This is a genomic window from Streptomyces sp. NPDC006487, from assembly GCF_042870555.1.
Classification (GTDB): Bacteria; Actinomycetota; Actinomycetes; order Streptomycetales; family Streptomycetaceae; genus Streptomyces.
In genome coordinates, this window is the sequence record NZ_JBIAHN010000019.1 from 1 (window position 1) to 56,871 (window position 56,871).

The 56,871-nt window shown below is 72.3% G+C and carries 49 protein-coding genes and 2 pseudogenes (1 of these 51 only partly in view); 29 read left to right on the forward strand and 22 right to left on the reverse strand.

Translation table 11 applies throughout. The features are described 5' to 3' along the window. Positions 1-108 (forward strand): annotated as a pseudogene (locus ACFYM0_RS30265) (ectoine/hydroxyectoine ABC transporter ATP-binding protein EhuA); the annotation flags it as partial. Positions 109-189: 81 nt separating this feature from the next. Here the strand turns inward: ACFYM0_RS30265 and ACFYM0_RS30270 are convergent. Continuing rightward, complete coding sequence (locus ACFYM0_RS30270; RefSeq protein WP_388506838.1) at positions 190-990, reverse strand: class I SAM-dependent methyltransferase; 801 nt, start codon at positions 988-990, stop codon at positions 190-192. Between the two features lie 79 nt (positions 991-1,069). On the opposite strand from ACFYM0_RS30270, the gene ACFYM0_RS30275 reads away from it, so the two are divergent. Then, positions 1,070-1,699, forward strand: coding sequence for a CGNR zinc finger domain-containing protein (locus ACFYM0_RS30275; protein WP_388506839.1), 630 nt, complete (start codon positions 1,070-1,072; stop codon positions 1,697-1,699). On the opposite strand, the gene sodX is transcribed toward ACFYM0_RS30275, so the two are convergent. After that, entirely contained in the window at positions 1,603-2,070 is a 468-nt protein-coding gene (sodX, locus tag ACFYM0_RS30280; RefSeq protein WP_388506841.1) for a nickel-type superoxide dismutase maturation protease, read from the reverse strand. The two genes, ACFYM0_RS30275 and sodX, sit on opposite strands and share 97 nt — an antisense overlap. A 193-nt stretch (positions 2,071-2,263) precedes the next feature. Here sodX and sodN point away from each other — a divergent pair, with 193 nt between their 5' ends. Further along, complete coding sequence (gene sodN, locus ACFYM0_RS30285) at positions 2,264-2,659, forward strand: superoxide dismutase, Ni (RefSeq protein ID WP_030709803.1); 396 nt, start codon at positions 2,264-2,266, stop codon at positions 2,657-2,659. A 139-nt stretch (positions 2,660-2,798) separates the two neighbouring features. On the opposite strand, the gene ACFYM0_RS30290 is transcribed toward sodN, so the two are convergent. After that, complete coding sequence (locus tag ACFYM0_RS30290) at positions 2,799-2,984, reverse strand: DUF6104 family protein (RefSeq protein ID WP_007266501.1); 186 nt, start codon at positions 2,982-2,984, stop codon at positions 2,799-2,801. Positions 2,985-3,129: 145 nt separating this feature from the next. Here ACFYM0_RS30290 and ACFYM0_RS30295 point away from each other — a divergent pair, with 145 nt between their 5' ends. Then, a complete protein-coding gene (locus tag ACFYM0_RS30295; RefSeq protein WP_388506842.1) occupies positions 3,130-4,356 on the forward strand; it encodes an aKG-HExxH-type peptide beta-hydroxylase in 1,227 nt (408 codons plus the stop codon). Positions 4,357-4,565: 209 nt separating this feature from the next. On the opposite strand, the gene ACFYM0_RS30300 is transcribed toward ACFYM0_RS30295, so the two are convergent. The 5 genes from ACFYM0_RS30300 to ACFYM0_RS30320 all read right to left on the reverse strand — a co-directional run bounded on the left by ACFYM0_RS30300 (position 4,566) and on the right by ACFYM0_RS30320 (position 14,156). Then, entirely contained in the window at positions 4,566-8,489 is a 3,924-nt protein-coding gene (locus ACFYM0_RS30300) for a multifunctional oxoglutarate decarboxylase/oxoglutarate dehydrogenase thiamine pyrophosphate-binding subunit/dihydrolipoyllysine-residue succinyltransferase subunit (RefSeq protein ID WP_388506844.1), read from the reverse strand. Between the two features lie 257 nt (positions 8,490-8,746). Further along, positions 8,747-9,841 carry an ATP-binding protein gene (locus ACFYM0_RS30305; RefSeq protein ID WP_388506846.1) on the reverse strand — a complete coding sequence of 365 codons (1,095 nt, stop codon included), beginning with the start codon at positions 9,839-9,841 and terminating at the stop codon, positions 8,747-8,749. Next, the gene (locus ACFYM0_RS30310; protein ID WP_327254916.1) at positions 9,838-10,581 is read right to left on the reverse strand and encodes a response regulator transcription factor; all 744 of its coding nucleotides are present in this window, start codon (positions 10,579-10,581) and stop codon (positions 9,838-9,840) included. The genes ACFYM0_RS30305 and ACFYM0_RS30310 overlap by 4 nt, the downstream gene beginning before the upstream one ends. Positions 10,582-10,875: 294 nt before the next feature. Beyond that, entirely contained in the window at positions 10,876-12,690 is a 1,815-nt protein-coding gene (locus ACFYM0_RS30315; protein WP_388506849.1) for a glycoside hydrolase family 3 protein, read from the reverse strand. Positions 12,691-12,809: 119 nt separating this feature from the next. Next, on the reverse strand, positions 12,810-14,156 hold the full coding sequence (locus tag ACFYM0_RS30320) for an MFS transporter (RefSeq protein ID WP_388506851.1): 1,347 nt from the start codon (positions 14,154-14,156) through the stop codon (positions 12,810-12,812). Positions 14,157-14,305: 149 nt separating this feature from the next. Between ACFYM0_RS30320 and ACFYM0_RS30325 the strand changes: the two genes are divergently transcribed. Then, complete coding sequence (locus tag ACFYM0_RS30325) at positions 14,306-14,980, forward strand: TetR/AcrR family transcriptional regulator (protein ID WP_388506853.1); 675 nt, start codon at positions 14,306-14,308, stop codon at positions 14,978-14,980. Positions 14,981-14,984: 4 nt separating this feature from the next. Here ACFYM0_RS30325 and ACFYM0_RS30330 read toward each other — a convergent pair whose 3' ends face one another. Further along, the gene (locus tag ACFYM0_RS30330; RefSeq protein ID WP_388506854.1) at positions 14,985-15,623 is read right to left on the reverse strand and encodes a hypothetical protein; all 639 of its coding nucleotides are present in this window, start codon (positions 15,621-15,623) and stop codon (positions 14,985-14,987) included. Positions 15,624-15,809: 186 nt separating this feature from the next. Between ACFYM0_RS30330 and ACFYM0_RS30335 the strand changes: the two genes are divergently transcribed. From ACFYM0_RS30335 to ACFYM0_RS30355, 5 genes are all read left to right on the forward strand, one after another. Continuing rightward, positions 15,810-17,162, forward strand: coding sequence for a hypothetical protein (locus ACFYM0_RS30335; protein WP_388506856.1), 1,353 nt, complete (start codon positions 15,810-15,812; stop codon positions 17,160-17,162). 563 nt (positions 17,163-17,725) lie between these two features. After that, positions 17,726-18,595 (forward strand): sulfurtransferase, encoded by an 870-nt coding sequence (locus tag ACFYM0_RS30340; RefSeq protein ID WP_388506858.1) that lies wholly within the window; start codon positions 17,726-17,728, stop codon positions 18,593-18,595. A 206-nt stretch (positions 18,596-18,801) separates the two neighbouring features. Next, on the forward strand, positions 18,802-19,635 hold the full coding sequence (locus ACFYM0_RS30345; RefSeq protein WP_388506860.1) for a DUF4097 domain-containing protein: 834 nt from the start codon (positions 18,802-18,804) through the stop codon (positions 19,633-19,635). Positions 19,636-19,825: 190 nt separating this feature from the next. After that, on the forward strand, positions 19,826-22,222 hold the full coding sequence (gene lon, locus ACFYM0_RS30350; protein ID WP_388506862.1) for an endopeptidase La: 2,397 nt from the start codon (positions 19,826-19,828) through the stop codon (positions 22,220-22,222). A gap of 110 nt (positions 22,223-22,332) precedes the next feature. Next, positions 22,333-22,773: a MarR family winged helix-turn-helix transcriptional regulator gene (locus ACFYM0_RS30355; RefSeq protein ID WP_243336175.1), complete on the forward strand. Its 441-nt coding sequence runs from the start codon at positions 22,333-22,335 to the stop codon at positions 22,771-22,773. A gap of 61 nt (positions 22,774-22,834) precedes the next feature. Here ACFYM0_RS30355 and ACFYM0_RS30360 read toward each other — a convergent pair whose 3' ends face one another. Then, positions 22,835-23,608: a hypothetical protein gene (locus ACFYM0_RS30360; RefSeq protein WP_388506864.1), complete on the reverse strand. Its 774-nt coding sequence runs from the start codon at positions 23,606-23,608 to the stop codon at positions 22,835-22,837. A 423-nt stretch (positions 23,609-24,031) separates the two neighbouring features. Here ACFYM0_RS30360 and ACFYM0_RS30365 point away from each other — a divergent pair, with 423 nt between their 5' ends. The 5 genes from ACFYM0_RS30365 to ACFYM0_RS30385 are packed head-to-tail and all read left to right on the forward strand — an operon-like array spanning position 24,032 to position 29,792. Next, positions 24,032-26,995: a nitrate- and nitrite sensing domain-containing protein gene (locus ACFYM0_RS30365; protein ID WP_388506866.1), complete on the forward strand. Its 2,964-nt coding sequence runs from the start codon at positions 24,032-24,034 to the stop codon at positions 26,993-26,995. Then, positions 26,992-27,483 (forward strand): roadblock/LC7 domain-containing protein, encoded by a 492-nt coding sequence (locus tag ACFYM0_RS30370; RefSeq protein ID WP_388506868.1) that lies wholly within the window; start codon positions 26,992-26,994, stop codon positions 27,481-27,483. Before ACFYM0_RS30365 ends, ACFYM0_RS30370 begins: the two co-directional genes overlap by 4 nt. Then, positions 27,480-27,869 carry a DUF742 domain-containing protein gene (locus ACFYM0_RS30375; RefSeq protein WP_327254930.1) on the forward strand — a complete coding sequence of 130 codons (390 nt, stop codon included), beginning with the start codon at positions 27,480-27,482 and terminating at the stop codon, positions 27,867-27,869. The genes ACFYM0_RS30370 and ACFYM0_RS30375 overlap by 4 nt, the downstream gene beginning before the upstream one ends. After that, positions 27,850-28,512 carry an ATP/GTP-binding protein gene (locus ACFYM0_RS30380; RefSeq protein ID WP_388506870.1) on the forward strand — a complete coding sequence of 221 codons (663 nt, stop codon included), beginning with the start codon at positions 27,850-27,852 and terminating at the stop codon, positions 28,510-28,512. Before ACFYM0_RS30375 ends, ACFYM0_RS30380 begins: the two co-directional genes overlap by 20 nt. Before the next feature lie 11 nt (positions 28,513-28,523). After that, positions 28,524-29,792 carry a styrene monooxygenase/indole monooxygenase family protein gene (locus tag ACFYM0_RS30385; protein ID WP_388506872.1) on the forward strand — a complete coding sequence of 423 codons (1,269 nt, stop codon included), beginning with the start codon at positions 28,524-28,526 and terminating at the stop codon, positions 29,790-29,792. Here the strand turns inward: ACFYM0_RS30385 and ACFYM0_RS30390 are convergent. The 3 genes from ACFYM0_RS30390 to ACFYM0_RS30400 all read right to left on the reverse strand — a co-directional run bounded on the left by ACFYM0_RS30390 (position 29,735) and on the right by ACFYM0_RS30400 (position 32,159). Continuing rightward, a complete protein-coding gene (locus tag ACFYM0_RS30390; RefSeq protein ID WP_388506874.1) occupies positions 29,735-30,997 on the reverse strand; it encodes an NlpC/P60 family protein in 1,263 nt (420 codons plus the stop codon). The genes ACFYM0_RS30385 and ACFYM0_RS30390 overlap by 58 nt on opposite strands. 332 nt (positions 30,998-31,329) lie before the next feature. Further along, the gene (locus ACFYM0_RS30395) at positions 31,330-31,770 is read right to left on the reverse strand and encodes an SHOCT domain-containing protein (RefSeq protein ID WP_388506876.1); all 441 of its coding nucleotides are present in this window, start codon (positions 31,768-31,770) and stop codon (positions 31,330-31,332) included. Further along, the gene (locus ACFYM0_RS30400; protein ID WP_388506878.1) at positions 31,770-32,159 is read right to left on the reverse strand and encodes a DUF6325 family protein; all 390 of its coding nucleotides are present in this window, start codon (positions 32,157-32,159) and stop codon (positions 31,770-31,772) included. The genes ACFYM0_RS30395 and ACFYM0_RS30400 overlap by 1 nt, the downstream gene beginning before the upstream one ends. A 132-nt stretch (positions 32,160-32,291) precedes the next feature. Here ACFYM0_RS30400 and ACFYM0_RS30405 point away from each other — a divergent pair, with 132 nt between their 5' ends. Continuing rightward, positions 32,292-33,662 carry an FtsW/RodA/SpoVE family cell cycle protein gene (locus ACFYM0_RS30405; RefSeq protein ID WP_388506880.1) on the forward strand — a complete coding sequence of 457 codons (1,371 nt, stop codon included), beginning with the start codon at positions 32,292-32,294 and terminating at the stop codon, positions 33,660-33,662. Beyond that, positions 33,659-35,119 (forward strand): penicillin-binding transpeptidase domain-containing protein, encoded by a 1,461-nt coding sequence (locus tag ACFYM0_RS30410; RefSeq protein ID WP_388506882.1) that lies wholly within the window; start codon positions 33,659-33,661, stop codon positions 35,117-35,119. Before ACFYM0_RS30405 ends, ACFYM0_RS30410 begins: the two co-directional genes overlap by 4 nt. 71 nt (positions 35,120-35,190) lie before the next feature. On the opposite strand, the gene ACFYM0_RS30415 is transcribed toward ACFYM0_RS30410, so the two are convergent. Further along, positions 35,191-36,297: a ferritin-like domain-containing protein gene (locus ACFYM0_RS30415; RefSeq protein ID WP_388506884.1), complete on the reverse strand. Its 1,107-nt coding sequence runs from the start codon at positions 36,295-36,297 to the stop codon at positions 35,191-35,193. Between the two features lie 186 nt (positions 36,298-36,483). Between ACFYM0_RS30415 and ACFYM0_RS30420 the strand changes: the two genes are divergently transcribed. The 3 genes from ACFYM0_RS30420 (at position 36,484) to ACFYM0_RS30430 (ending at position 38,581) form a co-directional block, all read left to right on the forward strand. Further along, the gene (locus ACFYM0_RS30420; RefSeq protein ID WP_327254940.1) at positions 36,484-37,413 is read left to right on the forward strand and encodes a diiron oxygenase; all 930 of its coding nucleotides are present in this window, start codon (positions 36,484-36,486) and stop codon (positions 37,411-37,413) included. 116 nt (positions 37,414-37,529) lie between these two features. Continuing rightward, a complete protein-coding gene (locus ACFYM0_RS30425) occupies positions 37,530-38,246 on the forward strand; it encodes a TetR/AcrR family transcriptional regulator (protein ID WP_388506886.1) in 717 nt (238 codons plus the stop codon). A gap of 44 nt (positions 38,247-38,290) precedes the next feature. Continuing rightward, positions 38,291-38,581 carry a hypothetical protein gene (locus ACFYM0_RS30430; protein WP_388506888.1) on the forward strand — a complete coding sequence of 97 codons (291 nt, stop codon included), beginning with the start codon at positions 38,291-38,293 and terminating at the stop codon, positions 38,579-38,581. A 77-nt stretch (positions 38,582-38,658) separates the two neighbouring features. Here ACFYM0_RS30430 and ACFYM0_RS30435 read toward each other — a convergent pair whose 3' ends face one another. The 3 genes from ACFYM0_RS30435 to ACFYM0_RS30445 form a co-directional block, all read right to left on the reverse strand. Then, positions 38,659-39,921, reverse strand: a complete 1,263-nt coding sequence (locus ACFYM0_RS30435; protein WP_388507114.1) for a histidine kinase dimerization/phospho-acceptor domain-containing protein — start codon at positions 39,919-39,921, stop codon at positions 38,659-38,661. Next, positions 39,918-40,703, reverse strand: a complete 786-nt coding sequence (locus tag ACFYM0_RS30440) for a hypothetical protein (RefSeq protein ID WP_388506890.1) — start codon at positions 40,701-40,703, stop codon at positions 39,918-39,920. The genes ACFYM0_RS30435 and ACFYM0_RS30440 overlap by 4 nt, the downstream gene beginning before the upstream one ends. Before the next feature lie 117 nt (positions 40,704-40,820). Further along, the gene (locus ACFYM0_RS30445; RefSeq protein ID WP_388506892.1) at positions 40,821-41,453 is read right to left on the reverse strand and encodes a hypothetical protein; all 633 of its coding nucleotides are present in this window, start codon (positions 41,451-41,453) and stop codon (positions 40,821-40,823) included. 222 nt (positions 41,454-41,675) lie between these two features. On the opposite strand from ACFYM0_RS30445, the gene ACFYM0_RS30450 reads away from it, so the two are divergent. Beyond that, entirely contained in the window at positions 41,676-42,467 is a 792-nt protein-coding gene (locus ACFYM0_RS30450; RefSeq protein WP_388506894.1) for a nuclease-related domain-containing protein, read from the forward strand. 300 nt (positions 42,468-42,767) lie between these two features. Here ACFYM0_RS30450 and ACFYM0_RS30455 read toward each other — a convergent pair whose 3' ends face one another. After that, a complete protein-coding gene (locus ACFYM0_RS30455; protein WP_388506896.1) occupies positions 42,768-43,889 on the reverse strand; it encodes a Ku protein in 1,122 nt (373 codons plus the stop codon). 31 nt (positions 43,890-43,920) lie between these two features. Between ACFYM0_RS30455 and ligD the strand changes: the two genes are divergently transcribed. Continuing rightward, positions 43,921-44,805, forward strand: a complete 885-nt coding sequence (ligD, locus tag ACFYM0_RS30460; RefSeq protein ID WP_388506898.1) for a non-homologous end-joining DNA ligase — start codon at positions 43,921-43,923, stop codon at positions 44,803-44,805. Then, entirely contained in the window at positions 44,805-45,731 is a 927-nt protein-coding gene (locus ACFYM0_RS30465; RefSeq protein WP_388507116.1) for an ATP-dependent DNA ligase, read from the forward strand. The genes ligD and ACFYM0_RS30465 overlap by 1 nt, the downstream gene beginning before the upstream one ends. A 70-nt stretch (positions 45,732-45,801) precedes the next feature. Here the strand turns inward: ACFYM0_RS30465 and ACFYM0_RS30470 are convergent, their stop codons facing one another. Together ACFYM0_RS30470 and ACFYM0_RS30475 are read right to left on the reverse strand one after the other, a co-directional pair. Further along, on the reverse strand, positions 45,802-46,203 hold the full coding sequence (locus ACFYM0_RS30470; RefSeq protein ID WP_388506900.1) for a DUF6479 family protein: 402 nt from the start codon (positions 46,201-46,203) through the stop codon (positions 45,802-45,804). A 93-nt stretch (positions 46,204-46,296) separates the two neighbouring features. Then, positions 46,297-47,280, reverse strand: a complete 984-nt coding sequence (locus ACFYM0_RS30475) for an XdhC family protein (protein ID WP_388506902.1) — start codon at positions 47,278-47,280, stop codon at positions 46,297-46,299. A 276-nt stretch (positions 47,281-47,556) separates the two neighbouring features. On the opposite strand from ACFYM0_RS30475, the gene ACFYM0_RS30480 reads away from it, so the two are divergent. From ACFYM0_RS30480 to ACFYM0_RS30490, 3 genes are read left to right on the forward strand one after another with little or no spacing between them, the layout of a single operon-like run. Further along, a complete protein-coding gene (locus tag ACFYM0_RS30480) occupies positions 47,557-49,944 on the forward strand; it encodes an AAA family ATPase (protein ID WP_388506904.1) in 2,388 nt (795 codons plus the stop codon). Beyond that, on the forward strand, positions 49,941-50,357 hold the full coding sequence (locus ACFYM0_RS30485) for a hypothetical protein (RefSeq protein WP_388506906.1): 417 nt from the start codon (positions 49,941-49,943) through the stop codon (positions 50,355-50,357). Before ACFYM0_RS30480 ends, ACFYM0_RS30485 begins: the two co-directional genes overlap by 4 nt. Positions 50,358-50,383: 26 nt before the next feature. Further along, on the forward strand, positions 50,384-52,021 hold the full coding sequence (locus ACFYM0_RS30490) for a hypothetical protein (protein WP_388506908.1): 1,638 nt from the start codon (positions 50,384-50,386) through the stop codon (positions 52,019-52,021). Here the strand turns inward: ACFYM0_RS30490 and ACFYM0_RS30495 are convergent. Then, positions 52,014-52,721: a DUF3223 domain-containing protein gene (locus ACFYM0_RS30495; protein ID WP_388506910.1), complete on the reverse strand. Its 708-nt coding sequence runs from the start codon at positions 52,719-52,721 to the stop codon at positions 52,014-52,016. The two genes, ACFYM0_RS30490 and ACFYM0_RS30495, sit on opposite strands and share 8 nt — an antisense overlap. A 396-nt stretch (positions 52,722-53,117) precedes the next feature. On the opposite strand from ACFYM0_RS30495, the gene ACFYM0_RS30500 reads away from it, so the two are divergent. After that, positions 53,118-53,627, forward strand: a complete 510-nt coding sequence (locus ACFYM0_RS30500) for a hypothetical protein (RefSeq protein WP_388506912.1) — start codon at positions 53,118-53,120, stop codon at positions 53,625-53,627. Positions 53,628-54,043: 416 nt separating this feature from the next. Here ACFYM0_RS30500 and ACFYM0_RS30505 read toward each other — a convergent pair whose 3' ends face one another. Continuing rightward, complete coding sequence (locus ACFYM0_RS30505; RefSeq protein WP_388506914.1) at positions 54,044-54,676, reverse strand: DUF4145 domain-containing protein; 633 nt, start codon at positions 54,674-54,676, stop codon at positions 54,044-54,046. 283 nt (positions 54,677-54,959) lie between these two features. Here ACFYM0_RS30505 and ACFYM0_RS30510 point away from each other — a divergent pair. Both ACFYM0_RS30510 and ACFYM0_RS30515 read left to right on the forward strand, forming a co-directional pair. Beyond that, positions 54,960-55,814 (forward strand): annotated as a pseudogene (locus ACFYM0_RS30510) (tyrosine-type recombinase/integrase); the annotation flags it as partial. A gap of 645 nt (positions 55,815-56,459) precedes the next feature. Further along, positions 56,460-56,871, forward strand: partial view of a hypothetical protein gene (locus ACFYM0_RS30515; RefSeq protein WP_388506916.1) — the 5' end (the start) only. Its footprint extends 1,076 nt past the window's final position; only the first 412 of its 1,488 coding nucleotides appear in the window; it begins with the start codon at positions 56,460-56,462; the stop codon falls past the right edge of the window.

The following is a 56,871-nucleotide window of genomic DNA, read 5'->3' on the forward strand; positions in this document are numbered from 1 at the left end:
CTCGTCTTCATGGACGGCGGCGTCGTGGTCGAATCCGGCCACCCCCGCGAGGTCCTGGGCAACCCGCAGCACGACCGCACCAAGGCCTTCCTCTCGAAGGTCCTGTAGGACGGCGGCGTTCCATGCGTGAGGGGCGGTACGGATTCCCGTACCGCCCCTCACGCATGACCGGCCCGCGCGGGCCCCGGCCTACTTCAGGGCCAGCACCAGCCCGTCGGAGGGCGAGCGCCAGACCGTACGGGCCTCCGCGAAGCCGGCGGCGCGCAGCGTGGCCGCGTGCCAGGACTCCGGCGGGGTGTCGCCGTCGGCGTGCTCCCCGTAGATCTCGAAGCGGGCCTTCGTCGGCTCGGCGAGCGCCGGGTCGCGGGCCGCGAGCTCCCACCACTCGCGCCAGTCCAGCGCCCCGGCCGCCCTCGCCCGGTCCATGCCGCCGTGCCGGTGGGCGCGCTCGGCGGCGTTGATCCGCGGGGTGGCGGGGTCGGGCATGTGGTCGGCGTTCATGAACACCCCGCCGGGGCGCAGCAGCGTCGGGAGCTGCCCGTAGAGCACGGCGAGGTCCGTGCCGGGCAGCCAGTGCAGGGCGGTGGCGGTCAGGACCGCGTCGTAGGAGGCGTGGGGGAGCGCCGCGCGCCAGTCGGGGTCCTTGAGGTCGGCGGTCACGAAGGTGACGCGGGGGTCGCCCGCGAAGTGGCCCCGGGCGATCGTCAACAGCGCGGGGTCGAGATCGACTCCCGTACTGGTGGATCGCGGGAACCGCTTGAGGACGCGGTCCGTGATACTTCCCGTACCGCACGCGAGATCGAGCACCCGGGGGGCGGTGCCGACCAGCGCCTCCACCATGTCCAGCATCACCCGGAACCGCTCCTCGCGGTCCGGCATGTACCACTCCTGCTGCCGGTCCCAGCTGTCCTGCCAGGCCTGCCAGTCCTGGCTGTCGGGCGGGGCCGCCGTACCGGAGCGTGCCGTATCAGAGCCTGCCGTATCCGCCACGAAATCCTCCACGCGTAATACCCTCGAACATGTCTCAGCCGTTACCGGAGACCCTAATCCGCAGCCGTAAGGACTACAAGTGGAACTGGCCCATTACTCGGACTATGCCGTGCGCCTGGTCAACACCGAGGAGCCGGCCCGCAACAAGGACTCGCTGACTTCCGTGGACGCCGTCCGCGCCCTCTTCGGCGTCAGCGTGCAGATGGCCCGCCGGGTCACGGACGGTGACGTCACCCGCTTCCGCAACGTCCGCGGCCGGCTGCGCACCGTCTTCGAGGCCGCCGACGGCGGGGACCACGTCCTCGCCGTCGACCTGCTGAACTCCCTGCTCATGGAGTTCCCGGTCAGCCCGCAGGTCTCCGGGCACGAGACCCTCAAGGAGGACGGCGGCCCGAACTGGCACATCCACCTGGCCGACCACCCCTCCAACGCCTCCGCCGGCTACGCCGCGATCGCGTGCTTCGGGCTGGCCTTCCACCTCACCGAGCACGGCCCGGACCGGCTCGGCCTGTGCCAGGCCGCGCCCTGCCGCAACGCCTACCTCGACACCTCCACCAACCGCTCCCGGCGCTACTGCTCCGACCGCTGCGCCACCCGCGCCAACGTCGCCGCCTACCGCGCCCGCAAGCGCCTGGAGGCCGAGGAGTCCGCCCACAGCGGGCGCAGCGCCGAGGAAGCCCAGGAGAGCCACGCCCTCAGCGAACGCTGATCCTCCCCCGCGTGCTCCGGCCGGGGGCGCGGCCGGAAGCGGACCACCGCGGTCGCCAGCACGAGCTCGTCGGGGACCGCCCCGTAATCCGTGCTGTCGCCCGTCGCGTTGTACGGGTTGTCGCCCAGCACCCACCAGCCGCCCGGGCGCCGCTCCACCGCCCGCTTGACGACCAGCAGGTCCTGCTGGAACGGGTGGCGCAGCACCACCACGTGGCCCGGCCGCACGGGTGCCCCGTAGCGGACCAGCACCTGGTCCCCGTTCTCCAGGGTCGGCGCCATCGAGGGGCCCGTCACCTCCACGGTGCCGATCCGCTTCAACGGCGATTCCCACTCCCGCGTCCGGCCGCGCGAGCGCGTGCTCCCCGCCATCCGAGACCTCCTTGACCGCGCTCTTCGACTCTTCGTGCCACCCCGCATGCTGCCGCACTCTTCCGTACATTCGGTCACCGGCCCGGGCGCACGCATGGACTTTTGTCCCAACCCCAAGGGGGCGGCCGCGAAATCGTCTTTCTCACGGAGTAATCTCCCCCTTGAGAAGACGATCACGAGGAGGACAAACTCCATGCTTTCCCGCCTCTTCGCCCCCAAGGCGAAGGTCTCCGCCCACTGCGATCTTCCGTGCGGCGTGTACGACCCTGCCCAGGCCCGCATCGAGGCCGAGTCCGTCAAGGCCGTGCAGGAGAAGTACCAGGCCAACGACGACGCCGACTTCCGCGCGCGCGCCATCACCATCAAGGAGCAGCGCGCCGAGCTCGCGAAGCACCACGTTTCGGTGCTGTGGAGCGACTACTTCAAGCCGCCGCACTTCGAGAAGTACCCGCAGCTGCACACCCTGGTCAACGACACCCTGAAGGCCCTCTCGGCCGCCAAGGCGTCGAACGACCCGGCGACCGGCGCCAAGGCGCTGGAGCTCATCGCCGAGATCGACCGCATCTTCTGGGAGACCAAGGCCGCCTGATCGGACTTTCCAGTCCGATCGGCCTTGTCCCGCGGGACGATGACGAAGGGGCCCGACCGCACTGCGGTCGGGCCCCTTCGTCATGCCGTGCGGCCTGCGCGGCCCGCGCGTGCGGAGCGTGCGCGGAGACGTGAGCGACCTACTCGTCGTCCTCGTCCTCGTCGTCCAGGCGGGCCAGCCAGGTGGCGAGGCGTTCCACCGGGACCTCGAAGTCCGGGTTCAGGTCGACGAAGGTGCGCAGCTGCTCGGCGAGCCACTCGAAGGTGACCTCCTCCTCGCCGCGCCGCTTCTCCAGCTCCTCGATGCCGCGATCGGTGAAGTACAAGTCGGGCTCCGTGCGGTGGTCGGGTGTTCGGGTGTGTCCCGTCAGGATAATCCGCCCGCCCGCCGCGGCCGGACCTGACCGCTTTCCGCCGTTCGCGGAGCCCCTCTTCAGGGCAGGGATGGAGGGTCCGCGGCGGGAGGTATGCATGGATCACCCCGAGCCGAGCGACGGCGTGCTGCGGGCACTCGGTTCCACCGAGCCGTCCGCCGAAGGGACCGCGCTGGTGTGCGGCGTACGGCGGGCCCGGCGGCTGCGGCTGCTGCGGGAGCTCGCGGCCCTGCCCGGCGCCCGTACCGGAGAGGCGGCCGAGCGCTGGGCCCTGCTGGAGGAGGCCGGGCGCCGCGACCCCGGTGCGGTGGCCGAGGTGGTGCACTATCCGGCCATCGGGGTGTGGGCCGAGGAGACGCTGCGCAGGCTGCGCACACGGCACGGGCCGCCCGCCGACCTCGGACACCTCGGGGCGCTCGCCACCGCGGCGGCGCTGCGCGCCGGGATCGGCTTCAAGATCACGCTGCGGCCCGCGCACGGACGCCTCGTCCTGCCCACCCTCGGGCTGCTGCGCCCGGACCGGCCGGGTCCGCTCGCCCTGAGCGAGGGCTCCTGGGATCCCGGCAGTCCGGAGGCGCTGTCCCTGCACGCGCTGCCGGACGGGCGGACCGCCCTCGACGACCTCGACCCGTACCGCGCCCCGGGGACGGTGCCCGCCGCCCGCCGGCTCACCCCCAAGGGGCACAAGCGCTGGGACACCCAGTGGTCCGGAGCCCTCACGCTGCTGCGGCGCTACGACACCGCCCGCGCGGAGGAGACCGGGCAGCTGCTGCGCTGCGTGGTCCCGCTGTCCGGCAGCTCCCGGTCCTACGGCGGGACCCTGCCCGCGGCGGCGGGATCCGTCCTGGCACGGGCGCAGCCGCCGCCCGCGCTGGCCGCGACCCTCGTGTACGAGGTGCAGCACGGGAAGCTGGCGGCCCTCGCGGAGGCGGTCCCGCTGCACACCGCCGACGGCTCCGCACGGTACTGGGCGCCCTGGCGGGCCGATCCGCGGCCGCTGGAGGGGCTCCTGCGGGGCGCGTACGCGCATCTCGGACTGGCGGGCTACTGGCAGCGCGCGGCGCTCTACGGGGCCAGGGGGGCCTGGGCGCAGCACGCGCGGGTGCGGGCGCAGGTGGCGGCGGTGCTGCCCGTTCTGGACGCCTGCCCGGAACTCACCGCAGGCGGGCGGGTGTTCGTCGGGGCGATGGTCGCGGCGGAGCGGGGCATGGACGGGGTCCCGGCGCCGGGGACGCGGTACGCGGTCGCCCGCGGGGTGGTGGAGCGGGACCGGGCGGACTGGTGTGCGGCGCACCCGAACCTGGCCCCGTACGCGGTCGGCTGACCGGGGAGGCCGCTGCGCGGGGCCGTCCCCTACCCGCCCTTCCACCGTTCCCTGGGGCTCCGCCCCAGACCCCGGTCCTCAAACGCCGGACGGGCTGGATCTGCCGGAGGGGCTGGAATTGCCGGACGGGCTGGAATTGGTTGGGCATGCCGGAAGGCCCGGCTCCCCGAAGGGGGCCGGGCCTTCCACCGTTCGAGCAAGCGCAGTGCCTAGGCCTCGAAGACCTCGTTCAGGAGGAGCTGCTGCTCCGCCTGGTGGCGCTTGGCCGAGCCGACCGCCGGGGACGAGCCGTGCGGGCGGGAGATGCGGCGCAGGCGCTCGCCGGCCGGGACGTCCGCCCCGACCGCCAGGTCGAGGTGGTCGATCAGGTTGAGCGCGATGAAGGGCCACGCGCCCTGGTTCGCCGGCTCCTCCTGGGCCCAGATGTACTTCGCCGCGTTCGGGAACTTGGCGATCTCCGCCTGGAGTTCGGCACCCGGCAGGGGGTAGAGGCGCTCGATGCGGATGATCGCCGTGTCGGTGATGCCGCGCTTCTCGCGCTCGGCCTCCAGGTCGTAGTAGACCTTGCCCGCGCAGAAGACGACCTTGCGGATCTCGTTCGGGTCACCGGCTCCGGAGGAGATCCGCGTGTCGCCGATCACCGGACGGAACGCCCCGGTCGTGAACTCCTCGGCCTTCGACGCCGCCGCCTTCAGACGCAGCATCGACTTCGGGGTGAAGACGATGAGCGGCTTGTGGTGCGGGTTGTGGACCTGCCACCGCAGGAGGTGGAAGTAGTTCGACGGGAGCGTCGGCATCGCGACCGTCATGTTGTCCTGCGCGCACATCTGCAGGAAGCGCTCCGGGCGGGCGGAGGAGTGGTCCGGGCCCTGGCCCTCGTACCCGTGCGGGAGGAGGAGCGTGACGCCGGACGTCTGGCCCCACTTCTGCTCGGCCGAGGAGATGAACTCGTCGACGACGGTCTGCGCGCCGTTGACGAAGTCGCCGAACTGGGCCTCCCAGAGGACCAGCGCGTCCGGGCGGGCCAGCGAGTAGCCGTACTCGAAGCCCATGGCCGCGTACTCGGAGAGCAGCGAGTCGTAGACGTTGTAGCGGGCCTGGTCGTCCGCGAGGTAGAGCAGCGGGGTGTAGTCCTCGCCGGTCTCCCGGTCGATGAGGACCGCGTGGCGCTGGCCGAAGGTGCCGCGGCGGGAGTCCTGGCCGGACAGCCGGACCGGGGTGCCCTCCATCAGCAGCGAGCCGAAGGCCAGGGTCTCGCCCATGCCCCAGTCGATGGTGCCGTCGTCGATCATCGCCGCGCGGCGCTGCAGCTGCGGCAGCAGACGCGGGTGGACGGTGACCGTGTCCGGGATGTTGACCTGGGCCTCGGCGATCCGCTTGACGACCTCCTGGGAGATCGCGGTGTTCACGAAGACCGGGAACTCCTGCGCGACCTGTGCGGGCGCCACCGGGGCGAGCGCGGGCTGCGTGGCGGCCTCGCGGACCTCCGCGAAGACCTTCTCCAGCTGGCCCTGGAAGTCCTGGAGCGCCTGCTCCGCCTCTTCCAGGGTGATGTCGCCGCGACCGATGAGGGACTCGGTGTAGAGCTTGCGCACCGAGCGCTTCTTGTCGATCAGGTCGTACATCAGCGGCTGCGTGAACGCCGGGTTGTCCGACTCGTTGTGACCGCGGCGGCGGTAGCAGATGAGGTCGATGACCACGTCCTTGTTGAACGCCTGACGGAACTCGAAGGCCAGCCGCGCGATGCGGACCACGGCCTCCGGGTCGTCGCCGTTCACGTGGAAGATCGGAGCCTCGATCATGCGGGCCACGTCGGTCGCGTACATCGAGGAACGCGAGGACTCCGGGGCGGCGGTGAAGCCGACCTGGTTGTTGATGACCACGTGCACGGTGCCGCCGGTGCGGTAGCCGCGCAGCTGCGACATGTTCAGCGTCTCGGCGACCACACCCTGGCCCGCGAAGGCCGCGTCGCCGTGCAGGGCCACGGGCAGGACCGTGAAGTCCGTGCCGCCCTTGTTGATGATGTCCTGCTTGGCGCGGACAACGCCCTCCAGGACCGGGTCCACCGCCTCCAGGTGCGAGGGGTTGGCGACGAGCGAGACCTTGATCTGCTCCCCGTCCAGGCCCGTGAAGGTGCCGTTGGCGCCCAGGTGGTACTTGACGTCGCCGGAGCCGTGCATGGACTTCGGGTCGAGGTTGCCCTCGAACTCGCGGAAGATCTGCGCGTACGACTTGCCGACGATGTTCGCGAGCACGTTCAGGCGGCCGCGGTGGGCCATGCCGATCGCGACCTCTTCGAGGCGGGCCTCGGCGGCCGAGTCGATGACGGCGTCGAGCAGCGGGATGACGGACTCGCCGCCCTCCAGGGAGAAGCGCTTCTGGCCGACGTACTTCGTCTGCAGGAAGGTCTCGAAGGCCTCCGCGGCATTCAGCCGGCGCAGGATGCGCAGCTGCTCCTCGCGCTCCGGCTTGGAGTGCGGGCGCTCGATGCGGTCCTGGATCCAGCGGCGCTGCTTCGGGTCCTGGATGTGCATGAACTCGACGCCGGTGGTGCGGCAGTACGAGTCGCGCAGCACGCCGAGGATGTCGCGGAGCTTCATCATCGACTTGCCGGAGAAGCCGCCGACCGCGAACTCGCGCTCCAGGTCCCACAGGGTGAGGCCGTGCTCGGTGATGTCGAGGTCGGGGTGCTTGCGCTGCTTGTACTCCAGCGGGTCGGTGTCGGCCATGACGTGGCCGCGGACCCGGTAGGAGTGGATCAGCTCGAAGACGCGGGCGGCCTTCGTGACGTCGTCGTCGTGCGAGGCGTCGATGTCCCGGAGCCAGCGGACCGGCTCGTACGGGATGCGCAGCGCCTCGAAGACGTCGTCGTAGAAGCCGCTCTCGCCGAGCAGCATGTTCGCGACGATGCGCAGGAACTCGCCGGAGGCCGCGCCCTGGATGACCCGGTGGTCGTAGGTCGAGGTCAGGGTCATGACCTTGGAGATGCCCAGCTTGTTCAGGGTGTCCTGCGAGGTGCCCTGGAACTCTGCGGGGTAGTCCATGGAGCCGACGCCCATGATGACCGACTGTCCGGGCATCAGGCGGGGCACGGAGTGGACGGTGCCCAGGCCGCCGGGGTTGGTGAGGGAGACCGTCACCCCGGTGAAGTCGTCCATCGTCAGCTTGCCGATGCGGGCCCGGCGGACGATGTCCTCGTAGGCCTGCCAGAACTCGAAGAAGTTGAGGGTCTCGGCCTTCTTGATGCCGGCGACGACGAGCTGGCGGTCGCCGTTGGGCTTCACCAGGTCGATCGCGAGACCGAAGTTGATGTGCTCCGGCTTGACCAGGGTCGGCTTGCCGTCCTTCTCCGCGAAGGAGTAGTTCATCGACGGCATGGCCTTGATGGCCTGCACCATCGCGTAGCCGATGAGGTGGGTGAAGGAGATCTTCCCGCCCCGGGCGCGCTTCAGGTGGTTGTTGATGACGATGCGGTTGTCGAACAGCAGCTTCACCGGGACGGCGCGGACGGACGTGGCCGTCGGCACTTCGAGGGAGGCGTTCATGTTCTTGACCACGGCAGCCGCCGGGCCGCGGAGCGTCACCAGTTCGGGGCCGGCAGGGGCCTCGGTGGCGGGCGCGGCCTTCTGGGGGGCTACGGAGGGGGTGGCGGCCGGAGCCGGGGAGGCGGGGGCAGCCGGTGCGGCGGCGGCCGGGGCCTGGGAGGTGACAGTCACAGCAGGGGCACCAGAGGGGGTGGCAGGTACAGGGGCAGGTGCTGACACGGGCGTCGTGGGCGCGGCGCCGGGGGTGGCCGGCGTGACCGCCCCCGTGGCGGCGGCGTCGGAAGCCTGCGGAGCCGTGGCGGTGACGGGGGCGGCGGCCTGTGCGGAGGCGCCGTCCGTCGTCGTCGCGGCGGGGGGTGCGGGCCGGTCCGTGGGCTTATCCGCCTTCACCGGAGCGACAGCGCCACCCGGCTTGTAGTCGGCGAAGAAGTCCCACCAGGCCCGGTCGACCGAGTTCGGGTCCTGGAGGTACTGCTGATAGATCTCGTCGACGAGCCACTCATTCGCGCCGAAGCCCGGGGCGGGGTTCTTCCCGCCTGCTCCTGCTTCGGTCGTGGTGCTCGAGTTACTGGGGGACTGTGGCGACACGGCGGCAACCGCCCTCTTCCGCTTCACAAGGTATGGACAGCGGGAATAAAGGCTACGCCTCCTGGGCCGTGAGATGCAGACCGGGCGGGACATACGTCATGTAGGTCACATCGAACGGCGGGTTTCACCACCTGGAATGGCGGGAAACAAGCGTGGTTCGGGCAGGAGGCACCGCGGTTGCGGCCCCCTGGCTTCGCACCCCTGACGGACCCCGGCGCGTGTGGCCGAGATCATGTCCTTCCCACTCGAACCCTACGTCAACTCGGCGCCTGCGAGCTGCCCGGAAGCGTGACGAGGATCCGGCACCCCCGCGATGATTCGGCCACTCCTATGTGCCCCCCGTGCAGGCCGACCGCCCACCGGGCGATGGCCAGGCCCAGGCCCGTGCCCCCGTCGCCGCCCCTCGCGCTGCCCCGGTTGAACCGCTCGAAGACCCGGTGGCGCTCCGCCTCCGGAATTCCGGGACCTTCGTCCCGAACCTCCAGCTCCAGACTCCCGGGCGCGTCGCCCGCCCGGGCGTGGACCGTGACCCGGCCGTGCGGGGGGCTGTGCTTGACCGCGTTGTCGATCAGGTTCGCCACCACCTGGTGCAGCCGCTCGGCGTCCGCGTACGCCGTCAGGTCCGGCGGGGACACGTCCAGGTGGAGGTGGACGTCGTTGCGGGTGTGCCCGCCCGAGCCGGAGGACAGCCCCGGCCGGCCGGCCGCCGCCAGGCCCGACTCCTTCAGCACCCCCGACAGGTACGGCCACACCTCGAAGCGGCGGGCCCGCAGCGGCACCACCCCGTTGTCGACGCGGGAGAGGTCCAGCAGGGTCTCCACCAGCCGGCCGAGCCGCTCGGTCTGCTTCAGGGCCGTGCGCATGGTCTCCGGATCGGCCGCGGAGACCCCGTCCACCACGTTCTCCAGTACCGCGCGCAGGGCCGCGATCGGAGTGCGCAGCTCGTGCGAGACGTTGGCGACGAGCTCCTTGCGGTGCCGGTCCACCGCCTCCAGGTCGTCCGCCATCAGATTGATCGTGGCGGCCAGGTCGCCCAGCTCGTCGCGGCGGCCCGCCCCGCGCACCCGGCGCGTGTAGTCCCCGTGGGATATCGCACGGGCCACGGTGGTCATGTCGTCCAGCGGCGCCGTCAGACTGTGCGCCACGAACTGGGTGATCAGCATCGAGGCGATCACCGAGAACACCGTGATGAACCGCACCTCGGTGGCCGTGCGCAGGGCCACCATCAGCAGGCCCGTGGTGATGAAGACCGACACCACCACGAGCGTGCCCAGCTTGGTCTTGATCGAGAACGGGGAGAAGGGCCGCAGCACCCCGGGCGGCCGCTGACCCGGCGGCCGGTAGCCGCTCACGGCTGCGCCGGGGTCTCCAGGGCGTACCCGACGCCGTGGACCGTACGGATCCGCTCGGCGCCGATCTTCCGGCGCAGCGCCTTGATGTGGCTGTCGACCGTACGGGTCCCGGACGCGTCGGCCCAGTCCCACACCTCGGCGAGCAGCTGCTCCCGCGAGAGCACCGCCCGCGGGGTCCCCGCCAGGCACACCAGCAGGTCGAACTCCGTCGGCGTCAGGTGCACGTCCTCGGAGTGCACCCGCACCCGGCGCTGCGCGTGGTCGATCTCCAGATCGCCCAGCCGCAGCGTGGCCCCGCGCGGGGCGTGCGCGGCCAGCGTGGCCCGCTCCACCCGCCGCAGCAGTACGTGGACCCGCGCGGCCAGCTCGCGCATCGAGAAGGGCTTCGTCATGTAGTCGTCGGCGCCGACCCCGAGGCCGACGAGCATGTCGGTCTCGTCGTCCCGGGCGGTGAGCATGAGCACCGGAACGGGCCGCTGCGCCTGGACCCGGCGGCAGACCTCCAGGCCGTCGAAGCCCGGCAGCATGACGTCCAGGACCAGCAGCTCCGGCAGCCAGCTCTCCGCCGCGGCGACGGCCGCCGGCCCGTCCGCCGCCGTCTGGACCTGGAAGCCCTCGGCGCGGAGCCGGGCCGCGATGGCCTCCGCGATGGTGTGGTCGTCCTCGACGACGAGTACCCGGCGCTGCGCGCCGGGGGTGGCCGCGGCGCCGTTGTGGGTCGTGGTGTGCGTCTGTTCCATGTCCCGCCCCTGAAGATCCCGCGTGGTAGGGGTGCAGCGTAGAGGAGCGGGTGAGCTCCGGCTATGACGGGTTCGCTGCGCGGGTTCGTTGCCGGGGCCTCTGCCCCCGGACCTGCACCTCAAACGCCGACGGGGCTGGATTTTCCAGCCCCGTCGGCGTTTGAGGCGCGGGTTCCGGGGCGGAGGCCATGGGGGCTCGGGCGCAGCCCGGGGTATGCGGGCCCGGGCGCAGCCCGGGGAACGGGCGAAGGGCGGGTGGGGGACTGTGCCCTGTAGCGCTACAGGGCCGCAGCGCTACAGGGTCAGGCCGTGGCCGTGCGGGAAGACCGGGTCGGCGGTGTCGTTCGGGACGTCGGGCCGGGAGGCGGCCACGGCCGCCATCGAGCGCGGGAGCTCGAAGGGAAGGCGCCCCGCGGCTGTGGCCCGGCCGAAGGCCACGTCCAGGAGAGCGGCGTCGGACGCCCCGTAGTCCGCTATCAGCGCGGCCGCCCGCTCCGCGATCTCGGGGATCACCGCGGCCCGCTCCAGGTTGATGCAGACCAGGGTCGGGACGGTGTCCAGGAGGGTCAGGATCTCGGTGAGCTCCGCCTCGGGGAAGGCCAGCGACCCCGAGTGGAAGAAGGACTCGAAGATGTTCGTGCGCGGCTCGTGCGGGGTGCGCAGCCGCAGTACCGCCAGGTCCGCCTCGGCCGGGTCGGACACGAGTTCCCCGTACGCCGCCGCGACGTCCGCGTCCACGTCCTTGACGTACAGCTTCGGCCGGCCGGAGACCGGCAGGGTCTCCCCGGTGTTGGTGAGCACCGTCAGGGAGCGCCGCTGGGCCGCGGCGCCGGCCGCCGCGAAGTCGGCGCGGCCGACCGTCTCGGCCGCCGCGTCCGGGTCCACGTACGGGTTCTCGAACAGGCCGAGGACGAACTTCTCGCGCAGCAGCCGGCGTACGGACGCGTCGATCCGGGCCTCGGTGACCCGGCCCGAGCGGACCATCTCCACGATGACCGCGGGGCACTGCTCGCCGCCGAACTGGTCCGATCCCGCATCCAGCGCGCGGGCCGCGCGCTCGGACACGCTCAGGTGCTCCAGGCCCCAGGCGCGGGCCGGGTGCGGCTCGCCGAAGATCACCGACTCGGTGAGCAGGCCCCAGTCGGTGCACACGATGCCCTGGAAGCCGAGCTCCTCGCGGAGCAGGCCCGTCACGACGCCCTTGTTGAAGCCGAAGCCGACCTCTTCCCAGTCGGTGCCGATGGGCTGCCCGTAGTACGGCATCATCTGCGAGCAGCCGGCCGCGATGGCCGCCTTGAAGGGCTCCAGGTGGTGCTCGCGCATCCCGCCCGGGTAGATCTGCTCCTTGCCGTGCGCGAAGTGCGGGTCCTCGCCGTCCTTCTGCGGGCCGCCGCCGGGGAAGTGCTTGACCATCGCGGAGACCGATGCGGCGCCGAGCGTCTCGCCCTGCAGGCCCCGTACGTAGGCCTGTACGAGCTCGCCCGTCAGCTTCGCGTCCGAGCCGAAGGTGCCCGACTGGCGGGCCCAGCGCGGCTCCGTGGCCAGGTCGATCTGCGGGTGCAGGGCGACGCGGAACCCGACGGAGAGGTACTCGCGCCGCATGATGTCGGCGAACTCGAAGACCAGCTCCGGGTCGCCTATCGCGGCCAGGCCGATGGCCTCGGGCCAGGCGGAGAAGGCGCCGGCGTTGAAGGAGGCGCCGACGTTGTCGGTGAAGGAGTGCCGGGGGTCGGTGGACAGGGTCACCGGGATGCCGAGGCGGGTGCCGGCGGCCATCTCCTGGACGGCGTTCTGCCACAGCGCCATCTCGCGGGCGCCGTAGCTGCCGAGCAGGTTGAAGTGGGTGAGGTGGCGGCCCTCGATCAGCTCGGGGGTGGCGAACGGGAGGATCGAACCGTCGGTCTCGGTGACCGGGGTGCCGTCCGCGTTCATCATCAGCATGGAGTGGAAGAGCTGGCCGGCCTTCTCCTCCAGGGTCATCCGGGAGAGCAGGTCCTCGACGCGCCGGTCCACGGGGAGGGAGGCGTCCCGGTAGGGGAGGGGGGTGGTGGGGCCGGTGGAGCCGGTGGAGCCGGTGGGGGTGGCCGGGGTGCTCGGCGTGGCGTTCATGGCGGGGCTCCTGAGGGGGTCGGTCGCGCGGGAGGTCGTGGGAACGGAGACGGTCGCGGGTCTGGGCGGCCGATCGGGGCCGGGTGCGCGGGCGACGGCGGGCCCGGCCGGGCGGGCGGTCATCTGACCGAGCGGATCAGCTGGACGAGGGCGGCGCCGACGGCCGCCGCGATGCCGCCGAAGAGGAAGAGGGCGCCGTAGTTGCCCCCGCCGCCGATGGCGAGGACGAACGGCGCGAGCATCGGGACGAGGGACTGCGGAAGGGCGTTGGCGATGTTGAGCACGCCCATGTCCTTGGCGGCCGTCTCCGGGTCGGGCAGGACGGCGGCGGCGAGCGCCACGTCGACCGCGAGGTAGAGGCCCTCGCCGAAGCCGAAGACGGCCACGGCGAAGAGGAACATCCCGAAGGTGCCCGCGGTGGCGATCAGCAGCAGGCCGACGCCGATGACGAAGGCGGAGGCGAGCACGAAGGGCTTGCGGCGGCCGGTGGCGTCGGACAGCCAGCCGCCGGCGAGGGAGCCGGCCACCACGCCGCCGACGGTGACCAGGGTGGTGGTGAACATCTTCGGGGCGACCTCGCCCTCGGCGACCCCGAGGCGGTCCATCAGGAAGTACACCTGGTAGCTGGTCACGCAAGCGATGCCGATGAAGACCAGGAAACGGCTCGCGAAGTTCCATGAGTAGTCGGGGTTCTTGCGCGGATTCACCCAGAAGCTGTGCAGGAACTCCCTGAAGCCGTACGGGACCACGGACTCGGCACGGGCCGGCCGGTCGGGCATCACGGCGGCCAGGACGCACACCCCGAGGACGCCGACGACGGCCGGGACGATGAAGGCCAGCGCCATGTCGTCCGTGAAGAGCTGCGCGAGGAAGCTGCCCGCCACCATCGAGACGGACAGCATCATGCCGACCAGGCCGGAGACGCGGCCGCGCTGGTGGTCCGGGATCAGGTCCGGGATGCAGGCGGTGACCATGCACAGGGCGGCGTTGCAGCCGAGCTGCGCGATGGCCCAGCCGATGAGCAGCGTGGTGACGCCGGAGCCGAGCCCGACGACGGTCAGCCCGGCGGCGGCGACCGCCATGCCGCCCACGAGCCAGGGGCGGCGCCGGCCGAACCTGCTGGTCGTACGGTCGGAGAGGGCGCCGAAGAGCGGGTTGCCGACGAGGGCGAGGAGCGCTCCGACGGAGAGCACCTTGCCGAGGGCGGCGCCGCGCTCCGCCTCGGGGACGATCTGGGCCACGCGCAGGGCGAGGGTCACCACGATCGGGGTGAAGACGGCGATGCAGACGCCGAGCTGGGCGGCGACCAGGCCGAAGATCAGCTTGGCGGGGGCGTCGGCGGGCGCGTCGGCCGGGGCATGGGCCGGGAGGGCTGCCGGGGCGTCGGTCGAGGCGAGGACCGGCGTGGCCGGATCGGGTCGGTCGGTGGCGTCGAGTGCGCTTCCGGGGTCCTGCGTGAGCGGCATGGGTGGCTCCAACGTCTCCGCGTCGGCCTCGTCGCCGACCGGGCGGTTTCACCGTAGGCGCGAAAACCGTGCACCCACTAGGTTTTCGCGCAGTGAGCTGGATCACTCCATCGGGATGGCCGGAAACGGTCGGGTTTAGGGTGGTCCGCATGGCACAGGACAAGGGTCGAACGGCCCCCAAGGCGGCGGCCCCCAAGGCGGCGGCCGCCCGGGGCGGCTACGCGGTGGGCGACGCCCGTCGCCAGAAGATCCTCGACACCGCCGTCGAGCACTTCGCGCAGTGGGGCTTCCACGCCTCCTCGCTCGCCCGGATCGCCAACGACTGCGGGATCACCCAGGGCGGCCTGCTGCACCACTTCCGCAGCAAGGAGGACCTGCTGCTGTCCGTCCTGGCACAGAGCGAGCAGCATGACGTCGAGCGTCTCTTCAGCGGGTCCGCCGGGGAGGTCACCTCGGTGGCCGTGCACTTCGCCGCGGTGGTCGCCCTCGCCGGGGACAACGCCCGCCGGCCCGGTCTCGTACGGATGTACAACACGCTGGTCGGTGAGTCCGGGAACCCCGGCCACCCCGCGCACGCCTACTTCCGGCAGCGCTACGAACGGGTCCTCGGCTACAGCGTCGACCTGCTCCGGGCGGGTGTGGCACGCGGCGAGGTGCGGCCGGACACGGACTGCGAGGCCGTCGGCCGGGAAACCATCGCGGTGATGGACGGCTTCCAGATCCAGTGGGTGCTGGACCCGGAGGCCGTGGACATGGCGGTCCTGCTGCGCGGGTACCTGGACCGGCGGCTGCGGGAGATCACGGTGGCGGGGGCGGGGCTGTGACGGCCTAGGAGCGGGGCTCGAAGGGCGGCAGGGCGCTGAGGACCCCTTCCAGGGGGCGCGGCAGCGTGGTCTGGGCGGCGGCGACCTCGTAGCCTCCGTGCCGGAAGGCGTACGTGAACGCGTCGGAGACCGGATCCTTGGGCATCGAGATCCGCGGCAGGCGGGGGAAGTCCGCCTCCCGGAGCGCGGTGCGCAGCTTCGTGAGGGCGGCCGCCGAGAGCTTGTCGCGGTCGACCGTCTCGGCCTTCGCGTTGAGCCGGAGGAACGATCCGTCACCCTTGATGATCAAGGTGCTGGTCTTTCCGGTCATGCCGCCGCTGCGGGTGACCGCGACGAGGGTCTCGCCGGCCTCGGGCCCCGAGGCGGTGGGTGCGGGGGCGGGCGCGGAGGTACTCGGCGCGGGCGGCGGCGCGGGAGCGGTCGTACCGGTGCCCGGGCCCGTGCTCTGACCGGCGCTCTGTCCCGGGGACGGCGTCCCCGGAGCGTCCGTCGGGGGCCCGGACGGGGCGCCGCTCGTGGCGGTGCCGGTGCCGGTGCTCGCGTTCGGTGCCGGTGAGGCCGCCCCCTCCTTCGACCCGCCGGAGGAGCAACCGCCCAAGGCCGCCACCACGGCCAGCGCGACGGCCGCCGTCGCCAAGCCCACTCGCCCACCACGTGCTCGCACGCCCCACCCCCGCAGGTATTCCGGCTCGAACCCCGAGTATGGAGTCAGCACCACCCGCACGGATAGCACCCGGAGGCCGACATCCGCCGCTTCGCCCCTTGGCGCTGGCTGCCGCCGCTGACCGCCCTCGCACTAGGCCTCTGGGGCCTCGCGCGGGGCGGCTCCATGTGGCGCGACGAGTCCGTCACGTGGCAGGTCGCGCACCGGCCGCTCGGTGAGCTCTGGGAACTGCTCGGCCAGGTCGACGCCGTACACGGCCTCTACTACCTGCTGATGCACGCGGTCTTCGCGGCGACCGGCGCCGCCACCCCCGACGCCGGCCTCTGGGCCCTGCGCCTCCCTTCGGTGGCCGCCACCGCCCTCGCCGCGTCCGGAGTGGCCGCGGTGGCCCACCACCTGACGGGTGCCCTGCGCGGCGGGGAAGGCGGCGATGTCCCGTCACCCGCCCCGCCCGGCGGACCCGACCCGTCCGGCCGGCCCGGGCGTGTCGCCCTGTTGGCCGGGCTTGGGTATGCGCTGCTGCCGCCCGTGCAGATGTACGCCCAGGAAGGGCGTTCGTACGCTTTCGTTGCCGCGGCCGTCGTCTGGGCCACGTACCTGATGCTGCGCGAGCGGTGGGTCGGCTACGCCGTGGTGCTGATGCTGGGGTCCTGGCTGCACGAGTTCGCCGTACTGGCGCTGCCCGCGCACGCGTTCGCCGCCGGGCGCTCGCGCGGCTGGCGGCTCGCCGCCTGGGCCGTGGTGGCGGCTCTGCTGCCGCTCGCCCTGGTCAGCGCGCGGCAGGCGCAGCAGCAGCTGGGCTGGCTCGGGCGGCCGAGCTGGCAGGACTGGGCGGCGTACGGGGTCCTCGCGGCGGCCTCGCTGCTCCTGGCCCGGGGGGCCTCGCGGGAACTCGTACGGGTCGCCCTGCCGCTGGCGCTGCTGCCGCCCGGGCTGCTGCTCGCGATCTCGCTGGTGCACCCCTGGTACGTGGACCGGTACGTCCTCTACGCCCTCGCCGGCTTCGCCCTCCTCGCGGGGGCGCGGCTGGCCACGGCGCGGGGCTGGTGGGTGTGGCCGCTGGTCGGGGTCCTGCTGGTACCGGTCGGGTTCTGGTCCGCGTGGCTGCGTACCCCCGACAGCCGCAAGGACGACGCACGGGCCGTGGCGGCGGCCGTCGGCGCACTCGCGCGCCCGGGCGACGCGGTGCTGTTCCTCCCCTCGCGGCGGCGCGCATGGCTGTTGTCCTCGCCGGAGACCTACGGGTCCCTCCGCGACCTGGCGCTGTCCCGCACCCCGGCGGCTTCGAGGAGCCTCCAGGGCGTGGAGCGGACACCGGAGGAGATCCAGGCGGCCCTGCTGGACCCGGCCGTCGACCGGGTGATCGCCCTGCTCGACCCGGTGGGGCAGCCGGTGGACGGCTACCCGGCCGAGGCGGTGAAACGCCAGACGCTGGTCTCCTCCTTCGACCTGTGCTCCGTGACGGACGTGCGGGGCGCCCGGGTGGCGCTCTTCGCCCGGCCGGGCGGCTGTCCGTAGCTCCCGGCGGGAGCTCCCGCCGGGCCGGGCGGGGCGGGCGGGGCGGGCGGGGCGGGGCCGCGGGGGCGCGCCGCCCCCGCCCGCTGCTCCTCGGGGTACTTGCGCCGGCCAGGCCCGGTGCGACCCGGCCCGGTGCGTGCGCAGCCGGTCGCCCGGCACGGGCCCGGTACCGCTGCGCGGGGTCTCCTATCCGCCCTTCCACCGCCCCCGGGACTCCGTCCGGGGGGACCCCCGGCCGGGCTCTGCCCGGAACCGGAAGACCCGGGGCTCGGCCCCAGACCCGGCGCCTCAAACGCCGGTGAGGCTGGATTCGGCCGGCCCCGCCCTCGGCCCGTCGGGCCGTCCCCGGCGGCGGGCCGCCGACCTCGTCGGCCGGCAGATCGCGCCTTCGCGGCTGCGCCCGCGTGGCCCCCGACCGGTCCGGGGCCGACCCGGGACCGGTGCGCCGTGGGTAACGCGCCCCGGAGGCGGGTGCGTTCGCGGGGGGTTGGGGAGCAAGGGGGAGGATGGGCGGCGGGCCGCCGACCTCGCCGGGGCCCGCCCACTTCTGCCGGAGGTGCCGTATGGAAGCAGCCCGTCCCCACCCTCACCGTCAATCCCTCGTGCCTCTCGGTCCGCTCGTCGACGCCGACTGGCTCGCGGAGCGCCTCGGGATACCCGGACTCGTCGTCTTCGACGCCTCCGTCGGGGCGCACCGCGACGCGGACCGGCGCATTCCGGGGGCCCGTCCCTTCGACCTCGACGGCGCGCTGTCCGACCACACCGCCGCCGCCCCGCACACCATGCCCGGCCCCGCCGCCTTCGCCGAGGCGATGCGCGCCCTCGGCGTCGACGACGGCAGCACGGTCGTCGCGTATGACGGCGCCGGGATCTACTCCAGCCCCCGCGCCTGGTGGATGCTGCGCGCCATGGGCTTCGACCGGGTCGCCGTCCTCGACGGCGGGCTGCCCGCGTGGCTCGCCGCCGGGCGGCCGGTGGAGGGGCGCCGGCCGGGGTACGAGGGCCCGCGCGGCTCCTTCACGGCCCGGCCCCGCCCCGGGCTGCTGGTGGACGCGGCCACCGTCTCGGCGGCACTGGCCGATCCGGCCGCCGCGGTGCTCGACGCCCGGACCCGCGAACGCTTCGCCGGCGCCGCCCCGGAACCCCGGCCGGGCCTGCGCGGCGGCCACATGCCGGGTGCGGTCAGCCTTCCCTTCGGCGAACTGCGGCGCCCCGACGGGCTGATGCGCCCCGCCGCCGAACTCCGCGCGGTCTTCGGGGCGGCGGCGGGTGAGCGGGAGCGGCTGTACTTCAGCTGCGGCTCCGGGGTCACGGCCTGCGTGCTGGCGCTCGGCGCGGACCTCGCCGGGTACGAGGAACTCGCCGTGTACGACGGCTCCTGGAGCGAGTGGGGCATGCCCTCCCCGGACCGGCCGGTCGTGCAGGGGAGTTAGACCGTCCCCTCCGGATCCCGCCCGCGGCCGGGGTGCAGGGAAACCGGAGGCCGGACGCGGCGGGCTCGGACACCGCTCCCGGCCCCCGTCCCCGTCCCCGTCCCCGGGGCCGGAGGCCGGAGCCCGGGGCCGGGGGGTTAACCCCACCGCGGATCCGGGCACATGCACCATGCCCCCGCGGCCACCGCGCGGGCACGATCGACACCATGACCACGAAGACGCGCCCCCGCGGCACCAAGGCCACCGTCACCGTCACCGCCACGGCGCTCGCCGCCGGGCTGCTGCTCACCGGTTGCTCCTTCGGCTCGCTCGTCTCCCGCGGCGGACCGGAGAAGTCGGCGAACGCGGACGCCACGGTGGCCGAGGCCGTCACCGCGGTCGAGGTGTCGGACTCCGGGAGCGGAACCATCGAGGTGGTCGCCGGATCCGGCCCGGGCGTCACCGTCCGCCGTACCGTCCACTACCGCGGCGACACCGTGCCCCAGCCCGCCCGGCGGCTCTCCGGCGGCGTGCTGACCCTCACCAACGGCGAGTGCTCCGGCCGCTGCTCCGTCGACTACCGGCTGGAGGTGCCGGCCTCCGCCACGGTCCGGGCCAAGAGCAGCAGCGGCCGCGTCACGGTGTCGGGAGTGGCCGCCGCCAACGTCGTGACGTCCTCGGGCGGGGTGCGGGTGGACCGGATCGCCGGCGCGCTGGAGGTCGGTACCGCCTCCGGCCCGGTCCGGGCGGACCGGATCGCCGGCCCGCTGAAGGTCCGTACGTCCACGGGCTCGGTCACCGCCGGGGAACTGTCCGGAACGGGCGCGGACGCCCGTTCCGATTCGGGCGACGTCCGCCTCGCCTTCACCACGGCCCCGGCCTCGATCGCCGTGCGGACCAGCTCGGGCGAGGCGAAGGTGAAGGTCCCCGCGGCCCCGTACGCGCTCGACGTCTCCACCGACTCCGGCGAACGCGACATCACCCTCCCCGCGACCCCCTCCGCCTCCGCCCGCCTCGCGGTGACGACCTCCTCGGGAGACATCCACATCTCGGCGGCCTGAGCACCGGTCCGGCCTACGGGGCTTCGACGACCTGCCCCACCCGTGGTGACCTGGCCATTTCCGGAGGTGCCACCGCCCGGACGGGATGCGCCCGCCCTTGTTCGCCCCCGGCGAACGGCAGTTGGGGAACACCGGGCCGCGCAGATGCATTGAGTCGGCATAGCTCAACTTCACTGCCGGAGGGAAGATCATGGCTTCGACGTCCGTAACGCTCACCCTGCCCGTGCTGCCGCTCGACGACGAGGTCGTGCTGCCTGGGATGGTCGTTCCGCTGGACCTGTCCGATGCCGAGGTGCGGGGTGCCGTCGAGGCCGCTCAGGCCGCCGCCGCCGGGGGCAAGCCGAAGGTGCTGCTCGTGCCCCGGATCGACGGGAAGTACGCCGGCACCGGAGTGCTCGGGACCGTGGAGCAGGTGGGGCGGCTGTCCGACGGGGATCCCGGGGCGCTGATCCGGGGGCGCGGCCGGGTGCGTATCGGGGCCGGGACGACCGGGCCGGGGGCCGCACTCTGGGTCGAGGGGGAGGCGGTGGACGAGGCCGTCCCCGATCCGCTGCCCGGGGCCGTCGCCGAGCTCGTCAAGGAGTACAAGGCGCTCGCCACGAGCTGGCTCAAGAAGCGCGGGGCCTGGCAGGTCGTGGACCGGGTGCAGCAGATCGAGGGGGTCGGGGCCCTCGCGGACAACTCCGGCTACTCACCGTTCCTGACCGTCGAGCAGAAGGTGGAGCTGCTGGAGACGGCCGACCCCGTCGCCCGGCTGCGCCTCGCGGTCAAGGCCCTCAGCGACCACCTCGCCGAGCAGGACGTCGCCGAGTCCATCGCCAAGGACGTCCAGGACGGTGTCGACAAGGTCCAGCGCGAGTTCCTGCTGAAGCGGCAGCTCGACGCCGTGCGCAAGGAACTGCGCGAGCTCAGCGGGGAGAAGGAGGGCGAGGAGTCCGACGACTACCGCGCCCGGGTCGAGGCCGCCGACCTGCCCGAGAAGGTACGGGAGGCCGCCCTCAAGGAGGTCGACAAGCTGGAGCGCTCCAGCGACCAGTCCCCGGAAGGGTCCTGGATCCGCACCTGGCTGGACACCGTCCTCGAACTGCCCTGGAACGAGCGGACCGAGGACGAGTACGACATCCGGGGGGCCCGCGCCGTCCTGGACGCGGAGCACGCCGGGCTGAGCGACGTGAAGGACCGGATCACCGAGTACCTGGCGGTGCGCAAGCGCCGCTCCGAGCGCGGGATGGGCGTCGTCGGCGGGCGCAGGGGCGGGGCCGTACTGGCACTCGTGGGCCCTCCCGGCGTCGGGAAGACCTCCCTCGGGGAGTCCGTGGCCCACGCCATGGGACGCAAGTTCGTCCGCGTGGCCCTCGGCGGGGTCCGCGACGAGGCCGAGATCCGCGGGCACCGGCGTACGTACGTGGGCGCGCTGCCCGGCCGGATCGTACGGGCGATCAGGGAAGCCGGGTCCATGAACCCGGTCGTGCTGCTCGACGAGATCGACAAGGTCGGCTCCGACTTCCGGGGAGACCCGGCGGCCGCGCTGCTCGAAGTCCTCGACCCCGCCCAGAACCACACCTTCCGGGACCACTACCTGGAGGTGGAACTGGACTTGAGCGACGTGGTGTTCCTCGCCACCGCGAACGTGCTGGAGGCCATCCCCGAGGCCCTCGCCGACCGCATGGAACTGGTCCGCCTCGACGGCTACACCGAGGACGAGAAGGTCGTCATCGCCCGCGACCACCTGCTGCCCCGGCAGCTGGAGCGCGCCGGCCTGGCCGCGGAGGAAGTGGTCCTGGAGGAGGACGCGCTGCGCAAGCTGGCGGGGGAGTACACCCGGGAGGCGGGCGTGCGCACCCTGGAGCGTTCCCTCGCGCGGCTGCTCCGCAAGGTGGCCTCCCAGCACGAGCTGGGGGAGCGGGAGCTGCCGCTGCGGATCGGCGCCGAAGACCTGCGGGCGCTCATCGGGCGGCCGCACCACGTACCGGAGTCCGCGCAGGACCCGGCCGAGCGGCGCACCGCGGTACCGGGCGTGGCCACCGGCCTCGCCGTGACCGGGGCGGGCGGTGACGTCCTGTTCGTCGAGGCCTCGCTGTCCGATCCCGAGACGGGCGCGGCCGGACTCACGCTGACGGGCCAGCTCGGCGACGTGATGAAGGAGTCGGCGCAGATCGCGCTCAGTTTCCTGCGCTCGCACGGCGCCGAGCTGGAACTGCCCGTCGCCGACCTGAAGGACCGCGGCGTGCACATCCACTTCCCGGCGGGCGCGGTGCCCAAGGACGGTCCGAGCGCGGGCATCACGATGACGACCGCGCTGGCCTCGCTGCTGTCGGGCCGGCAGGTCCGCACGGACGTGGCCATGACCGGCGAGGTCTCGCTGACCGGGCGGGTGCTGCCGATCGGCGGGGTCAAGCAGAAGCTGCTGGCCGCGCACCGGGCCGGGCTGACCACCGTGATCATCCCGAAGCGGAACGAGGCCGACCTGGACGACGTTCCCGCCGAGGTGCTGGCAGGGCTGTCGGTGCACCCGGTGACGGACGTACGACAGGTCCTGGAGCTGGCCCTGGCCGCGGACGCGGTCCCGGTGGCCGCCGCGGCCTGATCCGGAAGAAGACGCCCCGGGTCCCGGGTCCCCGCTCCGGCGGGGTCCCGGGACCCCGGCGCACCCGCTGCGAAATACTGGTGGGCCACACACCAGCGAAGGAGCGGGCCTTGCACGGGACCGAAGACCAGGAGTTCCTTGCCCTGGAGCGGGAGCTGTCCGTCTTCCTCCGACGGGCCCGCGCCTCCTCCGGGGAGATGGCGCGCGAGCTGCACCCGGAGCTGGAACCGGCCGCGTACGGGCTCCTCGTACGGCTGGAAGCCGCCGGGCGGCAGCGGGCGACCGAGCTCGCCGCTTACTTCGGGGTCGGCAAGGCCACGATGAGCCGGCAGCTGCGGGCCCTGGAGGTACTGGGCCTGCTGGCCCGCGAGCCGGACCCGGCGGACGGGCGGGCCTTCCTGGTCGGGCTCACCGAGGAGGGCCGGGAACGCTTCCTGCGGGTCCGGGGCGCCCGGCGCGAGCAGTACATGCGCAAGCTCGCGGACTGGGACCGCGGGGAAGTGGCGGAACTGGCGCGGCTCCTGAACCAGCTGAACGCGGGCGGGGAGTAGCACCCGCGACATTCCCCTACAGCTCCGCGTACGACTCCCTGCACCTGCGCGTAGGCCTCCCCTACAGCTCCGCGTACGCCGCCGACGCGTCGTCGTGGCGCTTGCCCCGGCCGTGTGCCCGGCTCGGGTCCGATTCCAGCGTGCGCACCCGGTCGATCAGGGACTGCGCGCCCTCCTTGCGGAGCACGGCCAGACAGGCGGCCCAGTCGCCCTCCCCGAACGTGTCCGTCCACCGGCTGGCCCCGTCCGTCAGCGCCGCCACCGCCCGCACCTGCGCGCGCGGGGTCCGTCCGGTCACCGCCCGGGCCGCCACCTCCGGGTCCGCGGCGGCGGTGAAGAAGCCGCCCTCCGCGTTGCGCAGCACGTCGGCGGAGGCGTTCGTACGCAGCCGCTCGCGCGGGATCCGGTCCAGCCGGTCGTCGAGGACCGCGCGCACCTCGCCACCGGGTGCCTGGAGGAGGAGAACGGAATCCGAGAGCACCAGGTGTTCGACGCAGGACTCGTCCCAGCGGACCACGACCACCGTCGCCTGCGGCGTCCGGACGTGAGAAAGGTCACACGTGTCGCGATGGGCGTCCGCGGTGCCGCGGATGGCCTCCGCCAGGACCCGGTCCAGGGACATGTCCCGGCGCGATCCGGACAGTTCGGTCAATCGGCCGCCCAGTCGGGCCGCGAACCACGGCACTCCGTGCGCACATCCGACCTCGCCCGGGGGCGGGGTGACGCCGTCGAGGGCGACCAGAACGCCGCCGCCCGAAGCGGGGATCGCGGCCGACAGCCAGTCCTCGTTGGGGCGTTCCGGATTGCCGGGGGCGGAGGAGAGATCGATGCGCATGCGGACATTCTGCCCGCGCGGGGCTCCGTGGGGGCGGGAGGGGTCGGGGAAGGTCCGTACCAAAGCGGGACGGGTGGGGCGCGAAGGGACTTCCGGAGTCGGCGGGGTGACCCTCGTCATGTGGGCGGGCATCCTGCCAAAAGCCGCATCGATCTTTCAACCACCCGTCCACGGCGGGGCTCTGACAGCCGATCGCCGAGTTGGTCGCCAACTCTTCCGTGCTGTTCACTCCTTCGTGTGGCCGGGCGGGCGATGTACGGCCCTCTTCCCAACTCACTGCGAGGGTCTGAAGCGGTGCGGCGGTACGGCGCGGCGGTACAACGGAGGCGGGGGACCGGCATCCGGTGACCGGCCGTCACCCCGGCCCCACCAGGCGACAAGCACGAGCACGAGCAGCACACGTAAACAGGATTGCGAGCACCGGTGCAGAAGAAGCGGCCTCGGAAGAACGGCACCGTCGCGAACGGCACCGCACCCGACGGCACCGCACCCGTCCGACGAGCCCCCGACGGCCCGGTCGCCGCGACCGCTTCCGCGGGGCGCCGCGTCCGCGTGCGCCGCAGGCTGGTCATCGGGGTCGCCGTGGCCGGGCTCGCCGTCCTCGCGGCGGGAGCGCCGGCCGTCCTGTCCGCCTCCGCGGACCTGAAGGACTCCCAGGAGCTGGTCACCCTCGCCGACCGGAGCCGGCAGACCCTCACCCTCGCGCACCTGCTCGGGGACGAGCGCGACGCCGTCACCGCGTACGTGGCCAAGGGCCGCCCCGGCGGCGTCCGGGGCAAGCAGGCCGCCGCGGTCCAGGAGCGCGCCGCGGGCACCGACCGCCAGCTCGCCGAGGTCCAGGCCGAGGCCGACGAGGAGCTCGCCCAGGCCCTCGGCCGGGTCGGCGCCGTCCGCACCGAGTCCATCGAGGGCAAGGACAGCGCCCTTACCGCCCACCAGGCCTACTCCGGCGTCATCGCCGAACTCCTCGCGCCGAGCGGCCGGCTCGCCGAGCTGACCCCGCCGCGCGCCGCGGACGCCCTCGTCACCACCCGCCCGCTGGGCCCCCTCGGCCAGGCCGCGGAGCAGGCCTCAGCCACCCGCGGACTGCTTCTCGCCGCACTGTCCGTGCCCGGCGGGGACCGGCAGCCGGGCGCCGCCTACGTGGACGAACTCGCCGCCGCCGCCCAGCGGGCGCGGGTACGGGAGCAGGGCGCGCTCGACGATTTCGAGCGGGCCGCGCGCCCCGACGTACGCCAGAGCCTCGCCGCCACCGTCACCGGACCCGAGGTCAAGGCGGCCGACGACTACCTCAAGCGGCTCACCGACCGGCCGTCCCTCTCGGCCGCCGACCGCAAGCTCGATCCCGGCACCGTCGGACCGGCCCTCACCGCCCGCGTCGACCGGATGCGCTCGGTCGAGGCCACCCTCGCCGGCCGGCGCGCCACCGCGCTCGCCGCGCTGCGCGACGACGACGTGACCGCGCTGGAGCTCAAGCTCGCCTTCCTCGGCGTGCTGTTCCTCCTCACCCTCGGCATCTCCACCGCCATCGCGCGCTCCCTGACCCGCCCGCTGTCGGTCCTGCGGCGCGGCGCCGCGCGGCTGGCGACGCCGGAGGGCTCGGTGGAACCGGTCCGGTTCACGGGCCGCAACGACGAGTTCGCCGAGGTGGTGCGCCACCTCAACGCGGTACGCGACCAAACGGTCTCCCTGCACACCCGGATCGCCGGACTCGACGCCGACCGCCGCCGCCTCATCGGCCGCAACGAAGCGCTCTCGGCAGGCCGGGAGGCACTGGAGGCGGAGCTCGCACAGCTGCGGGCGGGGCTCGAGGAGCACCGCCGCATCATGTCGACCACCTCCGTATCGCTGTCCCTGCGCACCCTGGGGCTCGTCGAGCGCCAACTCGCCGTCATCGAGGAGCTGGAGTCCGAGGAGCCGGACCCCGACCGCCTCTCCACCCTCTTCAAGCTCGACCACCTGGCGACCGTGATGCGCCGCCACAACGAGAACCTGCTCGTCCTCGCCGGCCAGGAACACGGCCACGCGCAGGGCGCGGCGGTGCCGCTGGTCGACGTCATGCGGGCGGCGGTCAGCGAGATCGAGCGCTACGAGCGCGTGGACCTCGGGGTGCTGCCCTCGTACACGCAGGTCGCCGGGCACGCCGCCGACGACATCTCGCACGTCCTGGCCGAGCTGCTGGAGAACGCGACGACGTTCTCGCCGCCGGACGCCAAGGTGAAGGTGTCCGGATGGCTGCTGGACTCCGGCGACGTGGTGCTGTCCGTCGTCGACGAGGGCATCGGGATCACCGGGGACCGGCTCGCCACGCTGAACGAGCGGCTGGCCACCCCGGACGCGTACGACGAGGAGCCCGAGTCGGAACACGGCCTGGGCCTCGGCCTGTACGTGGCCGGGCGGCTCGCGGCCCGGCACGGGGTCGGCGCCGAGCTGCGCACCCTGCCGCGCGGGGGTACGGAGGCCCTGGTCGTCGTACCCGCGGCGCTGCTTCCCGCGACCCCGCCGGCTTCGCCGGTCCACACCCTGGGCACACCGGGCGCACCCGCGCTGCACCTGCCCGGGGTGATCGCGGAGGCCAACGAGAACACCCTCCCCTCGCGCGTACGGGGCCTTGCCGCCCCCACGTCCGAGACCCCCGCGTCCGAGACCCCGACGGCCCCGGCCCTGCCGGAGCCGGCGCGGGAAACGTCCCCGGAGCCCGATCCGGAGCCGGAGCTTTCGGCGGAGCAGGCCCCGGAGCCCCACCTGGAGCCGGAGTTCTCCGCGGAGCAGGCCCCGGCGGCGCCCGAAGCCGCTGCTGCGGAACCGGCCGAAACCCCGGCTCCGGACCCGGCCACCGACGCCTTGCCCGAGGCCTTGCCCGAAGCCGTCCCCGAGGCCTTCCCCGAGCCGGAGCCCGCGCACGAGACCGCGCAGGCCTCCGCCGCGGAGCTGCCCGCCCGGGTGGCCCCGGAGCCCGCTCCGCCGGCGTTCGCGCCTCCGGCCGGGCAGCTGCCCCCCACGGAGCAGGTGTTCCGGGTCCCGGCACCCGTCGAGGTGCCCGCCGAGCAGGTGTTCCGCGTACCGCCGCAGGCCGAGGCGCCCGCCGGGGCCCAGGCCCCGAACGGGCCCGCGCCGGAGGAACTCCTCACCGACAAGGGGCTGCCCAAGCGGAGCCCCCGCGTGGTCGCCGCCGGACGCGGTGACGAGGTGCGCCCGGCGCCGGGCCGGGTGGACGCCGACGAGCTGCGACGCCGTCTCGGCGGGTTCTACCGGGGTGCCCAGGACGGCCGCCGCGTCGTGGAGGCCGAGCTCGCACAGGCTCCCGGGCATGACGCGCCGCAGGACCCGCCGCAGGACCAGGGGCCGACCGACCGGGGGGACACCGCACAGGAGGCACGCACATGAACGCGTCCAGTACGTACGGACTGAGCACCCAGGCACGCAACCTTCAGTGGCTGCTGACCGACCTCGTCGAGGAGGTCCCCGGGGTCAACTCGGTGGCCGTCGTGTCCTCGGACGGGCTCCTCCTGCTGTCCTCCGATCCGGTCGCACCCGACACACCGGCCGCACCGGCCCCACCCTCCCGCCCCACCGGCCCCCGCGGAGCGTCCGCCGATCTCGCGACCATCGTCTCCGGCCTCGGCTCGCTCACCACGGGAGCCGCCGCCCTGATGGACGGCGGCTCGGTCAAGCAGACGATGGTGGCCATGGACCACGGTTCCGTGTTCGTCATGGCCATCAGCGACGGCTCGCTCCTCGGCGTACACGCCACGCCCGACTGCGACATGAGCGTCGTCGCCTACCACATGGCCTTGTTCGTGGGCCGCGCCGGCCACGTCCTGACCCCCGAAGTCCGCAGTGAGCTGCGCCAGTCGATGGAGAACACCCCGTGAGGAGTCCGGCCTCCGACCGGCTGCCGATACGCGGCGCCGACCGCCGTCCCGCCCGCGTACGCCCGTACTCCCTTACGGGCGGCCGCACCCGCTTCACGCAGATCCTGCACGTCGAGACCTTCGTCGCGGCCCTCGACACCAAGGTGTCCGAACCGCGGAAGGCCGACCGGATGCCGGAGATGCCGGCGATCGTCGAGGTCTGCCGCCGCATGCGGACGATCGCCGAGATCGCGGCGCTGCTGAAGCTGCCGCTCGGCGTGGTCCGCGTCCTGGTCAGCGACCTCGCCGACCAGGGCAGGATCCGTGTCTACGGGACCGGGCACGGCAGCGGCCGTCCCGACCGCGCTCTGCTCGAAAGGGTGCTCAGTGGGCTCCGCCGTCTCTGAAACCGGTTTCTTCTCCCCGAACACGGACCCGGGCGCCCCGGCATCGGGCCCGGACCCGGACGAGCCCGTACAGCCCTGGCAGTACGACCGCTCGCGCGCGCCCGTCGCCGTGAAGGTGCTGGTGGCGGGAGGTTTCGGGGTGGGCAAGACCACCTTCGTCGGTTCCGTCTCCGAGATCCGGCCGCTGCGCACCGAGGCGGTGATGACCGAGGCCGCCGCTCCGACCGATGACCTGTCCGGGACCCCGGACAAGCACACCACCACCGTGGCCATGGACTTCGGCCGCGTCACGCTCGACGACGACCTCGTCCTGTACGTGTACGGGACCCCGGGCCAGGAACGCTTCTGGTTCATGTGGGACGACCTGGTGCGCGGCGCCGTCGGCGGGATCGTCCTCGCGGACACGCGGCGGCTGCGGGACTGCTTCCCGGCGCTCGACTACTTCGAGAGCTGCGGGCTGCCGTACGCCGTGGCCGTCAACCACTTCGAGGGCACGCCTTCGTACGAACCGGAGGACGTGCGGGAGGCGCTGACCATACCGGCGCGCGTACCCGTCGTGATCATGGACGCGCGGCGCCGGGTCACGGTACTGGAATCCCTCATGACCCTCGTGGGCCACGCCCTCGACTCGACCCCCGAATAGAGAACGTCCACATGCGCAAGATACTCGTCGTCGGCGCCGGCCAGTCCGGTCTCCAGCTCGCCCTCGGACTCCAGGCGAAGGGGTACGAGGTCACCCTCATGTCCAACCGGACGGCGGACGAGATCCGCACCGGGCGGGTCATGTCCACCCAGTGCATGTTCGACACGGCGCTCCAGCACGAGCGGGACCTCCGGCTGAACTTCTGGGAGCAGCAGGCGCCGAAGATCGAGGGCCTGGGCGTCTCGGTCTCCGCCCCGGACGGCAGCCGCGCCGTCGACTGGCTCGGCAAGCTGAAGGGCTTCGCCCAGTCCGTCGACCAGCGCGTGAAGATGGCCGGCTGGCTCGACACCTTCGCGCAGCGCGGCGGCCAGCTGGTCATCCACGGGGCGTCCGTATCCGACCTGGACTTCTTCTCGCGTACGTACGACCTGGTGCTGGTCGCGGCCGGCAAGGGCGAGCTGGTCTCGCTGTTCGGCCGGGACGCGGCCCGCTCCCCGTACGACGCCCCGCAGCGCGCGCTCGCCGTGTCGTACGTGCACGGGCTGGCTCCGCGCCCCGAGCACCCGGAGACGGACGCCGTGCGCTGCAACCTGGTCCCGGGCGTCGGCGAGCTGTTCGTGATCCCGACGCTGACCACCTCCGGGCGGGCCGACATCCTGTTCTGGGAGGGGATCCCGGGCGGACCGGTCGACGCCTTCGGCGGGGTGAAGGACCCGGCGGAGCACCTCGCGCTGACGCTGGATCTGATGGAGAAGTTCACTCCCTGGGAGTACGCGCGGGCGACGAAGGTGGAGCTCACGGACGCGGGCGCCACGCTCGCCGGGCGGTACGCCCCCGTCGTCCGGGGCCCCATCGGCCGGCTGCCCGGCGGCGGTCTGGTGCTGGGCGTGGCGGACGTGGTCGTCGCCAACGACCCGATCACCGGGCAGGGTTCGAACTCGGCCGCCAAGTGCGCGGCCTCGTACCTCTCCTCGATCCTCATGCACGGGGAAAACCCCTTCGACGAGGCGTGGATGAAGGCGACCTTCGACAAGTACTGGTTCACCAGCGGCAAGCCCACCACCCAGTGGACGAACGCCATGCTCGGCGTCCCGCCGGAGCACGTGCTGAACCTGATCGGTGCGGCCGGGCAGCTCCAGCCGGTGGCGGACCGATTCGCCAACGGCTTCGACAACCCGGCCGACTTCGACACCTACTTCTACGACCCCGAGGACGCGGCGGACTACCTGGCGGAGGTCGCGGGCGCCCCGGATGCCGTGGGCGCCTCGGTCTCCGCGTAACCCGTGTCGTCCCCCGCCGTGGCGCCCCCGGGCAGCGGCGGCGGGGTGAAGTCGGCCATCGGAGCCCCGTCGGGGTCCGGCCGTACCGCGCCGAGCAGCGGGTTCGCGGCGATCGGCGAGACCTTCACCTTCGCCCCCGGCCGGGGCGCCTGGATGACCTTGCCGTCGCCCACGTACAGGGCCACGTGGGTGGCGGTCGGGAAGTACACCACCAGGTCGCCCGGGCGCAGTTCGTCGAGCGGCACCCGGGGCAGCCGGGCCCACTGCTCCTGACTGGTCCGGGGGATCTCGCGGCCCGCGTGCGCCCAGGCCTGTGAGGTCAGCCCGGAACAGTCGAAGGAGGCCGGCCCCTCGGCGCCCCAGACGTACGGCTTCCCGATCTGGGCGGCCGCGTACGTCAGGGCCGTGCCGCCGGCCGCCGTGGGATTGCGCGGCTGTGCGCCGCCGCTGCCCAGCTTCCCCGAATCGATCAGCTCCCGCTGCGCGGTGGCGGTGTCCTCGGCTTCCCGCGTCCCGAGCTCGGTGAGCTGGGCGGGGCTGAGCGAGGCCAGCATCCGCTCGACCTCCTTCAGCTGCCCGGCGGCCTCCTCCTTGCGCTGCTTGGTCTCGGCGGCCAGCTTCTGCTCGGAGTCCAGGGCCTTGCGGGCGGCGGTGGCGAGGGTGTCGGCCTGCTTCTCGCCCTTGGTGAGCCGGTCCAGCGCGGCGGCCCGCCGGGCACCTTCGCGGTCCGCGACCCGGCGCTGCTCCAGGGCCCCCTGGGGGTCCCCGGCGAACAGCATCCGGGCGTACGGGGAGAACCCGCGGGCCCCCTTGTACTGCTCGCGCGCCAGCCGGCCCGTGGTGGCCTGGGCGTCGGTGACGGCGGTACGGGCCTTGCCGAGCTCGGTGCTGAGCCGGCTCTCCTCGCGCTGCCGGGCCGTGAGGGCGGTCTCCGCGGCGTTGTAGGCCTCGGTGGCCTGCTCGGCGCGCTGGTAGAGGCCTTGAAGACGCGTGAGGAGCACGCCGACGGGTTCGGCGGGGGCGGCGATGCCATCGGGAGCCGCGATGGCATCGGGCGCCGCCGGGGTGTCCGGAGCGTCCGGGGCCGCCGGGGCGGCGGGTGCGGCGGGCGGCTCGGCGTGGGCGACGGGGAGCGGGCCGGCTGCGACGAGGGCTGCGGCGAGGCACGCGGCGCGAACCAGCCGACGTCGGCGTCGTCGTGACATGGGATCACCTCCTGACGGCCGATGCTGCCACGCGCGGTATGACAAATCGCCCACCCGAGGCGGCCGGGCCGCGTCGCTCACCCGGTCGGCGTACCCCCGCGGACCGTCCCCGACGAAACGCCCGAGGCGCCGTCGGCCAAGAACGGGGCGAGGGGGCCGGACCACCCGGCCCACCTGGGCGACCCTCGGGCCGACGGGAGAACCGGCCACAGGGGTCCGCCCTGCGGGGGCGCCGGGCCGCCGGGGACCGGCCTTCGGGGGGACGTCTTGCGGGGCGCGGGCCGGCGGGGCGCGGGCCGGCGGGGCGATGGGCCGGGCCGGGCCGGTTCGGGTCAGCCGGCCAGCAGGCGGGCCTTGGCCGCCGAGAACTCCTCCGGGGTGAGCAGGCCTTCGCGGGCCAGGGCGGCCAGTTGGGTCAGGCGGTCGGTCAGGTCGGCCCCGGGGGAGAGCGGTCCCGAAGTTCCCGGTCCGGGGTGCGGAGCCGGGTGGGAGGCCGCGGGCTCCCGGCGGGCGGAGGGGGCCGCCGGGGGCGAGGGGGTCGGGCCGGGCTGCGGGCCCGGGGCCTGTGGCTGGCCCGTGCCGGGGGGCACGGCCCGGGCCGGTGTCGGGGCCGGGCCACCCGTCGGCTGCGACCCCGGCTGCGCCGCCGCGGCCGCCGGGTGCTGGGCCGCGTCCCAGACGTAGGCCCCGCGCGCCAGGATTCCGCGCAGCAGGGGGTGGCCCGCGGGCCGCTGGGAGGGGTTCACGACGGAGCCGATGGGGCGGATGAACATCAGGCCACCCCCAGTCGGTCCGCCGGGAGCCGCACCGCTCCCGCGATCCGGCCGCCCGCCGCCCGTACGGCGATCGCGGCGTCCTCGGCCCAGACGTGCTCGACGACCAGGAGGAGCGCGCAGCTTCCGCGGTCCATGAGTTCGGCCGATTCCCTGACGTCCTCCGGACCGATCAGCGGGGCCGCCTCCCGGTGGGCGAGCAGCCCCCGGAGTTCGACGAACTCGTCGAACTCCGCCGACAGCACGGCGCCGGACGCCGTCTTGGTGGCCACGAGCCCGTCGATCAGCCGCACGACCCCGGCCTTGCGCAGCCCCATCACCGCCGCGACCGCCGCGACCCGCAGCTGTTCTTCCGGAAAGGCCAGGACGATGAACTCCGCAGGTCCCATGGGAGGAGGCTCCTGATCCGCTGAAGCGCTGACGCGCTGATCCGCTACTTCAATTCCGACCAGTTCTGACGACTCTTCGGCACACTATGACATAAGCGGACATACGGCCCGGCTCCTTGCTACGTTTCCCGTATGACCGCTCTGACGGCGAAGGTGACGGAACCCGCCCCGCCACCGCCACCCGACGCCCGTGCGCCCAAGCGTCGTGGAGTCGAGCTGTCGCTGCTCTTCGGCGCCGTCCTGATCGCCGTCCTCGGCCACCTCTACGTGGGGCTCGCCACCACCGGCCGCATCCCCGGGCCGGCCGCCCACTACGCCGCCGGGCTCGCCGTGGCCGCCCTCGTCGCCCACCTCGCCGTCCGCCTGTACGCCCCGTACGCCGATCCGCTGCTGCTCCCGATCGCCGTCCTGCTCAACGGCCTCGGCCTCGTCCTCATCCAGCGCCTCGACGCCACCACCCCCGCGAACGCCACCGCCGGCGAGCAACTGCGCTGGTCCGCACTCGGGCTGGTGCTCTTCGTGCTCGGCGTCGCGCTGCTGCGCGACCACCGGGTGCTGCAGAAGTACGCGTACCTGTCCGTCGCCGTCGCGCTCGTGCTGATGATGGTCCCCGTCTTCTTCCCCGCCGTGAACGGTGCGCACATCTGGATCCGGTTCGCCGGGCTCTCCTTCCAGCCCGGGGAGTTCGCCAAGATCCTGCTCGCGGTCTTCTTCGCCTCCTACCTCGCGGCGAACCGCACCGCACTGGCCCTCACCGGCCGCACCCTCTTCTGGAAGCTGAGGCTGCTGCCCGGCCGGGTCCTCGGCCCGATCCTGGCCATCTGGCTGCTCTCGGTCGGCGTGCTCGTCCTGGAGCGCGACCTGGGGACCTCGCTGCTGTTCTTCGGCCTCTTCGTGATCATGCTGTTCACGGCCACCGGCCGGATCGGCTGGATCGCCATCGGGCTGCTGCTCGCGGCCGTGGGCGCGTACGCCGTCGGGACGTTCGAGCCGCACGTGAACAGCCGCGTGGACGACTGGCTGAATCCTTTCGCCTCCATCGAGCGCGGCGACGGCCCCGGCCAGCTCGCCCAGTCCCTGTTCGCCTTCGGAGCCGGTGGACTGCTCGGCGCCGGGCTCGGCCACGGGCAGTCCTTCCTCATCGGGTTCGCCGCCAAATCGGACTTCATCCTCGCCACCGCCGGGGAGGAGCTCGGCCTCGTCGGCCTCACCGCGATCCTGCTCCTCTACGGGCTCCTCGTAGCCCGCGGATTCCGCGCCGGGCTGGCGCTGCGCGACCCCTTCGGCCGCCTCCTCGCCACCGGGCTCGCCTCGATCGTCGCGCTCCAGGTGTTCGTCATCGCGGGCGGAGTCACCGGTCTGATCCCGCTGACCGGCATGGCGATGCCCTTCCTCGCCCAGGGCGGCTCCTCCGTGGTCACCAACTGGATCATCGTCGCCCTCCTGGTCCGGCTCAGCGACAGCGCCCGCAGGCCCGGACCGGCCGAGGAGGCCGAAGCGTGATCCGCTACATCCGCTGGTGCGCGTACTTCTGCGCCCTGCTGCTCGTCGCCCTGCTGGTCAACGTCGGCCGCGTGCAGGTCTGGGAGGCCGCCGGCTACGGCGCCAACCCGGCCAACAAGCGCCCCGCCATCGAGCGGTACGCCGAACCGCGCGGGGACATCACCGTCGACGGCCGTCCCGTCACCGGCTCCCGGGACAGCCGCCAACTGCTGCGCTACGAGCGCACGTACAAGAACGGCCCGCTCTACGCACCCGTCACCGGCTTCGCCTCCCAGACCTACGGGACCAGCTTCCTGGAACGCGCCGAGGACCCGGTCCTCTCCGGCACCGACCCCGGGCTCTCGGCCTTCCCGCTCTGGTACGAGCTCTCGCGCGGCCGCCCGGGCGGCGGCAACGCCGCCACCACCATCCGGGCGAGCATGCAGCTGGCCGCGTACACCGGGCTCGCCGGCAAGCGGGGCGCGGTCGCCGCCGTCGAGCCGGCCACGGGCAAGATCCTCGCGCTGGTCAGCAGCCCCTCCTACGACCCGGCGGTGCTCTCCGGTACGGGGCCGAAGGTCAAGGAGGCCTGGGAGAAGCTCAACGCGGACCCCGCCAAGCCGATGCTCAACCGGGCACTGCGCGAGACGTACCCGCCCGGCTCCACGTTCAAGATCGTGACGGCCGCCGCCGCCCTCGACGCGGGCGTGGTCACCGACGTGGACGCGCCGACCGAGACCCCGGACCCGTACCCGCTGCCCGGCACCAGCACCCTGCTGCCGAACGCCGGCACGGGCTGCGCCGACGCCTCGATGGCGGACGCGGTGCAGTGGTCGTGCAACACCGTGATGGCGAAGATCGGCGTACAGGTCGGGCTGCGCGCAATGACGGACGCGGCGCGGCGGTTCGGGTTCAACAACGCGGGGCTGCGCGTGCCGGCCTGGGTGTCGCGGTCCAACTTCGACACCGACATGAGCCCCGACCAGCTGGCCCTGTCCTCGATCGGACAGTTCAACACCAAGGCCACCCCGCTGCAGATGGCGATGGTGGCGGCGGCCGTGGCCAACGGCGGGGAGCTCAAGGCGCCCTACCTGGTGGACCGCACGACACAGGACGACGGCGATCCGGTCCGCCGCGCCGACCAGCGCAGCCTCGGCCGGGCCATGACCCCGCTGACCGCGATGCGGATGCAGGAGCTCATGGTGAAGGTGGTGGAGAGCGGCACCGGCCGCAACGCGGCGATCCCCGGCGCCGTGGTCGGCGGCAAGACCGGCACGGCCCAGCACGGCGTCGGCAACGCGGGCACCCCGTACGCCTGGTTCATCTCCTGGGCGGGGCCCAGGGGCGGCCGGCCGCCGGCCGTGGCGGTCGCGGTGGTCGTCGAGGACGCGTCGGCCGTCCGCGGGGACATCAGCGGCAACCTCGCGGCCGCGCCCATCGCCAGGGCCGTGATGGAGGCGGCGCTGTCCGCCCGGTGAAACGGCCCGGCCCGGCGTCCCGGCCGCCGAGCCCGACGCGGGCCTGACCGGCAAGATCCGAAAGAGCCGGCCTAGCCGCCCGAGCCCTCCGCGATGGCCTCCGCCACCTCCGCCACCCGCTGTTCCTCCTCGGCAGCGAACCGCTCCCGGTCGAGGGCCTCGGCGATCTCCTCGTCCTGGCTCATCAGCAGGTCCAGGTTGGAGTTGCCCATCTCGAAGACGCCCATGTCCAGGTACGCCTTCTGCAGCCGCTCGCCCCACAGCCCGATGTCCTTCACGCAGGGCACGATCCGGCTGAACAGCAGCTTGCGGAAGAGCGCCAGGAACTCCGACCGCTCGCTGAACTCCTCCGCCTCGGCGCGCGAGATGCCGAAGTTCTCGAGCACCTCCACCCCGCGCAACCGGTCGCGCATCAAGTAGCAGCCCTCGATCACGAACTCCTCGCGCTCGCGCAGCTCGGCGTCCGTCAACTGCTTGTAGTAGTCGCGCAGGGCCATCCGCCCGAACGCCACGTGCCGTGCCTCGTCCTGCATCACGTAGGCCAGGATCTGTTTGGGCAGCGGCTTGTTCGTGGTGTCGCGGATCATCCCGAAGGCGGCCAGCGCCAGCCCCTCGATGAGTACCTGCATGCCCAGGTACGGCATGTCCCAGCGGGAATCGCGCAGGGTGTCGCCGAGCAGTCCCTGCAGGCTGTCGTTGATCGGGTAGAGCATCCCGATCTTCTCGTGCAGGAACCGTCCGAAGATCTCCGCGTGCCGGGCCTCGTCCATGGTCTGCGTGGCGGAGTAGAACTTCGCGTCCAGGTCCGGCACCGACTCGACGATGCGCGCCGCGCACACCATCGCGCCCTGCTCGCCGTGCAGGAACTGGCTGAAGTTCCAGGCGCTGTAGTGCCGGCGCAGTTCGCCCCGGTCCCGCTCCGTGAGCTTGGCCCAGTGCCGGGTGCCGTGCAGCGGAAGCGCCTCGTCCGGGGTGCCCAGGGGATCGTACGGATCCACCTCGATGTCCCAGTCGATGCGCTTGGCGCCGTCCCACTGCTTGTCCTTGCCCTTCTGGTACAGGGCCAGCAGCCGCTCGCGGCCGCCGTCGTACTCCCAGCTGAAGCGGGCGCTGCCGGAGGCGGGGACCGCCCAGACGGTCTCGCCCGGATCTTTGGTGTAGAGCTCGTGCGTCGACACTGACGCCCCCTCGTCTCACGTAGCCGCGTACTCGCGTGTACTTCCGTACGGGACCGGACAGTTGGCAGCGTCACACGTTGGTAGACGCGCGGTCAACAAGTCGTGTGCAAGGGATTGACGGTCTTGCTGACAGGGAGTCTCATAAGAGGTGACCGCCGGTAACTCGACGACGAGGTGTCCGAAGCCATGACCACCGTGACCGAACGAGCCGAGCTCCGCGATGCCCTCGGCCTCCTCAAGGACCGCGAGCAGATCGCCGAGCGGCTGCTCGAATCCTCGGCGAAGCACTCCTTCGACCCGGACCGGGAACTCGACTGGGACGCCCCGCCCATCGACGGCAAGTACTACTGGCCGCCCGAGCTGCTCTCCCTCTTCGACACCCCGCTCTGGAAGAAGATGGGCGAGGAGCAGCGCATCGAACTCTCCCGCCACGAGGCGGCGGCGCTCGGCTCGCTCGGCATCTGGTTCGAGATCATCCTGATGCAGCTCCTGGTCCGGCACATCTACGACAAGTCCCTGACCAGCAATCACGTCCGGTACGCACTCACCGAGATCGCCGACGAGTGCCGCCACTCGATGATGTTCGCCCGCATGATCAAGACGGGCGGCGCCCCCGAGTACCCGGTCTCCCGCGCCAACCACAACCTCGCCCGCGTCCTGAAGACCGTCTCCACCACCCCGGGCTCCTTCGCCTGCACCCTCCTCGGAGAGGAGGTCCTCGACTGGATGCAGCGGCTGACCTTCCCGGACGAGCGCGTTCAGCCCCTCGTCCGCGGAGTCACCCGCATCCACGTCATCGAAGAGGCGCGCCACGTCCGCTACGCCCGCGAGGAACTGCGCCGCCAGATGCTCACCGCCCCGCGCTGGGAGCAGGAGCTCACCCGCGTGAGCTGCGGCCAGGCCGCCCGCGTGTTCTCGCAGGCCTTCGTGAACCCCCAGGTCTACGACAACATCGGCCTCGACCGGCACGAGGCGCTCGCCCAGGTCAAGGCGAGCGGCCACCGCCGGGAGGTCATGCAGACCGGAGCCAAGCGGCTCACCGACTTCCTGGACGACATAGGCGTGATGCGCGGAGTCGGCCGCAAGCTCTGGAAGAGCTCGGGCCTCCTCGCCTGAACACCCCTGCGAACACCTCTGCGAACACCTCTGTGAAGACCTCTGCGAACACCCCGGTCCGCACTCCGGTGAGCACCCCTCGCCCCAGGGCCACGACGTGGGGCTACCCTGCGGACATGACAGCCGTACGGGCGTACCGCAGGTTGAGCGTCGAGGAGCGCCGGGCCCAGCTCCTCGACGCGGCCCTGACGTTGTTCGCGCACCGGGCGCCGGAGGAGGTCTCGCTGGACGACGTGGCCGAGGCTGCCGGCGTCTCGCGCCCCCTCGTCTACCGCTACTTCCCGGGCGGGAAACAGCAGCTCTACGAGGCCGCCCTGGGCTCGGCCGCCGACGTGCTGCGGCTCTGCTTCGCCGAACCCCAGGCCGGACCCCTGACCCAGCGGCTCTCCCGGGCCCTGGACCGGTACCTGGCCTTCGTCGACGAACACGACGCAGGCTTCTCCGCCCTCCTCCAGGGCGGCAGCGTGGTCGAAACCTCCCGCACCACCGCCACCGTCGACGGCATCCGCCGGGCGGCCGCCGAGGCGATCCTCTTCCACCTCGGCGTGCCGGCACCCGGCCCGCGCCTGCGCATGATGGTGCGCACGTGGATCACGGCGGTCGAGGCCGCCTCGCTGATCTGGATCGACGAGGGCAAACAGCCTGAGATCGACTCGCTCCGGGACTGGCTGGTGGACCAGTTCATCGCCCTGCTCACGGCCACGGCCGCCACCGACCCGGAGACGGCCGCGGCCGCTCGCGCCGCCCTCGCGCTCGAATCGGCGGACGGTCCGGTGGGCGTGCTGGCCCGCCGGGTGATCCCCGTGGTCTCCGAAGCGGCGCACCTGCTGTGACCCCTGAACTGCTGTAATTCCCGAGCTCCTGTGAGACTGGAGGGGTGAGAAGCCAACCCACCCCCTTCGAGGGCGGCCCGATGGACGGCCGGACCCTGCCGATCCTCCTCGGCCCGACCGGCCACCCGTCGAAGTGGTACGAGATCCCGGTCCCGGCCCCGGACGGCGGCGCCCCCACGGTGCTGCTCTACGAGCGCGTCCCGGCGGGGTACTCCAAGCGACTGGGCCTCCAGAAGGGCTGGAAGTACGTCTACGCCCCGGACGGCCAGAAGCCGAAGCTCCGCTGGCCCTGGACCAAGCCGACCCCTCCGGGCCCGGCCGCGCCGGGGGAGTGACGGCGGGCCTCGCCGCACGTCAGCCCTGCGTCACCTCACGTCAGCCGGGCCTCGGGTCACGTCAGCCGGGCCTCGGGTCACGTCAGCCGGGCCTCGACCAGGGTCAGAACGGCCTCCGCCCCGCCCTCCCCGTCCTCGGTGGGCGCGGCCTGCCGGAACACCAGCCCGGCCCCGATGACCTCCGCTTGACCCACGGCGATCGTCAGCCCCAGCCCGTGCCCCTTGCTGCCGCCCCCGGTACGGAACCGCTGTGGCCCGTGGGACACGAGGTACTCGGGATAGCCGTCACCGTGGTCCCGGACCGTCACCACCGGCCCGTCCACCGTCACCACCACCGGCGCCCGCCCGTGCTTGTGGGCATTGGCTACCAGGTTGCCCAGCACCCGCTCGAGGCGCCGCCGGTCCGTCTCCACGTGCGCGTCCCGCACCACGACGACCTCCGTGTCCGTCCCCGAGGCCCGCACCACCCGCCGCGCGAGACGCCCGAGCTGGTGCAGGTCCGTCTCCACCACCTCGCTGCCCGAGTCGAGCCGGGAGATCTCCAGCAGGTCCTCCGTCAGCTGCCGCATCGTGCGCACCCGCTCCTGCACCAGCTCCGTCGCCCGGCCGTCCGGCAGCAGCTCCGAGGCCGCCTGCAGACCGGTCAGCGGGGTGCGCAGCTCGTGCGCGACGTCCGCCGTGAACCGCTGCTCCCGCTGGAGCTTCGTCTGCAGGCTGCCCGCCATCGTGTCCAGGGCCGCCGCCACCGTCGCCACCTCGTCCTGGTGCCTCGAGGGGTCCTTCGTACGCGGGTCCCCGACCCGTGCGTCCAGGTCGCCCTGGGTGATCCGGCGGGCCACCGTCGCCGTCTGGTGCAGCCGCCGCGTCACGCGGGTCACGGCGAAGGCTCCCACCAGCAGCGTCCCGCCGATGGCCAGGACCGACGACCCGATGATCGCGTTGTCCAGCCCGCTGATCGTCCGCGCGCTCTGCCCGTAGTCGACGGCCGTGGCCAGCGCCTTCCCGTCGGCCGGAGCCGCCGCCCACATCAGCTGCCGGCCCTCGTACTCCGCCACGAGCGTCCCGCGCTGCCCGGCCAGGGCCAGCGCACGCAGCCGGTCCGGCAGCCCGGCCGGATCCAGCCCGGATTCCGGCGGCAGTATCTCGCCGGCCTCGTAGGCACGCGAGGCGTCGGTCAGCTTGGCGAGGGCCTTCTCGCGTGCCGTCGCGACGGTCTGCCCGGTCACCTCCACGTGCACGAGCACACCCAGAACCGCCGCGAGCGAGCAGCACATCAGCACGATGAAGCACGCCGACTTCCAGGTCAGCGTCGCCGTCCACGAGGGCAGCCGGAGCCTCACCGCGACGCTCCCGGCGAGCCGGGGCTCGCGGACGGTGCCGGGGCCCGGCTCGGGCCGGTGCCGGGCACGCGCACGATCTGTTCCCACGTCGGGAGCATCGAGCGCTGGGTCTCGTCCCAGGACCAGGTCGTGTTCACCTCGTAGCCGGCGTTGCCGCTGGGGACGCGCAGGATCACGTCCCGTCCGGCGAGCTCGACGCTGATGACGGTGTCGGTGGTGGCCATGATCCGGTTGAGCCGGCCCTGGGCGTCCGCCGTGTACACGCGTACGGACATCTGCTGCTCGGGGTACTCGATCCCGACGATCAGCTCGTCCTTGCCGTTGCCGGTGAGGTCCCGGTAGTACGGCGTCAGCACCGGACACTTCTTCGGATCGGCTCCGTCCGCCCCGCACTCCCTGATCGCGGCGATCGTCTCCGGAGGCATCCCGTCGGGACCGGTCTGCACGTTCGGGTGGGCCCGCAGCTCGGCCTGCACCAGCGTCGCCGGGTCGATCGCGTGCACGTTCTGGTCCTGGACGGGCGCGATCCCGGGTACGTACTCGGGCGGCGCGCCCCCCGGATCGGCGGGCGGTACGACGGCCCCCGCGCGCCCCGGCCACAGATGTACGGGCCCGCTCGCGGTCGGGGTCGCCCCCGCGCCGGCCAGCCCGCCGGTGTCACCACAGGCGCTCGCCAGCGGCAGCAGCAGGGCGGCGAACAGGGTGACCCGCAGACCGGCCCGGACACCCGGGCGCCGCCGTCCGGGACCGTGACGGGAGGGAGCCGACCCGGATCCGATCACCCGTCGACCCTCCTCTCCCATGAGCATGTGCCTGTCCACAGTAGGCAGAGCCGCATCGTTTCCGCCCGTGCGCTCGGGCCGGAGAGCCGCGGCGCCGACCAGGTGGGAGGGCGCGGCCTACGCCTCGGTACGCCCGCGGCGCAGCATCGCGAAGCCCAGCCCGGCGGCGCCGATCGCCGCGATCCCGCCGCCCGCGGCGAGCAGCAGCATGCCGTCACCCGGACCGTCGGCCAGCGTGTTCAGGCCCAGCGCCTCGACGGTCCCGGCACCCGAGCGCGAGGACGCGACGGCGGGGACGACCTTGCCGTCCCGGGTCGCGGTCTTGTGCCCGGCGTGGTTGCCGGCGGCGGGGGAGTCGCCGGAGTTCTCCGTATCGCTCCCGGCTGCGCCTCCGGCCCAGGAACTGAGCCGGCCGTCGGATCGCAGCGCGAGGTGCATCGACCCGGCGTCGCCGAAGCCGGTATTGCCGTCACGGCTGGTCAGGGTGGCCACGGTGGAGCCGTCCGGGTTGAGGACCTCGGCCTGGTAGGCGCCCTTGGCCACCCGGTACACCTTCGCGGTGGAGACACCGTCCGCGAGGGACAGGGTCTTGACCAGGGTCCGCGGGGCGGTCACGCCCTGCGCGGAGGAAGCCGACGGCACCCCGTCGGCGAGCGCGGCCGCCGCGGGGTACGCCAGCAGGGCGCCGGCACCCACGGCCACGGCGGCGGCGCGGACGAGCGTGCTGCGGCTGCGGCTCACGGTGTTCACGGGAAGTCCTTCGGTGCAGGTCAGGCCCTGGGCCGTCCAGGTGGGATAAACGTATGCACCGGCCGTTGCGGTAACCCGTTGCTTCTGTAACAGCCACGCCTCAGCGACCCGACGGAGTCGTTACACGCCACGGGCCGCACGGCACGCGCCACAGGCGGGACCCCACCGGGGGATTGCCGCGGGGCGCCCGGGCTGCTCCCATGGACGGCGGGGGTGAGGACCATGGCTTCGAGGGGGCTGAAGGTACTGCCGAGCGGTCGGCCCGGCCGCGGCCGGCTGTACGTGAACCTGCCCGACGGCCGGGCGGTGGCCTGGTACGACCGGCGGGCCAACCGGATCAGCGTGCTGGCGGACGAGCGCCGTGAGGAGATCCTTACGGCGTTACGCCCCTACCTCACCGGAACCGTCGCCATCGGCCCGCCACCCGTCCCCACGGCCGGGGACCTGCTCCGCCTGTCCCTCCCGCCCGACGAGGACCTGGCCCCGAACCGCCCGGGGGAGGCGCAGCTGGGCGCCCTCACGTACGGCACCGCGGGCACGCGCGCCCGGCACCGGCTCCGCCAGGAGCTCACGGTGAGGCAGCGGATGGGCGACGTACTGGACGCCCTGGCGGATTCGGAGGACTGGCGGGTCCTGCACTCGATCCACGGTGTCGCGGACCACCTGCTCATCGGCCCGCCCGGCGTCTTCTGCATCCGCACGGTCCAGGGCCGCCGCCAGCGCGCGGTGATCGGCGACCTCCTTCTCAGGGTCGGCCGCGCCGACCCGACCCCGGACCCCCGCGAAGCCCGCCGCGCGGCGGCGCACGCGACCCGCGCCCTCTCCGCCCCGGTGATCCCGGTCCTGGCGGTGGTCGACGCGACCCGCCTGGAGGTCACCCCCACCCTCCGGGACGTCCGCATCCTCACCCCGGCCACCACCTCCACCTTCCTGACGAACACCCCCACCACCCTCAAACCCCCGGACGTGGAAGCCCTCTTCGCCACGGCCAGAGACCTCCGAACCTGGCACTAGGTCCTCCGGGCCCGGGCACCGCGCGGACCGGACCTTTCCCCCGGCGGCCGGTCCGTGCGACGTTCGAGGACCGGGGTCCGGGGTCCGGGGCGGAGCCCCACTTACAGCCGTCCGGCGTTTGAGGACCGGGGTCCGGGGCGGAGCCCCGAGGGGTCCGGGCGCAGCCCGGCACCCCTCCCCAGCCCGTCCGGCGCTTGAGGACCGGGTCAGGGCCGGCCCTGGGAACGGTGGAAGGGCGGGTAGGGGACTTCGCCCCGCAGGGCCCACCACGCCGCGGGGCCGCAGGGCCCACCACCCCCCTCAAGCGGAGCTCCGCTTGCGCGGCGGCGTCGCAGCCTTCTTCGCAGCGCCCCGCGCCGGCTTCGCCTCGGCGGCCTTGGCCGAGGCCGTCTTCTTCACGGCCGCCGTGGCGGCCTTCTTCTTCGCGGCAGCGGCCGCAGCCGTCGACTTCTTCGCAGCACCGGAGCCCGACGCCGACGCTGCCGCCGACGCAGTCGACTTCTTCCCGCCCACCACCTTCGGCGCAACCGCCCCCGCCGCCGCCTTCTTCCGCCGAATCGGCGTAACCTCCGCCCCGGCCCCCTCGACCTCCGCCTCGGCCCCCGCCTCCCCCTCCGACGCAGCCGCCCCCGCCCCCGCCCGAGAAGCCTTAGCCGCCCGCACGCTGTTCTCCAACGCCGCCATCAGGTCGATGACCTGCGCACCCGCACCCTCCGCCGGCGGCCCCGCCGCCACCACCGGTTCACCCGTACCCGCCTTCGCCGCGACCATCGCTTCCACCGCCTCGCGGTAGTCGTCGCGCAGCGAGTCCATCTCCACCTCCCCCAAGGTCGCCATCAGCGCATCCGCGAGGTCCAGCTCGGCCTCCCGCACCGACACCTCACCCTCGGGGGCCACCCCCTCCGGCACCCGGATCTCGTCCGGCCACAGCAGCCCGTGCATCGCGATCACGTCGTCGACGACCCGCAGCATGCCGAGCCGTTCCCGCCCCCGCAGCGCGTACTTCGCGATCGCGACCTTCCGGCTCCGCTTCAGGGCCTCCCGCAGCAGCGTGTACGGCTTGGCCGCCGTGGCCCCGCTCGCCGCGAGGTAGTACGCCGCGTCCATCTGCAACGGATCGATCTGATCAGCCGGCACAAACGAAACGATCTCGATCGTCTTCGCGGTGGCGATCGGCAGCTGCGCCAGATCCTCATCCGTGATCGGAATGATCGACCCGTCCGCCTCCTCGTACCCCTTGCCGATCTCGGCGGTCGACACCTCCTCCCCGTCCAGCTCGCAGACCTTGCGGTAGCGGACGCGCCCGCCATCGCTGACATGGATCTGGCGGAAGGAGATCGAGTGGCTCTCTGTGGCGTTCACGAGCTTGATCGGAATGCTGACCAAGCCGAAGGAGATCGCCCCGTTCCATATGGATCGCACGGTTCCTCCTGTTTCGTGGCAATCTCATCGTATGACGCCGATCACCCTGGTGGAGGGCCGTCGCATTTCGCTCAGCAACCTCGACAAGGTCCTCTACCCGGAGACCGGTTTCACCAAGGGCGAGGTCCTCCACTACTACGCCACGGTCGCGGGCCCCCTGCTCGCCCACATCCACGACCGCCCGGTGTCCTTCCTGCGCTATCCCGACGGCCCGGACGGACAGCTCTTCTTCACGAAGAACCCGCCGCCCGGTACCCCCGCCTGGGTGAAGACCACCCCGGTGCCCCGCTCGGAGGACCTACGGGCCGAACAGGTGGTCGTCGCCGACCTGCCCACCCTCATGTGGGCCGCCAACCTCGTCGTCGAGTTCCACACCCCCCAGTGGCCGGCCGGCGCCCCAGCCCTGGCCGACCGCCTGATCTTCGACCTGGATCCCGGCCCGCCCGCCACCGCCGTCGAATGCTCCGCCGCCGCCCTCTGGCTCCGGGACCGCCTGGCCGCCGACGGCCTGCACGCCTGCCCCAAGACCTCCGGCTCCAAGGGCCTCCACCTGGCGGTACCCCTCGAACCGACCCCTTCCGAGCACGTGTCGGCGTACGCGAAGACCCTCGCCCAGGAGGCCGAGCGCGAACTCCCCGATCTGGTAGTGCACCGGATGACCAAGGCGCTGCGCCCCGGCAAGGTCTTCGTCGACCACAGTCAGAACGCGGCCGCCAAGACCACCGCGGCCCCCTACACCCTGCGTGCCCGCGCCCTGCCCACCGTCTCCGCCCCCCTCTCCTGGGCGGAGGTCGAGTCCTGCCGGATCCCCTCCGACCTGGTCTTCCTCGCCGACGACATCGCCCCCCGGCTGGCCCGCGAAGGAGACCTCTTCGCCCCGCTCCTCGACCCCGGCCTGGCCGGACGGCTCCCGTGATCACCGTCGCGCTGGCCGTGGCCGTACGCTCCCTGCCGCGCGCGCCCGGTCTCGCGTACGAGCCCAAGTTCGACGGTCACCGCCTCGTCGTCATCCGCACCGTGGACGGGGTCACCCTGCAGGCCCGTTCCGGCCGCATCGTCACGGCGGCCTTTCCCGACCTCGCGGCGGCCGCCCACCACCTGCCCGCCGGGACGGTGCTCGACGGGGAGGTGGTGGTCTGGCACGCGGGCCGCACCGACTTCGCGCTCGTACAGCGCCGGGCGGCCGCCGCCTCGGCCGCGCGGGCCGCCGTGCTGGCCCAGACGCTCCCGGCCTCGTACGCGGCCTTCGACGTACTGGAACTCGCCGGGCTCGACCTGCGCCCCCGTCCCTACGAACGCCGGCGCACCCTCCTCGTCGACCTCCTCCTGCCCCTGGGCCCGCCGCTCCAGCCGGTCCCGATGACCACGGACCCGGAGCTGGCGGAGACCTGGTACGAGACCCTGCCCGCCAGCGGCATCGAGGGCCTGGTCGTCAAACGGATGGACCAGCCCTACCCCGCCGGCCGGCGCGGCTGGCAAAAACTGCGCCACACCAACGTCCGCGACGCGGCGGTGGTCGGCTACACGGGCACCGCCCGCCGCCCGCTCGCCCTCGTCCTGGTCCTGCCGGTCGGCGACGAGACCCCACTGGTCTCGAGCCCCCTGACGGCGCCGCTCCGCGCGGAGGTGGCGGCGGCGGTGGCCGCCCGCGACCCGGAGGCGGCGGGCGGAACCCCGCGCGCTTCCCGGGGCGCCGCCGTCTCCCGGGGCGCCACCATCACGGCCATCGGCCTCGGCGAGGTCCCCTTCCACCCCCTGGACCCGCCCCTGACGGCCGAGGTCCGCCACACCTCGACCCGCCACCCGCCCCCGGAGGTCCTGCGCCTGCGCACAGACCTGTGACCCGCGGCGAAAGGCCGCGGGCCACGGTCAACGGGTCGCTTCGGACGGTTTCAAGCTTTCGTCCCGCAGGTCAGGCGGGCTTGGCGCCGCCCAGGGGCGGCAGGGTCGGGGGCTGCTTGCCGGGCCGTGGATTGGGGTGCTCGTACCCGGATTCCCGCTCGGCCCGCGCATCGTCCTGATGGCTGTGGGTCCGGGAGCCGAAGTTCCCGTACCCCTGCATCTCGTGCGGGCGCAGTCCGCTCTCGGGGAATTCGACGTACTCCCGCTCCTCGGAGATCTCGTGCACGGCACCGCCGTCGGGCAGGTGCGGATGGCTCTCGGGAGCGGGGGGTGCGGGTTCCTGTGCCCGGACCCGCTTGCCCAGCATGAAACCGCCGAGCAGGAAGCCGACCACGATGAGCCCGACTACCAGGAACCACGCGATGTTGGTCAGAGTTCTGTCCACCGCGAGGAAGATCAGAGTCGTGTCCATACAACCCATTTTCCCGCATCGGCGCCCATTTCACCCGATCGGAACCGGGGCAGGCCCCACGGCCGGCCTCGGGGGCCTTGCCCGGGGGCCCGTTCACCCCCGGAGCGGGCCGTCCGCGTCCCGCACCCCACGCACCTCGCGCCCCCCGAGCACCGCCAGGATCTCCGCGCAGATGGCCAGCGCTGTCTCCGCCGGAGTCTGCCCGCCCAGGTCCAGTCCGATCGGCCCGTGCACCGTCCGCAGCCGCTCCTCGCTGACCCCGGCCGCGAGCAGCCCTTCGCGCCGCCGCGCGGTGGTCTTGCGGGAGCCGAGCGCCCCGACGTACGGCACCCCGAGCGCGAGCGCGGTCCGCAGCGTCGGCACGTCGAAGTCCGGATCATGGCTCAGCATCGCCAGACAGGCGGCGTCCCGCCGGGCCTCGAGCAGCTTCTCGGCCTCGCCGACGGCGGTGACGACGCTGACCTCCCACCCCAGCAGCCGGGCCTGGGCCTCGATGACCTCGGCCAGCTCACCGGCCCCGCCGATCACCACGTACGGAGCCGACGGGTACGCCTCCACGAGCACCAGCCCGGACCCCGCGTACAGCGCGTCCCGGCCGGGCCGCCTCGTCCTCAGCAGCTCCCCGGCCCGCCGCTCGGCGTCACCGGACGGCTGATCGGCGCCCCGCACCACGACGCTGACGGCCTGGTCCGCCCGCTCGTTCAGCTGGGTCACGAGCGCGACGCCGACCCCCTGCCCGAGCAGCTCCCACCACTCACCGGGAATCGCGGCGAGCGGCTGCAACAGCAGCTCGGCCTGCCCGCCGCACGTCAGCTTCGCCTCGACGGCCTCGCCGCCGCCCACCGAAACCTCGCACACCCGCGCGGTCTCCCCGGCCCCCATGGAGGCGGCCTCCGCCACCAGTTCGGCGTCGAACACCCCCCGGTACAGGGCCCCGACGCACTCCCCGCGCGCATCCACGAGTACGGCTCCGGCCGGGTCCCGGGGCCCGAACCCCTGCTCGGTCACGGGCCGTGCCAGAAACCCGACCCGCCCCTCGGCCACCCACTGCCGCGCCGTCTCCACCAAGTCACGCATACCGCGCCGCCCCATCCTCACCGTCAGAGCACGCCACAAAGCCCCAGACCCGCAACCCGAAGTGGCCTCCCTTCCAACCTACGCACGCACACCCCGGCCCCCCACCCCCCAAAACCCACAGACCCACCCCCACGTCCTTCGTACGGACCACCGGAACCGCACGGCCACCAAGACCGGCGGGGCTTCGGACCGCGCTCTCCGGTTCCGCCTTCCAGCGGCGGAGGTTTCCGGCAGCATGGGCGGGATCAGCACCCCGTGCCACCGCAAGGAGTCGTAGTGAGCGACCGGCCCTTACCCACCCTGCGCGACCTGGTTCTGGGCCGCCTCGCCAGTTCCGCGCTGACACCCGCGACGCGGGACCTCGTGGCCGAGTTGCTGCCCGAAGTGCGGGCGAGGAGCGCCGGCCTGTCCGGGCCCGTGTACCTGCGGTCGATCTCCGCGGCCGGCTGGCGCGGCATCGGACCGGCCGCGGCGCTGGAACTGACACCGGGCCCCGGCCTCGCCGTGGTCGCCGGCCGGAACGGCTCGGGGAAGTCGAGCTTCGCCGAGGCCGCCGAGATGGTGCTGACGGGGGACAACTTCCGGTGGCAGGACCGCACTCAGGTCTGGAAGCAGGGCTGGCGCAACCTCCACGACCCCTCTGCCCCGCAGGTCTCGGTCGAGCTCTGCCCGGACGGCGAGAGCCTTCCGCTGACCGTGCGCAGGAGCTGGCACGGGGACGGGCTTGAGGACTCCCGGACGGTCGCGCACCGGCCCGGAATGCCCGAACAGGACCCTCGCGAGGTCATCGACGCCGAGGACCTGTCGCTCTACCGGCCGTTCCTCTCGTACAGCGAGCTCGGTGCGATGATCAACGGGCGGATGAGCGCCCTGCACGACGCGCTCGCGCAGATCCTCGGACTGGACCTGCTCGGCGACGCCGACAACGAAGCCCGCGCCCGTGCCAAGGTCCTCACCGACACGGTCACCCGAGCCGGTGACCTGATCCGCGCCGTGACCGCCGAGCTGGCCGAGTCGGACGACCCGCGGGCCGCCGAGGCCGTCGCGGCGCTCGGCGGGCGCACTCCGGACCTCGACCGGCTACGCGCCCTTCTCAAGGGCCAAGTCGCCACGGACGGCACCGAGTTGGCCCGCCTGCACCGTCTCGCGGGTCTGGAAGGCCCCGACCCGCGTGAAGTGACGGGCGCGGTCGCCCGGTTGCGGGAGGCCGCCGCGGCTGCCGAGGGCGCGCGGTTCGGCGCCGCCGAGGACGCCAGGCAGCTGATCGGACTGCTGGAGCGCGCGCTGGACCACCGGCGCCGCCATCCGCGGTCCGAGGACTGTCCCGTATGCGGTGCCGGGAGCCGCCTCGACGAGGTCTGGGCCGTGGGGGCCCGGGAACAGGTCGAACGGCTCCAGCGGGAAGCGGCCACGGCTCAGAGCGCGCGAGAGGCCCTGGCGGCCGCGGTGCGGGCCGCGCGTGACCTCGTACAGCCTGTTCCGGGCTGGCTGCAGGGTGCCGACTTGCCGCTCGCCCTCCTCTGGTCGGAATGGGCGGCCTGCCGGGACGCCGCGGACCCGCGCGAACTCGCGGACCGGGTCGAGCGCGTGGCGGCCACCCTGGCGGACGCCTGCCGCCAGTCGGGCGAGGAGGCCGCGCACCGGATCGCGGAGCAGGACGGCCGATGGCAGCCCCTTGCCCTGCGCCTCGCCGAGTGCCTGCGCGACGCCGAGGCCGCGGAGGCGGCCCGGCCGCTGATCAAGCAGATCAAGGACGGCCGCGCGTGGCTGAAGAAGGTCACCGGCGAACTGCGCGAGGAACGCCTCCGGCCCTTCGCCGAGCAGTCGCAGACCATCTGGAACCTCCTGTGCGAACGCAGCAGCGTCGCGCTGGGCTCGATCAGCCTCGCGGGCACCGCCAACCAGCGGAAGGTGGTGCTCGACGCCTCCGTCGACACCATCGACGCGCCGGCCTTCGGCGTGATGAGCCAGGGCGAGCTCCATTCGCTCGCCCTCTCGCTGTTCCTGCCGCGTGCCACACATCCCGGCAGCCCCTTCGGCTTCCTGGTGATCGACGACCCGGTGCAGTCCATGGACCCGGAGAAGGTCGAAGGGCTCGCCCGCGTCCTCCAACTCTGCTCCCGGACCCGTCAAGTGGTGGTCTTCACGCACGACACCCGCCTCCAGCAGGCCATCCGTCAGCTCCGCGTCCCCGCGACGATCATGCAGGTCTCCCGCCGGACGGACTCCGTCGTACGGGTCACCCGGACCGACGACCCGGTCTCGCTCGCGCTGGGCGAAGCCCGGGCCGTGGCCGCCGACCGCAACGTGCCGCAGGAGGTCGCTGATCGAGTGCTGCCCCAGATGTGCCGAGGAGCACTGGAAGCGGCCTACCTGGAACCGGCCCGGCGCCGACTGCGCGGCGACGGTCACGGCCACGACGAAGTCGAGGCCCGGATCAGCAGGACGCACGAGCTCACCGAGCTGGCCGCACTCGCCTTCTACGACAGCGCGATGGCGCCGGCCGAGGTGCTCGCCGCGGTGGCCCAGGACCACGGGCCCTGGGCACGCACCCTGATCGAGCGGTGCAACGCGGGCGCCCACCAGGCCCCCGCCCGGCCCGGCGCCGACGGAGACCTGGTCCGGGAAACCGAGCGGCTCGCCAGGGCGGTGCAGCTCCGGTGACCCAGCCCGTCCGCGACCTCGTCGCCGCCGCCGGCCGGCTCCTCACGCCACCGCCCGGAACCCCGCCCGGAACCCCGCCCGGAACCCCGCCCGCCCTTACGCCCGGCCTGCGCGCCCGCGCCGCGGCCGCCCTGCTGCGGCTGGCGCTGGACGAGGCCATGGACGACTTCTGGCGGAGCACCAGCCCCGGCATGGTCCACAGCCGGGGCCGCACCAAAGCGCTGTGCCTGGAGTGGTACGCGAGCCCTTCGGTGGCGCGCCGGTGGTACGTCCTCTGGTCGGCCCTCAGCGCGGCCTGTCACCACCACACCTACGAGCTCCCGCCCACGCCGGCCGAGGTCAGGGCCTGGCACGCGGACGTCACGGAGCTCCTGCGGGCCATGCCCTCGGAAACGGCCGCCGTCCGGCCCTGACCGCGCCACGAAAGGAACCACACCGCGTGGACACCCGTCGCTACCGCATGGTCGTCACCAGCGGACTCGACTACGTCGGCACCGGAGCCCTGGTCGACGACCGGCTCCGCAGCTGGCTGAAGGAACCTCCGAAGACCTACGACATCGATGCGTTCGCCGAAGGACGCAACGAGATAGCCCGGGGCGTGACCCTCGACCACGACTCCGCCACCGGGACTTCAGGAGCGTACGGCCGCTGGCGGCTGCGGGAGACGACCCCGGACGGCACCTGGCAGACCACCGTAGTGATCCGGCAGACCGGAGCCGGACCGACCTGGGTCCAGCTGGATGTCGAGCACTTGCCCGATGACCCCGACGTCTTTCCCATCCCTGCCAAGACGCCCCGGCTCGCCGGGAGTTTGCTCGACGTGCTCCGAGCGCGCGACGGGCTCGCCGACGTGACGCGGATGCCCCAGGTCATCGAGGCCGACGACGTCCACTCCGTCATAGACGAGCTCTGCGACGAGAAGCGGCGCCTGCCCGTGGTCGTGGCCAGTACGCCCCACGGCGTGGACTTCGACGCCTGGCTGGAACGCACCGTGGACCCGCTGGTCCGCCCACTGGCCGGCCTGGCCATCCTCTACGTCCTCACACCCGAGGCAGAGCTCTGCTTCAACCGGGCCCTGGAATACCACCAGGTCTTCGCGGGCGGGATCCGTACGTACCTGCCGGGAGTGGACCCGGCCTGGGCGGGCGACGGCCAGCGGCACCGCGTGCTGTCCCGCCGGACCATCACCGAAAGCCCGCAGCGGGCCCGGGGCCTCCTCGCCCAGCTGCCGCAGCGCCTGGCGATCCAGGCCCCGTTGCCCCCGGAGCTCGACTCCGTACCCGTGCTCCGGGCCCGCACCAAGGAAGGCGTCGGGACGTCCGAGCTGGAGCGCCTGAGGGACGAGAACCACGCCCTCTTCGAGATCCTGGAGGAGGCGGGACGAGAGCAGAGGGTCCGGGCGGACGAGATCCGCGGCCTGAAACGGGAACTGCACGAGGCCCAACAGGGCGAGTCGATGCTGGTCGTCGAGTACGACGAGCAGTACCGGGAACTCCACGGAGCCAAGGCCCAGGTGCGGGCGCTCCAGAAACAGCTCCTGATCCTCAACGCCGCCGAGGCCGCGTACACCCCGGTCGCACCCGGCCCCCCGGGCCCCGCCTCCTTCGCGGAGATCCTCGACCGGATCGCCGGGATGCCCCGCGTCCACTTCACCGGCTCCCGCAAGGTCACCCTGGAACTCGACGACCAGGCGTACGGCTCCTCCTGGGGCCGCATGGCCTGGGACGCCCTGTTGGCCCTCCAGGACTACGCCGACGCCGCCGCCGGCGGTGAGGCCACCCGCGACTTCAAGCAGTGGTGCGAGGACGTACCGGAGGGCAAGCACTCCATCTCCCCGCGCAAAATCATCCGCGACGAGTCGAAATCGGTAAAAACCAAAGCCGACTGGCGCAAGGAACGCACCTTCCCCGTACCGGAGCACATCGACCCCACCCGCAAGCTCTTCATGGGCGCGCACGTCAGGATCGGCGGCGGCAACACGATCGCCCCGCGCCTCCACTACTACGACGGCGCCTGCGCCACCCACGGAATCTTCATCGGCTACATGGGCCCACACCTCACGAACACCCTCACCTGAACCCCACCCCACCGAGCCGACCGACGGTCGACAGGAGGTGGCCAACCCGGAGGGTCTGACATACGGGTGCGCAGGGCCGCAGTCGGCTGCGCATACGCGAAGACCCCGCTCTCGGCGAACTCGCTGATGGCGGGGTCTTTGGGCACTTCCTGCGACGAATGGACCGCACGTCCGGGGCGCCGTCCTCAGCCCCGATCGACGTGCGGGTGACGACCCGCAGCCTGGCGTGTTTCCGGTGGTGCTCCTGCCAGTCCCGGACAAGCGCCGCGTTTTCCAGCTCAGCAACTGAGAAGCCGGCTGCATTATCCGGGGCAATAGCGAACGCCTCCAAACCGCCGTGGTCCCGGATGAAGCTCTCAGCGAGTTCCTGAAACACGGGCTTGCCGTGGTCCGCGTCTGCCTCGCGGGGCGAGGAGATACTGTCCCCTGTCACTTCGCACACCACTGGCCCATGCGTGAACGCCTTTGCGATGTGCTCGATGACCTGCTCCTTGACCGCGCGCCGCAGGCACCCTCGCACTTGCTGCGCGTGAGGCGTCGCCTTGCGGCACTCCAGCCAGGAGATGTCGATCTCCGAGCCATCGATCCGCACGAGCATCAGCCCGCGGTTGTTCCACTCAGTCCGCACCACCACGAACCCGCCGACCCCCACCCCCGCCTTCTCCTCGTAGTCCGGGTGGCGAGTGATCAGGTGGCGCATGATTCCCGCCACTCTCCCCCTCTTTCAGGGTGACTGCTCGGGCCGCGACCGGTTGGCATCGCAGCATCAGGGCGAAGCCGTGACCTCTTCGCCCCGAAGAAACCTGGGCGGGTGCTCGACCGGGGGTCCCACCTGGTGCGACGGTCCACAGGCGTCCCAGCATGTCCGCCGCTGTCCATCGGCGTTGTCACGTGCTTGGACACGCAAAGCTGTCGCTCGCCATGAGGGATCAGACCGTAGTCGGCCCGACGAAGATCGGATCCGTCTCCATGAAGGTTGGCAGGTTGGGAATGGGTATGAGGGGCTGAGGGGCTGAGGGGCTGAGGACTGGGGGGATAAGTGAGTGGACTCGCGGACCAACTACCCGCACTTATCGGGGTGGTTGTGGGTGGCGTCGTGTCCTACGCCGCCGGAGCACTGACTGAGAGGAGTCGGTGGCGCCGGCAGCAGGCCACGCGTTGGGACGAGCGCCTGCTTCAGGCATACAGCGACTACGGGCACGCAGTGAAGGAATGCTCCAGCTACTACCTGCGACTGGCCGCTGGCCGCAACCTGACAGACCATCCGGCGCCCCTCGAATCGACCAATGACGTATTGGAGCAAGCAGCAACCGCTGAGCGCCGACGATCAGCCATGGTGGAACCCCTGAGCCTGCTGGTCGATGCTCGCACGGCTGAAGCGATACGAGCACTCAACCGCAGCCTCTGGCACCTTGAGTGGTTGGCTCGCGGGAGAAAGCCGGGGGACATCGCTACTTGGGCCAATGCCTTCAGCGACTACAGGGCTGCGCGGGCCGATTTCTATCAGCATGCAAGAAGGAGCCTGCAGGTCGCTGAGATGACGGGCCTGCAGGAAGCGCCCTGGCCGCCCAGCTGGCGACCAGTTCGGGAGCCTTCTGATCCGTAGCTCTAGCCAGAACGGTTAGCGGCGGTCATACAGGCAGCCTCCGGGCCCTTTGAGGACGCTATGGGACGGTGGTAGTCGCTGTAGTTGCGGTACGGCGCTGCTGTACCGCGTGCTCAATGCAGTCGCTCCGCATGGTCGCCTCCGTGCGCCCCGAAACTGCCTGACAGTCCCGCACCCGTGGCTGGCATGATCTCCCCGGAGGGGGCGGATGTTGGAAAGAGCAGGGATGACACCCTTCGCTTGAGGCCCTGAGCTTGGGAATCACCGATCTTCGACGTCAGCAAGCCGTCATGACCTGCGGAAACGGGCGCCGCTCCGAGCTTTCCGGATCTTCCCCGCGCCCGCCATTCTCCGTGGTTCCCCGCCCTACCTGGCACGTTCGGCTGATTTCTACGCCACGATTCGTGAATCGGCGCCTATGTGGCTGTCTCACTCTGCTGCTGCGGCACGATGGCGGTCAGTGCCCGCAATTCTCCGGGAACTTCGAAGAGGTTGCGTAGCAACTGTGTGGTGAATCGGAGGGCGCCCTGCGCAGTGTCGTGGTCGACTCGCTCATCGCTGGCGTGGGCCCCTACATTGCCCACGACCCGAATGTGATGCAGCACAGGCGCAAAGCTCTGTGTTACATGCCCGTCCGCAATCAACTTCTCGATGCTCTTCATGAGCACTCGTTCCCGAATCTCGAAGTGAGCTGCTGCGGCTTCTAGCGTCCGCCTTAGCTGAACAGCGGCCGCATCAGGAACGCCCACTCGCAGGACTCGGAGTGCATCGGTGTAGTACCGCTCGACGTCCTCTGGCAGATGGCGAACGGTGACGGCATCGTCAATGCCGGTCGGTACGACTGTGAAGGCAGATAGACCCGGGTCATGCGGACCGCTGTGCTCAATGAGAACGGCACCCCCACAGCTAGGGCATCCCAGAGTGGCCCAGTTTCGAGGGTTGCCGTCTTTGTCCTCGAACTGAGTATTGAACGTGCTGACAGTCAGCTTTGTGTTTGTTAGACCGCACCATGGGCAGTCCCGAAAGCTGTGCTTCTCATGCCAAGGCATGTTCTAGAGGGTAGGCCTTGCCGCTAGATCCTGTTCGAGGATCGACCCAGTTCGTTCGGTGAGGCTTCGATCCCTGCACCCAAGACTCACCCCAACTCAACCCTCCTCGGGCCGGCACACGCCAATGGCGCCCCCGCCATCCCGGAGCCGGAGGCCCCCGCCGGAGGCATGTCGGTGAGTGATGGCGCCGCGGGCCCGCAGGGGACTGCCTCATGCCTTTGGGCCTATCCCGCCTTGCAGGGGCGGGCGTCGGCACAGCGGGGGCGGAGCGGAGCGCAGCCGGGTGCTTGATTCATTGAAGATCAAATTGGATGGGACTTCGGCTGCTGCCGAGACCGTACGGCGGAAGCGGCGCACACTGGTCAATGCCCTGCACTACGCGGTGGATCTCGGGGAATTCCGGGAGAACCCGCTCGCGACGGTCCGCTGGCAGAAGCCCAAGGTGTCGAACGAGGTCGACCCGCGAGTAGTGGCCAACCCTGAGCAAGCCCGATCACTCCTCCACGCCGTCTCGTACGTCGGCGGGTACGGCCGGGCTCGTGGGCGGCGGCTGGTGGGGCTCTTCGCCGGGATGTACTTCGGGGGCTTCCGGCCGGCTGAGGTCGTGGGGCTGGCTGAGGCAGACCTGACCCTTCCGGGCTCCGGCTGGGGAACGGCACTCCTTCACCGGACCGGGCCGAGCGTCGGCAAGCAGTGGACCGACTCCGGCGAGAGCCATGACGACCGCGGGCTGAAGAACCGGCCCACGGAAGACGTACGACGGGTTCCGATTCCACCGCAGCTCGTGGTCATCCTGCGCGAGCACCTCGACACCTTCGGGACTGTCACAGACGGGCGGCTCTTCTTCAGCGAGGGCGGGGGAGTGGTCTCCTCCTCGACCTACTACCGGGCGTGGCAGGAAGCCCGTGTGCTGGCCCTACCGCCGGCCGCCGCCGCCTCGCCGCTGGCCCACCGGCCCTATGACCTGAGGCATTCGGCGCTCTCCACGTGGCTCAACGCCGGCGTGGACCCCACCGAGGTCGCCGAGCGGGCGGGCAACAGAGTGGAGGTGCTGCTCAGTCGGTACGCGAAGTGCCTGGACGGTCGGCAGGAGGTGGCCAACCGGAGGATTGAAGATCTGCTCAGCGAGTACGAGTGATCACGAGTGACTGGCGATACGCCGCGAGGCCCCTGGACCTGTCCGGGGGCCTTCTGCGCTTCTACCGCTGACCTGCGCCGATGGACCAAGATCCTGTCCACGAATAGTCCACAGGGTCTGACATGCGGTGCACAGGGCCGCAGTTGGCTGCGCATACGCGAAGACCCCGTTCTCAGCATTAGGGCTGATGGCGGGGTCTTTGGGCACTTCTTGCGAAGTGCCCCCGGCAGGATTCGAACCTGCGCACACGGCTCCGGAGGCCCCGTGCGTCTCAGAGGTTTCTGCAGGTCAGATGAGGTCTTAGTCAGCTCGCGGGCCTGGGTTGTCCGCAAATAGGACGCGACCCGGCTACTTCGCGACCGCTAGGTGGTTGTGGTGCTGCCACGAACGCCGGAACGGGATCGCTCAACTCACCCGTGTGGGCGCCCTGGTCCGCTACGGAGACGAACACCGTCGCCAGGTTAGGTCAACCTGTGAAGAGGCCAGTATTCCGGACAGGTGGATGAGGCATCCAAGCGGAACCTTCTTCGGGCGAATGTGGTGTGTGACATGGTGAGCTGCGGTAGTTTGCGAGCATCCCGAGAAGGGGTACGTCGGGTGTCATAGCAAGCCGGTCGCTGATCGAAAGCACACGGGTGGGGATTCGTGCGAGTTTCGGAGTTCTACGGCATTGACCGTACGCAAGGGTCGTTGGATTTTGTTGATGTAGACATCACCGATGATGTTCCTGTTTACATCGACCCTGGAATGATTAGGCATCTCCCGGATGACTGGGGGAAGGAATGCCTGATCATGCTCACGACTTTCTTTGACAGTCTCCTTGACTCTATCAAGTTGGGCGATAAGCCCCGTACACGCAATCTGCTGGGTCATCTGGGGGAACCCAATGAGACCCACTTGGGGTTCTCGGCCGGGCGGAGTGCTGGCCGCGGTTTTGGTCAGCAGATGGGTGCCGCCCTTGCCGAAAAACTGGGCGCGAGTCAGGCTGCCCGCACGGGCCTGATCGAGGACCTCGAAGATACTGCCTTCTTCGTTTCCGGAGTCGGGAAAGATATCA

Bases quoted from the DNA above. Each gene is read 5' to 3' on its own strand.
- ACFYM0_RS30340 (WP_388506858.1), top strand. From the start codon at position 17,726: ATGGAAGCAGCCCGTCCCCACCCTCACCGTCAATCCCTCGTGCCTCTC.
- ACFYM0_RS30420 (WP_327254940.1), top strand. From the start codon at position 36,484: ATGACCACCGTGACCGAACGAGCCGAGCTCCGCGATGCCCTCGGCCTC.
- ACFYM0_RS30425 (WP_388506886.1), top strand. From the start codon at position 37,530: ATGACAGCCGTACGGGCGTACCGCAGGTTGAGCGTCGAGGAGCGCCGG.
- ACFYM0_RS30335 (WP_388506856.1), top strand. From the start codon at position 15,810: ATGTGGCGCGACGAGTCCGTCACGTGGCAGGTCGCGCACCGGCCGCTC.
- ACFYM0_RS30505 (WP_388506914.1), bottom strand. From the start codon at position 54,676: ATGCCTTGGCATGAGAAGCACAGCTTTCGGGACTGCCCATGGTGCGGT.
- ACFYM0_RS30315 (WP_388506849.1), bottom strand. From the start codon at position 12,690: ATGAACGCCACGCCGAGCACCCCGGCCACCCCCACCGGCTCCACCGGC.
- ACFYM0_RS30390 (WP_388506874.1), bottom strand. From the start codon at position 30,997: ATGTCACGACGACGCCGACGTCGGCTGGTTCGCGCCGCGTGCCTCGCC.
- ACFYM0_RS30370 (WP_388506868.1), top strand. From the start codon at position 26,992: ATGAACGCGTCCAGTACGTACGGACTGAGCACCCAGGCACGCAACCTT.
- ACFYM0_RS30470 (WP_388506900.1), bottom strand. From the start codon at position 46,203: ATGGACACGACTCTGATCTTCCTCGCGGTGGACAGAACTCTGACCAAC.
- ACFYM0_RS30395 (WP_388506876.1), bottom strand. From the start codon at position 31,770: ATGTTCATCCGCCCCATCGGCTCCGTCGTGAACCCCTCCCAGCGGCCC.
- ACFYM0_RS30325 (WP_388506853.1), top strand. From the start codon at position 14,306: ATGGCACAGGACAAGGGTCGAACGGCCCCCAAGGCGGCGGCCCCCAAG.
- ACFYM0_RS30405 (WP_388506880.1), top strand. From the start codon at position 32,292: ATGACCGCTCTGACGGCGAAGGTGACGGAACCCGCCCCGCCACCGCCA.
- ACFYM0_RS30385 (WP_388506872.1), top strand. From the start codon at position 28,524: ATGCGCAAGATACTCGTCGTCGGCGCCGGCCAGTCCGGTCTCCAGCTC.
- ACFYM0_RS30475 (WP_388506902.1), bottom strand. From the start codon at position 47,280: ATGCGTGACTTGGTGGAGACGGCGCGGCAGTGGGTGGCCGAGGGGCGG.
- ACFYM0_RS30295 (WP_388506842.1), top strand. From the start codon at position 3,130: ATGGATCACCCCGAGCCGAGCGACGGCGTGCTGCGGGCACTCGGTTCC.
- sodN (WP_030709803.1), top strand. From the start codon at position 2,264: ATGCTTTCCCGCCTCTTCGCCCCCAAGGCGAAGGTCTCCGCCCACTGC.
- ligD (WP_388506898.1), top strand. From the start codon at position 43,921: ATGACGCCGATCACCCTGGTGGAGGGCCGTCGCATTTCGCTCAGCAAC.
- lon (WP_388506862.1), top strand. From the start codon at position 19,826: ATGGCTTCGACGTCCGTAACGCTCACCCTGCCCGTGCTGCCGCTCGAC.
- ACFYM0_RS30360 (WP_388506864.1), bottom strand. From the start codon at position 23,608: ATGCGCATCGATCTCTCCTCCGCCCCCGGCAATCCGGAACGCCCCAAC.
- ACFYM0_RS30320 (WP_388506851.1), bottom strand. From the start codon at position 14,156: ATGCCGCTCACGCAGGACCCCGGAAGCGCACTCGACGCCACCGACCGA.
- sodX (WP_388506841.1), bottom strand. From the start codon at position 2,070: ATGGCGGGGAGCACGCGCTCGCGCGGCCGGACGCGGGAGTGGGAATCG.
- ACFYM0_RS30345 (WP_388506860.1), top strand. From the start codon at position 18,802: ATGACCACGAAGACGCGCCCCCGCGGCACCAAGGCCACCGTCACCGTC.
- ACFYM0_RS30495 (WP_388506910.1), bottom strand. From the start codon at position 52,721: ATGCGCCACCTGATCACTCGCCACCCGGACTACGAGGAGAAGGCGGGG.
- ACFYM0_RS30450 (WP_388506894.1), top strand. From the start codon at position 41,676: ATGGCTTCGAGGGGGCTGAAGGTACTGCCGAGCGGTCGGCCCGGCCGC.
- ACFYM0_RS30310 (WP_327254916.1), bottom strand. From the start codon at position 10,581: ATGGAACAGACGCACACCACGACCCACAACGGCGCCGCGGCCACCCCC.
- ACFYM0_RS30400 (WP_388506878.1), bottom strand. From the start codon at position 32,159: ATGGGACCTGCGGAGTTCATCGTCCTGGCCTTTCCGGAAGAACAGCTG.